General features: G+C 60.0%; 50 protein-coding genes and 3 pseudogenes (2 of these 53 cut by a window edge). 19 read left to right on the top strand and 34 right to left on the bottom strand.

Annotation, left to right across the window (positions count from 1 at the left end; translation table 11 throughout):
• Nucleotides 1–536: pseudogene (mnmD, locus tag ACSQ83_RS10460) on the bottom strand (tRNA (5-methylaminomethyl-2-thiouridine)(34)-methyltransferase MnmD) (its annotated part extends 178 nt beyond the left edge of the window); the annotation flags it as partial.
• A gap of 282 nt (nt 537–818) precedes the next feature.
• Here mnmD and ACSQ83_RS10455 point away from each other — a divergent pair.
• The 5 genes and pseudogenes from ACSQ83_RS10455 to ACSQ83_RS10435 all read left to right on the top strand — a co-directional run bounded on the left by ACSQ83_RS10455 (nt 819) and on the right by ACSQ83_RS10435 (nt 5,241).
• Nucleotides 819–1,400 (top strand): DJ-1/PfpI family protein, encoded by a 582-nt coding sequence (locus ACSQ83_RS10455; RefSeq protein ID WP_414951795.1) that lies wholly within the window; start codon nt 819–821, stop codon nt 1,398–1,400.
• Between the two features lie 253 nt (nt 1,401–1,653).
• A complete protein-coding gene (locus ACSQ83_RS10450) occupies nt 1,654–2,439 on the top strand; it encodes a ProQ/FINO family protein (protein ID WP_436228068.1) in 786 nt (261 codons plus the stop codon).
• Nucleotides 2,440–3,155: 716 nt separating this feature from the next.
• Nucleotides 3,156–3,617 (top strand): annotated as a pseudogene (locus ACSQ83_RS10445) (amino acid ABC transporter ATP-binding protein); the annotation flags it as partial.
• Complete coding sequence (locus ACSQ83_RS10440; RefSeq protein ID WP_436228067.1) at nt 3,614–4,312, top strand: GntR family transcriptional regulator; 699 nt, start codon at nt 3,614–3,616, stop codon at nt 4,310–4,312. The pseudogene ACSQ83_RS10445 and the gene ACSQ83_RS10440, both read left to right, overlap by 4 nt.
• 78 nt (nt 4,313–4,390) lie before the next feature.
• Nucleotides 4,391–5,241, top strand: a pseudogene (locus ACSQ83_RS10435) (urea carboxylase-associated family protein).
• 9 nt (nt 5,242–5,250) lie between these two features.
• Here the strand turns inward: ACSQ83_RS10435 and ACSQ83_RS10430 are convergent.
• Nucleotides 5,251–5,769, bottom strand: coding sequence for a DUF4148 domain-containing protein (locus ACSQ83_RS10430; protein WP_436228084.1), 519 nt, complete (start codon nt 5,767–5,769; stop codon nt 5,251–5,253).
• 739 nt (nt 5,770–6,508) lie between these two features.
• On the opposite strand from ACSQ83_RS10430, the gene ACSQ83_RS10425 reads away from it, so the two are divergent.
• Nucleotides 6,509–7,132 carry an ABC transporter ATP-binding protein gene (locus tag ACSQ83_RS10425; protein ID WP_436228066.1) on the top strand — a complete coding sequence of 208 codons (624 nt, stop codon included), beginning with the start codon at nt 6,509–6,511 and terminating at the stop codon, nt 7,130–7,132.
• A gap of 53 nt (nt 7,133–7,185) precedes the next feature.
• Here the strand turns inward: ACSQ83_RS10425 and ACSQ83_RS10420 are convergent, their stop codons facing one another.
• Both ACSQ83_RS10420 and ACSQ83_RS10415 read right to left on the bottom strand, forming a co-directional pair.
• Complete coding sequence (locus tag ACSQ83_RS10420) at nt 7,186–7,977, bottom strand: DUF2182 domain-containing protein (protein ID WP_436228065.1); 792 nt, start codon at nt 7,975–7,977, stop codon at nt 7,186–7,188.
• 44 nt (nt 7,978–8,021) lie between these two features.
• The gene (locus ACSQ83_RS10415) at nt 8,022–8,792 is read right to left on the bottom strand and encodes a DUF899 domain-containing protein (protein ID WP_436228064.1); all 771 of its coding nucleotides are present in this window, start codon (nt 8,790–8,792) and stop codon (nt 8,022–8,024) included.
• Between the two features lie 127 nt (nt 8,793–8,919).
• On the opposite strand from ACSQ83_RS10415, the gene ACSQ83_RS10410 reads away from it, so the two are divergent.
• Nucleotides 8,920–10,140 carry a helix-turn-helix domain-containing protein gene (locus ACSQ83_RS10410; protein ID WP_436228063.1) on the top strand — a complete coding sequence of 407 codons (1,221 nt, stop codon included), beginning with the start codon at nt 8,920–8,922 and terminating at the stop codon, nt 10,138–10,140.
• Nucleotides 10,141–10,149: 9 nt separating this feature from the next.
• Nucleotides 10,150–10,839, top strand: coding sequence for a Vgb family protein (locus ACSQ83_RS10405; RefSeq protein WP_436228062.1), 690 nt, complete (start codon nt 10,150–10,152; stop codon nt 10,837–10,839).
• A gap of 58 nt (nt 10,840–10,897) precedes the next feature.
• Here the strand turns inward: ACSQ83_RS10405 and ACSQ83_RS10400 are convergent, their stop codons facing one another.
• From ACSQ83_RS10400 to ACSQ83_RS10335, 14 genes are all read right to left on the bottom strand, one after another.
• Nucleotides 10,898–12,616: a glycerol-3-phosphate dehydrogenase/oxidase gene (locus tag ACSQ83_RS10400; RefSeq protein ID WP_436228061.1), complete on the bottom strand. Its 1,719-nt coding sequence runs from the start codon at nt 12,614–12,616 to the stop codon at nt 10,898–10,900.
• 33 nt (nt 12,617–12,649) lie between these two features.
• Nucleotides 12,650–14,173, bottom strand: coding sequence for an FGGY-family carbohydrate kinase (locus tag ACSQ83_RS10395; protein ID WP_436228060.1), 1,524 nt, complete (start codon nt 14,171–14,173; stop codon nt 12,650–12,652).
• Between the two features lie 1,154 nt (nt 14,174–15,327).
• Nucleotides 15,328–15,780 carry a D-erythrulose-4-phosphate isomerase gene (derI, locus tag ACSQ83_RS10390; RefSeq protein WP_414951784.1) on the bottom strand — a complete coding sequence of 151 codons (453 nt, stop codon included), beginning with the start codon at nt 15,778–15,780 and terminating at the stop codon, nt 15,328–15,330.
• Between the two features lie 41 nt (nt 15,781–15,821).
• Nucleotides 15,822–16,583: a triose-phosphate isomerase gene (locus ACSQ83_RS10385; protein ID WP_436228059.1), complete on the bottom strand. Its 762-nt coding sequence runs from the start codon at nt 16,581–16,583 to the stop codon at nt 15,822–15,824.
• Between the two features lie 143 nt (nt 16,584–16,726).
• Nucleotides 16,727–17,689 (bottom strand): D-ribose ABC transporter substrate-binding protein, encoded by a 963-nt coding sequence (locus tag ACSQ83_RS10380; protein ID WP_414968343.1) that lies wholly within the window; start codon nt 17,687–17,689, stop codon nt 16,727–16,729.
• A gap of 95 nt (nt 17,690–17,784) precedes the next feature.
• Nucleotides 17,785–18,882, bottom strand: coding sequence for an ABC transporter permease (locus tag ACSQ83_RS10375; protein ID WP_414951781.1), 1,098 nt, complete (start codon nt 18,880–18,882; stop codon nt 17,785–17,787).
• 26 nt (nt 18,883–18,908) lie between these two features.
• Complete coding sequence (locus ACSQ83_RS10370) at nt 18,909–20,459, bottom strand: sugar ABC transporter ATP-binding protein (protein ID WP_436228058.1); 1,551 nt, start codon at nt 20,457–20,459, stop codon at nt 18,909–18,911.
• On the bottom strand, nt 20,456–21,112 hold the full coding sequence (locus ACSQ83_RS10365; protein ID WP_436228057.1) for a DUF2291 family protein: 657 nt from the start codon (nt 21,110–21,112) through the stop codon (nt 20,456–20,458). The genes ACSQ83_RS10370 and ACSQ83_RS10365 overlap by 4 nt, the downstream gene beginning before the upstream one ends.
• A gap of 72 nt (nt 21,113–21,184) precedes the next feature.
• Entirely contained in the window at nt 21,185–21,829 is a 645-nt protein-coding gene (gene dhaL, locus ACSQ83_RS10360) for a dihydroxyacetone kinase subunit DhaL (RefSeq protein WP_436228056.1), read from the bottom strand.
• Entirely contained in the window at nt 21,823–22,851 is a 1,029-nt protein-coding gene (locus ACSQ83_RS10355; RefSeq protein ID WP_436228055.1) for a dihydroxyacetone kinase subunit DhaK, read from the bottom strand. Before ACSQ83_RS10355 ends, dhaL begins: the two co-directional genes overlap by 7 nt.
• 14 nt (nt 22,852–22,865) lie before the next feature.
• A complete protein-coding gene (locus ACSQ83_RS10350; protein WP_436228054.1) occupies nt 22,866–23,798 on the bottom strand; it encodes a sugar phosphate isomerase/epimerase family protein in 933 nt (310 codons plus the stop codon).
• A gap of 48 nt (nt 23,799–23,846) precedes the next feature.
• Complete coding sequence (locus tag ACSQ83_RS10345; protein WP_436228053.1) at nt 23,847–25,358, bottom strand: glycerol-3-phosphate dehydrogenase; 1,512 nt, start codon at nt 25,356–25,358, stop codon at nt 23,847–23,849.
• Nucleotides 25,355–27,001 (bottom strand): FGGY-family carbohydrate kinase, encoded by a 1,647-nt coding sequence (locus tag ACSQ83_RS10340; protein WP_436228052.1) that lies wholly within the window; start codon nt 26,999–27,001, stop codon nt 25,355–25,357. The genes ACSQ83_RS10345 and ACSQ83_RS10340 overlap by 4 nt, the downstream gene beginning before the upstream one ends.
• Nucleotides 26,998–27,978, bottom strand: a complete 981-nt coding sequence (locus tag ACSQ83_RS10335) for a sugar-binding transcriptional regulator (protein ID WP_414951773.1) — start codon at nt 27,976–27,978, stop codon at nt 26,998–27,000. The genes ACSQ83_RS10340 and ACSQ83_RS10335 overlap by 4 nt, the downstream gene beginning before the upstream one ends.
• A 187-nt stretch (nt 27,979–28,165) precedes the next feature.
• Between ACSQ83_RS10335 and ACSQ83_RS10330 the strand changes: the two genes are divergently transcribed.
• Nucleotides 28,166–28,849 carry a class I SAM-dependent methyltransferase gene (locus ACSQ83_RS10330; protein WP_436228051.1) on the top strand — a complete coding sequence of 228 codons (684 nt, stop codon included), beginning with the start codon at nt 28,166–28,168 and terminating at the stop codon, nt 28,847–28,849.
• Between the two features lie 16 nt (nt 28,850–28,865).
• Here ACSQ83_RS10330 and ACSQ83_RS10325 read toward each other — a convergent pair whose 3' ends face one another.
• The 8 genes from ACSQ83_RS10325 to ACSQ83_RS10290 all read right to left on the bottom strand — a co-directional run bounded on the left by ACSQ83_RS10325 (nt 28,866) and on the right by ACSQ83_RS10290 (nt 39,573).
• A complete protein-coding gene (locus tag ACSQ83_RS10325) occupies nt 28,866–29,555 on the bottom strand; it encodes a PepSY-associated TM helix domain-containing protein (protein ID WP_414951771.1) in 690 nt (229 codons plus the stop codon).
• Between the two features lie 39 nt (nt 29,556–29,594).
• Complete coding sequence (locus ACSQ83_RS10320) at nt 29,595–31,766, bottom strand: TonB-dependent siderophore receptor (protein ID WP_414951770.1); 2,172 nt, start codon at nt 31,764–31,766, stop codon at nt 29,595–29,597.
• Between the two features lie 697 nt (nt 31,767–32,463).
• Entirely contained in the window at nt 32,464–32,922 is a 459-nt protein-coding gene (locus tag ACSQ83_RS10315) for a RidA family protein (protein WP_436228050.1), read from the bottom strand.
• A complete protein-coding gene (locus tag ACSQ83_RS10310) occupies nt 32,912–33,652 on the bottom strand; it encodes a DUF3726 domain-containing protein (RefSeq protein WP_436228049.1) in 741 nt (246 codons plus the stop codon). The genes ACSQ83_RS10315 and ACSQ83_RS10310 overlap by 11 nt, the downstream gene beginning before the upstream one ends.
• Before the next feature lies 1 nt (nt 33,653).
• Nucleotides 33,654–35,423, bottom strand: a complete 1,770-nt coding sequence (locus ACSQ83_RS10305) for a hypothetical protein (RefSeq protein ID WP_436228048.1) — start codon at nt 35,421–35,423, stop codon at nt 33,654–33,656.
• Complete coding sequence (locus ACSQ83_RS10300) at nt 35,423–36,979, bottom strand: BCCT family transporter (RefSeq protein WP_414951766.1); 1,557 nt, start codon at nt 36,977–36,979, stop codon at nt 35,423–35,425. Before ACSQ83_RS10300 ends, ACSQ83_RS10305 begins: the two co-directional genes overlap by 1 nt.
• 100 nt (nt 36,980–37,079) lie before the next feature.
• Nucleotides 37,080–38,114 (bottom strand): dipeptidase, encoded by a 1,035-nt coding sequence (locus tag ACSQ83_RS10295; protein WP_436228047.1) that lies wholly within the window; start codon nt 38,112–38,114, stop codon nt 37,080–37,082.
• A gap of 16 nt (nt 38,115–38,130) precedes the next feature.
• Nucleotides 38,131–39,573, bottom strand: coding sequence for an aldehyde dehydrogenase family protein (locus ACSQ83_RS10290; RefSeq protein ID WP_436228046.1), 1,443 nt, complete (start codon nt 39,571–39,573; stop codon nt 38,131–38,133).
• Between the two features lie 102 nt (nt 39,574–39,675).
• Here ACSQ83_RS10290 and ACSQ83_RS10285 point away from each other — a divergent pair, with 102 nt between their 5' ends.
• From ACSQ83_RS10285 to ACSQ83_RS10275, 3 genes are all read left to right on the top strand, one after another.
• Nucleotides 39,676–40,650, top strand: coding sequence for a LysR family transcriptional regulator (locus ACSQ83_RS10285; protein ID WP_436228045.1), 975 nt, complete (start codon nt 39,676–39,678; stop codon nt 40,648–40,650).
• 213 nt (nt 40,651–40,863) lie between these two features.
• The gene (locus tag ACSQ83_RS10280; protein WP_414951762.1) at nt 40,864–41,367 is read left to right on the top strand and encodes a polyhydroxyalkanoate granule-associated phasin; all 504 of its coding nucleotides are present in this window, start codon (nt 40,864–40,866) and stop codon (nt 41,365–41,367) included.
• Between the two features lie 98 nt (nt 41,368–41,465).
• Nucleotides 41,466–42,251, top strand: coding sequence for a class I SAM-dependent methyltransferase (locus ACSQ83_RS10275; RefSeq protein ID WP_436228044.1), 786 nt, complete (start codon nt 41,466–41,468; stop codon nt 42,249–42,251).
• A 97-nt stretch (nt 42,252–42,348) separates the two neighbouring features.
• Here ACSQ83_RS10275 and ACSQ83_RS10270 read toward each other — a convergent pair whose 3' ends face one another.
• Entirely contained in the window at nt 42,349–42,657 is a 309-nt protein-coding gene (locus ACSQ83_RS10270; RefSeq protein WP_414951760.1) for a putative quinol monooxygenase, read from the bottom strand.
• Between the two features lie 242 nt (nt 42,658–42,899).
• Here ACSQ83_RS10270 and ACSQ83_RS10265 point away from each other — a divergent pair, with 242 nt between their 5' ends.
• The 5 genes from ACSQ83_RS10265 (at nt 42,900) to ACSQ83_RS10245 (ending at nt 48,616) form a co-directional block, all read left to right on the top strand.
• On the top strand, nt 42,900–43,652 hold the full coding sequence (locus ACSQ83_RS10265) for a DUF3348 domain-containing protein (protein ID WP_436228043.1): 753 nt from the start codon (nt 42,900–42,902) through the stop codon (nt 43,650–43,652).
• A gap of 10 nt (nt 43,653–43,662) precedes the next feature.
• Nucleotides 43,663–46,023, top strand: coding sequence for a DUF802 domain-containing protein (locus ACSQ83_RS10260; RefSeq protein ID WP_436228042.1), 2,361 nt, complete (start codon nt 43,663–43,665; stop codon nt 46,021–46,023).
• On the top strand, nt 46,020–46,667 hold the full coding sequence (locus tag ACSQ83_RS10255) for an OmpA family protein (protein WP_414968347.1): 648 nt from the start codon (nt 46,020–46,022) through the stop codon (nt 46,665–46,667). The genes ACSQ83_RS10260 and ACSQ83_RS10255 overlap by 4 nt, the downstream gene beginning before the upstream one ends.
• Nucleotides 46,660–47,280, top strand: coding sequence for a DUF2894 domain-containing protein (locus ACSQ83_RS10250; protein ID WP_436228041.1), 621 nt, complete (start codon nt 46,660–46,662; stop codon nt 47,278–47,280). Before ACSQ83_RS10255 ends, ACSQ83_RS10250 begins: the two co-directional genes overlap by 8 nt.
• Nucleotides 47,281–47,491: 211 nt before the next feature.
• Nucleotides 47,492–48,616 carry an FUSC family protein gene (locus ACSQ83_RS10245; protein WP_436228040.1) on the top strand — a complete coding sequence of 375 codons (1,125 nt, stop codon included), beginning with the start codon at nt 47,492–47,494 and terminating at the stop codon, nt 48,614–48,616.
• 21 nt (nt 48,617–48,637) lie between these two features.
• Here the strand turns inward: ACSQ83_RS10245 and ACSQ83_RS10240 are convergent, their stop codons facing one another.
• On the bottom strand, nt 48,638–49,204 hold the full coding sequence (locus tag ACSQ83_RS10240; RefSeq protein ID WP_436228039.1) for a TetR/AcrR family transcriptional regulator: 567 nt from the start codon (nt 49,202–49,204) through the stop codon (nt 48,638–48,640).
• 169 nt (nt 49,205–49,373) lie between these two features.
• On the opposite strand from ACSQ83_RS10240, the gene ACSQ83_RS10235 reads away from it, so the two are divergent.
• Nucleotides 49,374–50,042, top strand: a complete 669-nt coding sequence (locus ACSQ83_RS10235; RefSeq protein WP_436228038.1) for a glutathione S-transferase family protein — start codon at nt 49,374–49,376, stop codon at nt 50,040–50,042.
• 108 nt (nt 50,043–50,150) lie between these two features.
• Here ACSQ83_RS10235 and ACSQ83_RS10230 read toward each other — a convergent pair whose 3' ends face one another.
• Nucleotides 50,151–50,552 carry a GFA family protein gene (locus ACSQ83_RS10230; RefSeq protein ID WP_436228037.1) on the bottom strand — a complete coding sequence of 134 codons (402 nt, stop codon included), beginning with the start codon at nt 50,550–50,552 and terminating at the stop codon, nt 50,151–50,153.
• Nucleotides 50,553–50,674: 122 nt separating this feature from the next.
• Between ACSQ83_RS10230 and ACSQ83_RS10225 the strand changes: the two genes are divergently transcribed.
• Nucleotides 50,675–51,169 carry a hypothetical protein gene (locus ACSQ83_RS10225; protein ID WP_436228036.1) on the top strand — a complete coding sequence of 165 codons (495 nt, stop codon included), beginning with the start codon at nt 50,675–50,677 and terminating at the stop codon, nt 51,167–51,169.
• 19 nt (nt 51,170–51,188) lie between these two features.
• Here the strand turns inward: ACSQ83_RS10225 and ACSQ83_RS10220 are convergent, their stop codons facing one another.
• The 5 genes from ACSQ83_RS10220 to ACSQ83_RS10200 form a co-directional block, all read right to left on the bottom strand.
• The gene (locus ACSQ83_RS10220; RefSeq protein WP_436228035.1) at nt 51,189–53,162 is read right to left on the bottom strand and encodes a beta-galactosidase; all 1,974 of its coding nucleotides are present in this window, start codon (nt 53,160–53,162) and stop codon (nt 51,189–51,191) included.
• Between the two features lie 36 nt (nt 53,163–53,198).
• Nucleotides 53,199–54,050: a carbohydrate ABC transporter permease gene (locus tag ACSQ83_RS10215; RefSeq protein ID WP_436228034.1), complete on the bottom strand. Its 852-nt coding sequence runs from the start codon at nt 54,048–54,050 to the stop codon at nt 53,199–53,201.
• Between the two features lie 19 nt (nt 54,051–54,069).
• Nucleotides 54,070–54,975, bottom strand: a complete 906-nt coding sequence (locus ACSQ83_RS10210; protein WP_436228033.1) for a carbohydrate ABC transporter permease — start codon at nt 54,973–54,975, stop codon at nt 54,070–54,072.
• A gap of 87 nt (nt 54,976–55,062) precedes the next feature.
• Nucleotides 55,063–56,316, bottom strand: coding sequence for an ABC transporter substrate-binding protein (locus ACSQ83_RS10205; RefSeq protein WP_436228032.1), 1,254 nt, complete (start codon nt 56,314–56,316; stop codon nt 55,063–55,065).
• A gap of 108 nt (nt 56,317–56,424) precedes the next feature.
• Nucleotides 56,425–57,373: the 3' portion of an ABC transporter ATP-binding protein gene (locus ACSQ83_RS10200; protein WP_436228031.1), read on the bottom strand. 191 nt of this gene lie beyond the right edge of the window; only the last 949 of its 1,140 coding nucleotides appear in the window; its start codon lies beyond the right edge, outside the window; it ends in the stop codon at nt 56,425–56,427.

The following is a 57,373-nucleotide window of genomic DNA, read 5'->3' as shown; positions in this document are numbered from 1 at the left end:
AGTTCAGGATTTTTCGCAGGCGCGAAACCATCGAGATAAAACGCATCGGCGCGCAACCGCAGCGTGGGCAGGATATCCACTGCATCGCCGAATATCAGCGTCAGCGTGACGTTGCCATTATCGAAATCGAGTTGATGCGTGCCGGGTCGCAGCGCCGGCCACGCGGTGGCAAGCACGTCGGCCAGTGCGAGGACCGATGGATCGTCCACGGTCACTGCGTAAGCACGATGCAGGTCGTCCGTCGAAAACGGGTGCTTTTCGATCGACACAAAATGCAGCCGTTCGCTGCGCGCGGGATCGGCACGCCACGCGGCCCATGTCGTCAGGAAATTGATGCCCATGCCGAAACCGGTTTCGAGTACGGTGAAGGTTTGACGCCCCTGCCATCGCCCAGGCAAGCCGTTGCCCTGCAAAAATACATGGTGCGACTGGGCAAGACTGCCCACTATGCTGTGGTAAATGTCGCCATATTCGGGCGAATACGGCGAGCCGTTGGGACGAAAAGCAAGCGTGGCAGGAATAAGTGGATCAGTCATGCAGTTCGATGTCAGGGAGAACAGCGGGAATCATATTTGACGGGGCACGTCCGCGTCATTGCAAAAGCGGTCCGGTAAAGGTTCAGCACGTTAGCAAAAACGGCCGGCGTCAGGCGAGAAATGCGCTGAGGAAAGCCTCACGCGTCTCTATGTTTAATCGCGATTTATGCGGCAAGCGGCAAAGTATCCCCGTTCTGCCATGAAGACGAGCTAAGATAAATCGAGCGGTTCCGGTTTGACCGGGCCGCGTTCGCGCGTAATTGTCTTTGACAGGAGAACAAGATGGCAGCCAAGAAGATCTTATTTTTGACCGGCGATTTTGCAGAAGATTATGAAACGATGGTGCCTTTCCAGGCGCTGCAAATGGTCGGCCACACGGTGCACGCCGTGTGCCCCGGAAAGAAAAGCGGAGACAAGATCAAGACTGCGATTCACGACTTCGAGGGCGACCAGACCTACACTGAAAAGCCGGGTCATCTGTTCGCGCTGAATGCGAATTTCGATGACGTCGATGTGACGCAGTACGACGCGCTGATGATCGCCGGCGGCCGTGCACCGGAATACTTGCGGTTGAATAAACGGGTGATCGAAATCGTACGTCAGTTCGCGTCCGCCGAAAAACCGATCGCCGCGGTCTGTCACGGCGCGCAATTGCTAGCTGCCGCCGACGTGATTCGCGGCAAGCGGATCTCTGCCTACCCCGCCTGCGCGCCGGAAGTCCGGTTGGCCGGCGGCGACTATGCCGACATCGAAGTGGACAGCGCGGTCACCGACGGCAATTTCATCACGGCCCCGGCCTGGCCCGCTCATCCGCAATGGCTGGGTCAGTTTCTTGTAAAGCTCGGAACCGAGATCTCGCTCTGAGCGATGTGGTGGTTCGGCGCTCGCTTCCTGGTTCCTTTGTGGACTCAGTTAGTGGGCGTCGAGAGCGTTTTGAGAAGGCGGATGCCACTTGCGTCTACCCTCTGTTTTCCGGTGTTTGATCACTGCTTCAGCGAAGTTGCCCGCCCCAACGGATGCCGCAATTGACTGAAGATTTCCCCGTCTGCCCGGGCTTGTAGAACGCCGGGCGCGACGGGCTGCTAGAATTGACGTTTTACTTGCCTGGTCATGTGCTATGGGCTTTGAACAGCTCGCTGTATTGAAACAACAATTCGAGAAAGAGAAACAGGCGAAACGCGCGCAGTCGAAGCCTGCGCATAAGCCTGCCTCGAAGGATGCGTCTAAGCCCGCTTCTAATCCTGCGTCTAATCCCGCTGCCAAGCCCGCGTCCGCACCGGTCTCGTCTAAGCCCGCCGCCAAGCCGTCGCGCCCGCCGCGTCCGTCGCGCCAGCCTCGGCCCGCGGCGCGCCCCGATGCACCCGTCGCGGTCAGGTCGAAACCTGTGGACCCGGTGGTCCTGACCATCGGAAAACTGCAAAAACGGTTTCCTAAAGCGTTCCCGAAAAACCCGTCGCCCAAGGTGCCGCTGAAGATCGGAATTTTCGAAGATCTTCTCGCGCACTCAACGGAGATGGCGCTGAGCGAGACCGAGTTGCGCGCAGCCATCAAGATCTGGTGCCGCGGCAGCCGTTACTGGACAGCAATGGTCGAAGGCGCAATTCGTGTCGACCTGTCGGGTGAGGAAGCCGGACGGGTATCGCCTGAAGACGGCGTTCGCGCGACGAAGCTCGAAGAAGGTCGCGTGGCCAGAGTCGCATCGAAGGCAGCGGCTCCTGAAAAGGCAGCTGGTGCTGAGAATGCAGCGGCTTCTGAGAACGCAGCGACGGCAGCGAGCGCAGCGGCTTCTGACAGCGAAACAGCTCCTGAAAAGGCAGCAGTTTCTGAGAATGTGACGGCTCCTGAGAATGTGACGGCTCCTGAAAACACCGCCGTTCCGGATTCCGAAAAGGTCGCGGATTAAGAGCTATTGAGCGCGAGGACGTCTGCGGCTGTTCCGCAGTCCCCCTCGCGCTCCTTGCTTTCAACTCGCTGATCGACGCCACACGAACAGGTCGGCGACGTCCACACAAGAGTAGAAGCGTTGCCGCAACAGGGGCAGCAGGTTAGTTGCTCCGCATTGTCTGGATCACATCAGTCGGGATGGGCTCGAACGCACGCCACCTCGGCGCCTTCAGCACCGCGCATGGCTCCGAGCGAGCAAGGATCCCCCTTCATGACTTCACCCGCCACACCCGTGGCATCTCATCCAAAGCGGTACCCGAGCAAATCCGCGCGTTCGATTGCCCGCGTCCGACGTCGCTCGAATATTCCTGCCTGATCCGCTCCGCGTACGACCCCTTGTCCGGTATCCGGCACGTCCTCGTTAAAAACTCCTATTCCGCAGCATCCATCACACTCCGCCGTAAGCCTTGAACGCACGATCCTCTGCTTTCTAAGCAATTCACGCGCAGCCACAAAACCCTCCATCCGACGTTTCGCAAAGTCTTGAAATCCACATTTTGTTGAACAACATTACATATATTGTTCAACAAATGTGGATCGCCAAGTGCGATCCTTTCAACAGAAAGGGAACGTCCATGCACGCGTATCATCCGTCCTTCTCGCCGCACCACGCCCTTGTTGCCAGGCTCACGGGCCTGATGATTTTGTTCCTGCAAAGTGGGGCTATTGCCGCTCCCGCATCGCAGCGTGCTCGACAACGTGACGCTGGCGCCGCGCTATCACGACCGTGGATCGAAGGCCGCGCTGCGCGCGCTTGGCATGGAGATGCTTTCAAAGGTCGGTATGGCCGCTGATGCGCACAAGTATCCGCATCAGCTCTCCGGCGGGCAGCAACAGCGCGTGGCGATTGCACGGGCGCTGGCCATGAAACCATCAATTGTCCTCTTCGACGAACCCACCTCCGGGCTCGACCCCGAACTGGTGGCCGAAGTCCTGAAAGTGATCGAGCAAATCGCGCGTGAGGGGATGACCATGGTGATCGTCACGCATGAGATCAATTTCGCATTCCGCATCTCGGATCGGATAATCTTCCTTGAGAATGGCTCGATCGTGGCGGACGCCGCGCCTCGCGCCATGACCGCGTCCGACAAGGATTCCCGCGTCGCGCATTTTCTTAAAGACCTCCAGCTCGCATGACCCGATCCGATTCCGTGACCTCAGCGACCAAAGCCAAGACCGTGACCGAGCACATCGAAGAAGAGTCCGTGACCGAGCGCATCGTCACGCAGATTCGCGACAAGATCATCTGCGGCGACCTGCCTCCCGGCACTCCGCTCACCGAAGCCGATCTCACGAAAGCCTACGACGTCTCGCGTAATACGCTTCGCGAGGCGCTGCGGCAGATTTGCCGCGAGGGATTGGGCGTGCACTACCGGCATCGCGGCGTGGTCGTGCGCACACTCACACGCACCGACGTGCGCGATATTTTCCGGGTCCGCCGCGCTCTGGAGTTGCAGGCAATGCCGCTGCCGGGAAAGACCGACCCGCCAGATCCGGCTGTGCTGCACGCCATGGCCGCTGCCTGCGATGCCGCAGCGCTTGCCGCATCGCAAGAAGACTGGCGAAGCGTGGGCACCCATAGCCTGCGCTTTCATCAGCACATTGTGGAGATGATCGGCAGCGCGCTGCTCGATCAGTTCTTCCGCACGATTCTCGCGCAGTTGCGCTTGCTGTTCTCCGCCGCCCCCGATGAACGGCGTTTCCAGCTGCCGTGGATCGAGCGTGACCGCGAACTCTACGACTTGATCGTGGCGGGCGAACACAAGCGGGCGAGCAAGAAACTTTCCGACTACCTGGACCGCTCGGAAGAAGCGCTCATCGACCTTCTCTGAACCACGCCTTTCCAGCGTCCTTTTCTCGAACGGGGCCACGCGCCTCGTGTCGATTCAATCAGGAGATATCAAACCACGTTGAACTACCCTGCCGCTTATCAGGTTACCCAGGGTTCTGCACTCGAAGTGGATCGGGACTTTTATACGCGCGTTGCCACCGCGCATGAAACGCGCACGCGGGTGGACTCGGCGGTCGTGCCGATCCGCTCCGGGTACGCGTGGAAGGTCCCGGCCGGACATGTGTTCCGGATCGTGACCATTGAAGGCCCGCAGGTCGCGGACCTCAACATATGGAATCTGCACAATCCGCGCGAGCGTTTCTGGGCGTCACGCACGCGCCAGTTGCAGCAGGCGCATGTGAGTACATTCGACCGGCTGTGGTCGACCCTGCCCTATCTTCGCCCGCTTGTGACGATCACCGACCACACCCTGGCCGACTACGGAATCGACGAACATGGCGGCCGCGTTCACGACTGTTGGGCACGCGCTGCGATCCGTATGTGAACCGGATGCTGACCGGCGAGGATTTCGATTTCCATTGCCATTCGAACCGGACCCGCGCGATCGCACCGCACGGTCTCACCGAATTTGATGTGCATGACGTACTAAATGTATTTCAGTGCACGGGGCTCAATCTGAACGATCAATACTTCATGAAGGCCTGCCCGGCGAAGAAAGGCGATTACCTGGAGTTCTTCGCGGAGATCGACCTGCTGTGCGCGCTGTCAACGTGTCCGGGCGGAGATTTGTCCTTGCCGATGTGGGGACCCGACGCGCGGGATCCGCTCGAAGTCTGCCGGCCGCTGGGCGTGGAGGTTTATCGGCTTGCACCACAGATGCTCGATGGATGGAGTTCGCCGGAAGTGCCCCCTTATCGCGGCCTGCATGGGATGAGGCTCGATACGTCAGGTCGTGGTGGTTGTTGCTGACAAGTTCAGTTATTCACTGCCAAACATCGTTGTGGTGCTGCTCGGCACGCCACCTGGTCCGGCAGGATTAGGGTTGCCATAGCGTGGAAGCGAGCCGTCCGCACGAGCGCGTTCCAGTTCCGCGCGCACCTGTGCACGTGTCTTAGGCGCTTGACTCGCTTGCAGTGGAAACGGCTTTGGTGCTACAGACTGGGCTGGCGGTAACACGGGTTCGGCGAGCGGCGTCGTGCGAGTTGGCGCGACCCGTGGCCGTGTGCTGGCCACGGGTCGTGCCTCTTCCCGCAAACTCGAATCTGTATTTCTCACTCTCAAAGCCGGGCCTGCTGCTTCGGCTTGTATCCCGCTGGTCGATGGCGCTCTGATCTGAGGGGCATCTGCGATACGCAAGCGACGAGACGTGCTGAAGGTATGGTCGCGAACGGGCGACGTGCTCTCATGCGAACGTCTTGTTCTCGCAGGCAAACGCGTTAAGGGGCGATTCAATTTTGCTGTATTCCGTGGGGTGTCAGGCGTTGCAACCGGCGACATGGGGCCGGTGCTTTCCTCACGCGCCTGCAACTCTTTCTGGAGTGTCAACGTGCGGCTGTCGTCCATGTGGAGCTTTTGCACCGCGCCCAACAGCACTTTAGCGGAAGCAAGATCATTGCGTTTCAGGCTGTCGCGAATCACCTGAAGAATGTGAGAGATATCGTCGGAATGCTCGCTCGCAGGAGCCGGTCTTGAAGTCTGGGATCCGGTCGAGCCAGTGTCCAGTTCGCCGGAGATGGAAGCGCCATCGCGCTCCGGGCCGGATCGTGATCCCGACAGTGTGTCCTCGCCTGAGCGCATGACAGACGCACCGATCACCAGCCCACCGAGAAGGAGGCCCGCGAGGAGTGTCCTCTTGGGGTTGCTCATCATAAAGTCTGTCCCGTAGCTTGAAATGCGCATTGAGAACGCGGATAGCATCGGCCCGACCGGCCTTCACTTGGCAAGGATGAGTGCTCGCATTGATGCAGCATAAAAAGGACCGCACATATAACGCGGTTCTACTATCAATAACGCGCCTAGACGTACGATTGGATGCGCCAATCCCTAGCCGATATCCGCCGAATTGGGATTTTTGTCGGTTTCCCAACAGTGCCATTCGTCATGAGGTTCCTGGCGCGTCCAAGGCGTGCTCGCGCGCGCTGCTAAACTTGCCGCAGTCTTAACTCCGCACGATTCCTGCCGATCGACATCCGACACGGTCGCGCGGCCACGCTCCTTCTGACAAAGTCTGCAACCCATGCTTCGATTCGAGAACCTCTGCAAACGCTACGACGAGCGCGTCATATTTCAAGGGCTGCGTTATAACGCCGGCACGGAATGCGTGGCGCTGAACGATGAATCGGGCAGCGGCAAATCCACCTTGCTCGCCATCCTTGCCGGAGAGATCGAGCCGGACCAAGGAGAGGTGTGGGTCGATGGGCACTCGTTGCGCCACGCCACGCTCGATGCAAAGGTCCTGGTTGCCTACGTGCCCGACGACTGCATGCCGAACTCGCAGCAGACCGGCCGGGAGTATCTGGAGCAAGTGGCATTGAACAGGAAAACAATCGTAGAGAGTCAGACGCTCGACTTGGCCGATCGCTTTGGCTTAACGCCCCATCTTGGGAAGCGTTTCGAGCAAATGTCGTTTGGTACCCGCAAGAAAATCTTCCTGACGGCGGCTGCGCTGGGCGATGTGAAGGTCGTTATCGCCGATGAACCAGGCGCCGGTCTCGATGCCCCCGCGCGCGCTGTCCTGATTGATTTGTTCAGGATGTTGGGTAAAGACCGGACGGTTTTCTTTTCGAGCTATGAGGAGGATTTTACGCAGGCGTGCGGCGCGAAAATGATAAGTTTTGCTGAGCTTGTAGAAAGAACATAAGCGCATGTTGCGGGCTTGAACCATTGCCCTGAATCGTCACGAAGGTACGGGTCTTATCCAAGCCCCATCGCGCGCGCAATCAGGATCAGTCCGACCACAACGACGACGGCCCCAATAGCTTTCGCCGCGCGGTCACCGGCGGGTGCGAGACGCTCGACTGTTATAGCTGCCGTCACGGCGGCCATCACGCGCAGATCCATGACGCCCATCACGAGAAGGATCGCCGTCAGGCCGACGCAGCAGCTATTGCAGCGAAGGCCGAGGCGCAGGCCATGTCGCCAGGCTGTTGCAGCGTCCGCCTGCATCACCCCTCCGCACCCGGAGTCGCTCCGGCAGCAGTCAAGGCGGCGTGCCTTCCACGATGTGAACTGGAGCGCGCCGGCGATCAGCACGACCACGCCCGTCGCAACCGGAGCGCCGCGCGCCAGCGCAGGAAACTGCATCTCAAGCGCTGACAGCGCGCTGCCCAGCACAAAGGCAGCCGCGCCAAGCACGGCCCATACGCAGAAGTACCCTGTGCCTACCAACGCCGTCAGCCAACCCGACCGCGCGCCCACTGCCTGACGGTAGTGCCATAGCATGGGCGTAAGCGAGGGCAACATCATCGCCACCATCATCGCGACCCACATGCCGATAAACGACGCGGCAGCATTGGGCCATGTCTGTCCACACGTCCGCATCCACGCCATCGACATCGTCCACCCGCCGGGCATTGGCATCTCGCCCATCGCCGACATGGACGCGCACCAGACGATTGTCACCGTGGCACTGGCGGCGAAGAGCAACGCCGAAAAACCGAGGAAGGCGCGCTGATAAAATAATTCGGATACCATAGTTTTAGACATTTTCCGATTCGCTTGGGTGAGCACAAGATGACACCAACGTCGGCTCAGCCCGCGCCGTATTCGTCGTGACGCTTCCACCAGACACCCGTCTCGTTGCGCCCCTTGGGCGCGCGGTCAAGCCACTGGTACATGCCCCAAATGCCGTCCACGCCGCGCGAATAGGAGGAATACGCGTGATAGACCACGCCGTCCTCAAGCACGAACGCGCTGATGCCCGGTCTTTCGCGTGCGTAAGTTGCTGTATCCGTTCCGGACATGATCGCGAACGTAGTGGCCCCGTCGGGCGTCGTACGTGAAGGTATGTCGACGACAGGCGCCTCGCGAGCGTAGTTGTATTCGACCGTCCCCTCGCGCTGTTGCTGCTCCGTGAGCGAGATGTTGAAGTCGAAGTTGAAGTCGCTGCCGAACGAGGACGCCCAGGGAAAAGTCCAACCCATCCGGCGCTGGTACGCCTGCAGCTTCGCAAGCGGCGCCCGCGACACCGCCGATAGCGTCACGTCATGGTTCGCCAGATGCACCACGACACCGTTGAACCCGTCCGCTATCGACGAGCAGGACGGGCATCCCGCCGTGTAGTCCGGCCCGAACATGAAGTGATAGACGAGCAGTTGCGAGCGCCCCTGGAACAGTTCTGCCAGCGAGGCGCCGCCTTCGTTGGTCTCGAACCGGTAGTCCTTGTCGACCCGGACCCACGGCAGCGCTTGTCGCTGCTGCGCCAGTGCGTCCCCGCAGCGAGTGAGTTCCTTCTCCGCCTTGAGCAATTCGAGCCGCGCGGCCAACCATTCTTCTCGTGTCCCGGTTACGTGTGTTGTCATCGTCCTTGCCTCCAATAAGGGTTCTTCGTCGTTCGTTCAACGCCCGATCCGACGGGCGCGTTGGTGATAGATTAGTGCTGTGTATAAAACGAGGGGAGTGACAAGTGTGGCGTGATTCGGACAGACCATGGACCCGATAATTGCGGTCGCGGCACGTTCGCTCGCGGCGGGCGACCCGCTCGGCGCACTGAACCGGATCGCCTTGCGCGACGACGCGCACGCGCTCGCGCTTCGCGGTATCGCTATGGCGCAACTCGGCGATCTCGTTCGAGCAAAAGCGCTCATGCGTAGCGCGGGGCGCGCATTCGGTCCGAAGGAAGCGGTGGCGCGCGCGAGGTGCGTCGTCGCCGAGGTCGAGATCGCGTTCGCCTCAAGAGACCTGGGCTGGCCCGCGAAGACGCTCGATGCCGCGCGGGCGACACTCGAAGCCCATGGCGACCGGGTAAACGCCGCGCATGCGCGGTATCTCGAGGTCCGGCGCCACCTCCTGACCGGACGTATCGACGAAGCTGAACAGGCGCTCGCCAGGCTTGATCCCACGCTTTTCCCACCCGCGCTCAAGGTCGCTCACGAGCTGGTTGAGGCAGGCATCGCAATGCGGCGCCTCCAGGTAAAGATGGCTCGCGGCGCGCTTGCCCGTGCCGAACGCGCCGCGTATCAAGCGCGTATTCCTGCGCTCACCGCGGAAGTCGAAAGCGCATCCCTCATACTGAATACGCCCGCTGCACGCTTGATTTCTGGCGGCGAGGAACGGCTCCTGCTGCTCGATGACGTTGAAGCAATACTGGCGTCGAAGGCACTTGTCGTGGACGCTTGCCGTCAGCTCGTGTGCAACGCCGGCACGGTGGTCTCGCTCGCCAGACGCCCGGTTTTGTTCGCACTCGCACGCGGACTGGGCGAAGCATGGCCCGCCGACGTGCCCCGGGAAAAGCTCATCGAGCGGGCATTCCGGACGAAGCACTGCGATGAATCGCATCGCGCGCGTTTACGTGTTGAAGTCGGACGGCTACGTGCAGCGCTTGGAACGCTGACGAGCGTGAGCGCGACGAATCGAGGGTTTGTGCTGATGCCGCGCGCCGCGCGCAAGGTCGTCGTGCTGACAAGGCCCGTTGAAGACAAACATGCAGCGGTGCTTGTCTTCCTCGCCGACGGCGAGTCGTGGACCAGCTCGGCTCTCGCCCTTGTGCTTGGAGCGAGCCAGCGCACCGTGCAGCGCTCACTCGATGTGCTCGCGGCCGCAGGCAAGGTGCAGTCGTATGGGCGCGGGCGAGCGCGCCGCTGGTTGACCCCGCCCGTGCCGGGATTCGCGACAGGCTTGTTACTCCCCGCTCAACTACCCAGTAATTAGGATGACGACATGAAACGATCAGACGCCGAAATCATCCGTGAATATGGGCCCTTTGCGGGTGTCGATAGCGTGCACGGCGTCACGTTTGACGGTCAGCATGTGTGGTTTGGATCCGGCGACAGGCTGAATGCCTTCGATCCTGCGAGCGGCGATCCGTCGCTGCGCTCGCTGGATGTTGGCGCCGATGCGGGAACAGCCTTCGACGGCCAGCACCTGTTTCAGATTGCCGGGGATCGTATCCAGAAGATCGATCCACAAACCGGTCAGGTGCTTGCCACCATCCCCGCGCCCGATCGCGGCGGTAACTCGGGGCTTGCGTGGGCCGAAGGGTCGCTTTGGGTTGGGCAGTATCGGAGCCGGAAGATCCATCAGGTCGATCCTGAAACGGGCGCGATTCTCCGCGCGATAGAAGCTAACCGCTTCGTCACCGGCGTCACCTGGGTTGACGGAGAACTCTGGCACGGCACCTGGGAAGACGACGCGAGCGATCTGAGACATATCGACCCGCAAACGGGAGAAGTCCTGGAGAGCCTTGAGATGCCGCCCGGAACGTATGTATCGGGCCTTGAGTCCGATGGCGGCGAGCAATTCTTCTGCGGTGGTGGAGGCAGCGGCAAGCTGAGAGCAGTTCGTCGGCCTCGGCGAGACTCTGCAGCCGGCAGCGACGCCGGGATTCCCGCCGACTCCGCTAGCGGGTAGCCGCAGCGGCTAGTTCCCCGGTGCCCGGTGCGCCAGTCAGTTCGACGTACGTACTGAGTTAATGCGCAAGCTCAGTATTCCGAAGCACCATTCCGTGACGCTGCAGCGCGATGTCCCGGGACGATTCGATTTCCATTTGCATGCGGATCGCGTCCCATCCCAACACACGCGCGGCGATCGACGCCGTTTCATCCAGCACGGCACCCGTCAACTGACCAGAGATCGCGATCGTCGTTCGGCGGAAAAGCAGATCCGCGAGATGCGTCACGGCTTCGTGCTCACAGAGGTACTGAATCTCCCGCACTGTGTAGCTCGGCTCGCTGGCTAGCGAGGTGTCATTGGGCGTTGATAAGCAGAATGCTGCGATGACAGATGCAGTCGTACCGTAGCGCAAGAGCAAGGTCTCAGCTCGCTCGGTCGAAACACCATAACGCGAAGCAAGCTCGCCGATCCATGCAGCCCGATCCTTACTGGTCTGCGGATAACCATGACCGCCACCGATAGTCTCGTCTCGAGTACTGACCTTACGCGAGCGTCCGAGACGCTTGAGGGTATCGTCGGCAACGGATTCGGCAAATCCCCGGAAGGTGGTCCATTTCCCGCCTACCAGCGAGAGCACGGAAATTTCCGTATTGGGCAGATGATCGACGTGCACCACGTGATCGCGGCTCACGTCGCCGGGATTCGCGGCATCGGAATAAGGCAACGGGCGCACGCCGCTATAGCGAAACGTGATATTCGATGCATCCAGTTCCAGGCGGGGAAATATCTCCCGCATCACGCCAAGCATATAGTCGACCTCACTGTCCTCACAGCGAACTTGATCGGGATCGTCGACGCGAATATCGGTTGAACCAATCAGAAGCCGATCCATGAACGGATAGACAAGACAGATGCGACCGTCCTTCGAGCCGAAGTAAACCATGCGGCCCCGTAGTTGCGCATGCAGTTCGGGATGCTTCACAATCAGGTGCGACCCTTTTGCTCCACCGATGTACTTTCGCTCGATTCCCATCGACCGGTTCACGCTGTCGATCCAGGCACCACCCGCGTTGATAATGAGAGTCGGTGTCACAGCAAAGAGCCGATCCGACACAAGGTCCCGCAACCAGACGGTGCCGCCCTCCACGCGATCAACGGTCACGTAGTTTGCCGCGGCGGCGTCTTCGCACGCGGCGAGTCCATCTGCTACCAACTCGTAGTTCAGCCGCTCGGCCTGCGTCACTTGAGCGTCGAAATACGTGGCGGTTGCCTTGATGGCCGGATCGAGCAATGGCAGATTTTCCAGGGACCGTCTTCTCAGCGCGACATGGTGGCGCGGCATCGTGCGGTGATGGCGACCGAGAAAATCATAGATCGAGAGTCCCAGTTTCGAAATGATCGCACCGCGGTCAGCGAGCCTCGACTTGACACCGAAAAACCGCAGCGTAGAGGCAACGATACCGCCAAAGTACGAATGAATCGGCAGTACTGTTTCCAGTGGATGGACAAAGTGCGGCGCGTTTTTCAGCAATAGATTTCGTTCCAGTGTGGATTCGGCCACCAGCCCAAATTCACCGGTCTCAAGATATTTCAGCCCGCCGTGAATGAGCCTCGACGGCGCAGAACTTGCTCCTGAGGCGAAGTCGGCCTTATCGATCAGCAGGCATTCGACCTGTTGCAACGAGAGGTCGCGGAATAGCCCCGCGCCGTTAATCCCGCCACCAATGATCAGCACACTGACACGGCCCTGTTGCGCAAGCCGGTCGATATAAAATTCGCGGGATCGTTGGGTCATTGCTTGTCTCGTCTCAGTCTCATCACATCATCGTCAATGCGCGGTGGCAGCACGGTCGAGTGCCGGCCACAATGGGTTCATGTTTGAAATAAGCTGCATGTAGAGGGTGTACGCCTCAGTGAGCTGAGCGTGACGTTGCGGGTCTGGCTGGTGCGACCGCTGTATGCGGCAAGCGCGCGTGGCGGCCTCCGCCAGCGATGCAAACGCTCCTGCGCTCACGCCGGCACAGAGCGCGGCACCGAGCGCACTCGCTTCCTGATTTTCCGGAATATCGATAGGAATCCCGAGGGTATCCGCAAACAACTGCGCCAGCATGGGGCTTGACGATCCTCCGCCGGTCAGGCCCGCCCGGCGCGCGGGAAGCGCGCTGGTTAGTGCTTCGACATGGTATCGATGATTAAAGACCATGCCTTCGAGCACTGCTCGCGCGAGATGGGCGCGACGGTGCCAGCCGCGGATGCCGAAGAACGACGCGCTCGCGGGTTGTTCGAAGGGGGAACCGAACAGGAACGGATGAAACATGACGGAACTTGGTTCGGCGAATGCCGCCTGCAATTCATCGCCGATCAAGTCGAACAGCGAGCATCCGCGCTCTGCTGCCTGTTGCGCTTCGTGTGCGAAAAATTCGCGCAAGAACCAGTCGACGTTGCTCGACGAGGCTGGCGAAATCGACATGTTCATCCATTGGCCAAGACGTGTGCCGTTGCGGCACGACCAGCGCGGATCGAGTTGCGGACGATCAGACAGGATCTCGTTGATGCTGAACGTGCCTGCCGTAATCGACACGATTCCCGGCTCCGTGTTGCCCATCCCCAGGGCGCTGGAGGTGACATCGTGTAATCCGCAGGCGACTGGCGTGCCCTCTATCAGACCCGTTTGGGCGGCAGCGTATGCGGTGACGCGACCTGCGGGTGCCTCGGACGGGATGATTGGCGGTAACGCCGGAGCAATGGAGGCGAGGCTGTATAACTCCAGTACTTCGGCGCTGTATTGTTGCGTGCGGACATCGGTGAACGATGAACTGGCTTCGGTCGGATCGGTCGCCGGGACACCGGTCAGGCAGAGGCGGAGCCAGTCCTTGCAGAAAAGTACATGGCCGATTTTCGCGTACCGTTCTGGATCGTTGACCTGGATCCATTTGAGCAGGCTGACGGCGGCGTAAGGGTATGGCTGCTGCCCGGTCAGTTCCAGCGCTTGTTGCAGCACACCGGTTTCGCGCCATTGCTCGCGGACATCGAAGGCTCGGCTGTCGAGTGACAGGATTCCGGGGCCTAGCGGTGTTCCTTCTTGGTCGACGAGGTATAGGCCGTCGCCATGTCCGGTTACGCCGACGGCGGCGATCGCGCTGGCGGGTATTTGGCTCTGCTCGAGCGCATCGCGAATGGCGCCGGCGGCGGCTGCCCAGGTTTCTTGCATGTCACGTTCGACGTGACGCGGGCGCGGTTGGCGTTGCTCTACGCGTCGCGAGCCTACTGCCACGGTGCGGCCGGTGGTGTCGAAGATGACGGCCTTGGTCGCGGTCGAACCACTATCGAGGCCCAGCAGATATTTCGGCATTTCGTCCTTCACTGCGTTTCGGATTTGGGTTTTGGGGTTGGGGTGGTGGTTGAGGTTGAGGTTGAGGCTGGGGCTGGGGCTGGGGCTGGGTTGCACGGGTTCTGCGTTAGCGGTCTGATTCATTGCCGGGTTGCTGCTTTCCAGGTCTTTGCGCGTTTAGTGTTAGCTGACTTCTTTTGCGCTATTAGCCACTGCGCGTGGCGGCGCGTCATTTCTTTGTCCAAAGCGACAAAGAAACGAAGCAAAGAAAACGCTTTCACCGCTCTACCCTAAGTGTCCACAGCGTGCAGTTTCTATTCATTGGTGCCCCAAAAGCACGGTGCTCGCAAGAGCAACGGATGTGTGAACCCCTCTTTCTCCGAACACGGACACCCCACGCTTCGCCACCAGTGTTTGAACCCGCCCAAGGTACACCCCGCGCTATGCGCCTAGAACCAACCACCGAATTTGTGAGCATAACGAACCACGGCGCCAACCCACCTCGAAACTAGGCCTCCGAAATGCGTGGGGCCGTACTCAACAAAACGTCCATGCAACCGACCAACAGAGTCATCAAAATTTAGAGCAGTAAGTACACGTTAGCCTTTGATTGCGAAGCTGGCCACGCGCCTCCGCAACGCGTGCCTCTCAACCAAGCTACTAAGAAACAAAGCCTCGAAAGCTCGTCAAGCCATGCGGGTTTCCTTGGCAATTGTGCTTGCCCGAGAGCGTGCGGGGCGAAGCGTGTTCGTGTCAGGATTCGCGAGAAGGAGGGTTTCAAACATCCGGGGTTCTAGCGAGCACCGTGCTTTTGGGGCACCCATGAATCAAAACTGCACGCTGTGGACACTTAGGGTAGAGCTGTTAAAAGCGCTTTCTTTGCTTCGTTTCTTTGTCGCTTTGGACAAAGAAATGACGCGCCGCCACGCGCAGTGGCTAATAGTGATAAAGAAATCAGCTAACGCCAAACGCGCGAATACTTGAAAAGCAGCAACCCGGCATTGACTCAGATCGCTAACGCCAGAACCCGTGCAACCCGGCATTGACCCAGACCACTAACCCCAGCACCCGTGCTAACCCCAGAACCCGCTCGCCCCAGCATCCACCCCGACCGCCAACCCGCAATCTGGCACTGCCCCACCCTCGAACCCCACCCCGCCCACCCTCGCTCACCCTCACCCGTGATACTTCGAGTCCAACTCATTAATCGCCGCCACATTGCCAGCGCTCCGTCCATTTTCATCGAACGTCTGCGCCAGAAACGCATCGGCAATCGTCTTAGCCACTTCAGGTCCAATCACCCGCGAACCCATAGTAATGATCTGGGCATTATTCGACAGTGCAGCTCGTTCCGCCGAATAGGTATCGTGACACAACGCAGCGCGAATCCCCGGCACCTTATTCGCCGAAATGCTAACGCCAATCCCCGTGCCGCAAACCAGAATCGCGCGATCATACTCGCCACGCATCACACCCGAAGCCACCCGGTCAGACAAATTTGCATAGAACTCCTTTGGATCTGCCTCATTGTCCGACACCTCGAATACATCGAAACGATCCTTGAGGTGTTCAGCCAACACATGCGCCAATCCCGCCCCCGCGCTATCCCCAGCAACTGCAAGTTTCATGATGATCTCCTTCAGATCGAAGTTTCATGCACGCAGAGAGTTCAGAGCACAGCCCTGACGCGCTCCACAATGTCCAGATATCCCGCGACGTCCCATGCGGAGCGCCCGATGAACAACCCGTCAATATGCGCACTGCCAGCAAGTTCAGCGCAATTTCCAGGGTTGACCGAGCCACCATAAAGGCAAGGTACCCGGCGGCCAACAATGTCCTGAGCCACCGCAATAATTTCCGCCTGGCGAGCATCGGCATAGTCCGCCGTGGCCGGAATGCCGTGCTCGCCAATGGCCCAAACCGGCTCGTAAGCGAGCAGGATCGGCGCCGTATATTGTTCAGGCGTCAACCGGCCCAGCGCGCCCCGGACTTCGGTAGCCAGCACCTCGGCCGCTCGCCCGCTTTCGCGATCGGCAAGCGTCTCACCGATGCAGATCAGCGGCGTCAACCCGTGGCGCACCGCTGCCTCTACCTTCAGCCCCACCGTTTCATCGGTCTCGCCAAAATGTTCACGCCGCTCGGAATGACCTAGCTCGACCAGATCCATTTCGCAATCGACCAGCATAGGCGGCGAGATCTCGCCGGTCCATGCGCCACGATCAGCCCAGTGCATGTTCTGTGCGCCCACCTTCACGGTCGTATCCGCGAGGATCGTCTTAACCTCACGGATCGCGATGAAAGGCGGAATCACGAAGCGCTGCATGCGCGGGTCGTCGCTGCTCGCTAGCAGACCCCGGGCAAAAGCGCGTGCCTCCGCCAAGGTCTTGTTCATCTTCCAGCTGGTACCGATCCAGAAAGGGGAATGGGTCATATTGATGTCGTCAATCGGATGCGCGAACCTCGCGCCGCTAAGCGCCGTGCCGGGGAGGATCGTTGGATCACACCATCCCCAACGCGGCGCTCAGGTGAAAACCGCAGGCGCCCATCGGCGCCCTGCGGGTCAGAGCAGTAACATCACTTCGACATGGTAAATGCGGAGGTGTACTTATCCACGTTGGCTTTGGTGATCAGCACGCAATCGAAGAGCTGCTTTTCAGTCTTGGCGCCTGTCTTGCCGGTCTTCAGGAACTGATCGGCCTCCTGCACCGCCTTGACCGAAAACGTCGCAACCGGCTGCAGCACCGTGTACTGCAATTCGCCAGCCTTGACCGCGGCAACTGCCGTGGGCGAACCATCAAAACCGCCCACCTTGATGCTCGACAGTTTGCCCGCCTGCTTCAGTGCGGCAATCCCGCCAAGCGCCATTTCGTCGTTACCGCTGATCACACCAATAATGTCCGGGTGCGCTTGCAACAAGCTCTGCATCGCGTTGAACCCCTTGGTGCGATCCCAGTCGGCCACTTGCGACCCGACCTTCTTCAGATCCGGATACTGGCTAAGCACTGACGTATAACCGTTGGACCGCGTAGCAGCGTTGTTGTCCGACGGCGAGCCGAGCAGTTCAACATAATTGCCCTTCGATCCGACGTCCTTCACCCATTGCTGCGCACCCAGCGCCGCGCCCTGCGCGTTGTTGGAAACGAGCTGCGCCTTGGCCAGTCCTTCCTGGTTGATCTCGGCATTGACGAGGAACACCGGAATGTTGGCGGCAACCGCTTTCTTCACCGCGCCGACAGACCCGCTAGCGTTCGCGGGATCAAGAATGATCGCGACCGATTTGTTCGTGATGGCGGTATCGATCAGCTGGCTCTCTGCGTTGGTGTCACCTTTCGACGCTGCGACGTTCGCGGTGTATCCCAGCCTTTTCGCCTCGGCAGCAGCAACGTTGCCTTCCGTGAGCCAATAAGGATTCGAGGGATCGTTGACGATGATGGTCACGAGTCCACCCGCCGCATGCGCCTGGCCTGCGAACAAAGGCGCGGCGATGGCGACAGCGGCGAGTGACAGGGTCCTCAGGGTTTTTCTCTTGGTTGTCATGGTAAGTCTCCTTTTTTGATTAGCGATGGCGTCGGGATAAAACAAATTCAAATGAGGACAAGTAAGACATTCTTCTCAAGGGCCAGTGGCGCGGCTCAAGCCTTGCCACTTTGTGGAGAAGTGGGTTGACCGGCGGTCGGTGCAGGACGCTTGACGCGACGGCGATATTGAATGGCGTTAAGCAGCACCGCGAGCACGATCACCGCGCCGGTGAACACCGTTTGCCAGTAAGACGAGATGCCGATGATCACCAGACCGTCGGACAGGAACCCGATCACGAAGGCACCAAGCAACGTTCCGCGAATGTTGCCCGTGCCGCCCATGAGCGACGCACCGCCGATCACCACAGCGGCAATGGCCGTCAGCTCATAGGTCGTGCCGGCGGTCGGACCCGCAGACGTCAACTGCGAGGAAAGAATCAGCCCGGCGATGGCGGCGCACACGCCCGACATCATGTACACGCTGATCTGCACTCTCTTCACCGGAACGCCGGAGAGTTGCGCTGCGCGCTCGTTGCCGCCGGACGCGTAGAGCCAGCGTCCGAATGCCGTCCGGGTGAGCATGATGCTGCCCAGAATCCCGATGACGGCCAGGATCAGGACGCCGACGGGAACATTGAACAGTCGATCAAACCCAAGCCCGTTGAATCCCACATTACCCAGATCCGCGTGACCGCCCAGGTTGTTGTAGGTCAGGCCGTTGGTCATCAGCAAAGCCAGTCCGCGCACGACATACATCACGCCAAGCGTGGCAACGAATGCGGGCACCCTGAACCGCGCAATAAGCACGCCGTTGACGAGACCAATGAAGGCGCCAAGCAGGCAGCACAGCACCACCACGACCCAGACCGCCGGATACAGTACGACGCCAAACAGGTTCAGCGTCACCCCCTGCAGGAAGAACCCCGCGACCACACCGGAGAGGCCGAGCGTGGAACCCACCGACAGGTCAATTCCGCCGTTGATGATGACGAGCAGCATGCCAATGGCGAGGATGCCGTAAATGGCCACATGCGAGGCCATCGTCAGGAAGTTTTCGACTGCGAAGTAATACGGCGAGAGCATCGAAAATACGATGATGATCACGATCAGCGCAAAGAACGCGCGTCCTTCGAGCAGCATCTTGCCAAGGTCGAAGCCGTCGCCGAACTTGCTGGCGCGGGTTGACGCGGAAGGTTTAGCGGAGTCGTTCATGTTCAAGTCTCCATGCATTTCTATGATCAGATCACCACGGCTTCGCCGGAGGCGGCCATGATCTGGTCCTTGGTGGCATCGGCGCCGAATTCTGCGGAAATCTTGCCCCGTCGCATGACGACGATGCGATGCGCAATGCTCAAGCATTCACCCACTTCCGACGTGGAGAACACCACGGCCAAACCCTGCGTGGCGCTCTCGCTGAGCAGGCGAAAGACTTCGGCTTTTGCGCCGATGTCGATGCCACGGCTCGGCTCGTCGAGTAGGATGACCTTCGGGCGGGTAGCAAGCATCTTGCCGATCACGACCTTCTGCTGATTGCCACCCGACAACGAACCGATAGGCGCACCCGGCCCCGCCGTCTTAACGTGAACGTTTCGAATCGACTGATCGACGAGCACGCGCTCGCGAGGGAACGAGAGCAACAACCCCTTGACGAAGGTGCCGATACTCGCAAGCGACAAGTTGGTGCCCACATTCATGGTCGGCACCAGGCCATCGCGCTGACGGTCTTCCGGCACGAGCACAAGGCCGCGGCCAATACGTCCGGCGATGCTCAATGAGGCAATGTCTTCGCCTTCCAGAAGGACCTTTCCTCCGCTCACCGGGGAGCGGCCAGCCACCGCTTCAAGCAGTTCGGTGCGCCCCGCTCCCATCAGTCCGTAGATGCACACGATCTCGCCCGCGCGTACATCAAGCGACAAGTGATCGACCACGGAGATGCCCGAGCCTGCGTCGTCGGCGACGCTGACATCTTCGATCGCCAGCGCTACGTCGCCGAACGCATAGCCTGTCGGCGGCGAACCGAGGTCGAAGTTCTCACCCACCATGTTGCGCACGATCCACGCGAGGTCGATGTCCTTCGCTTCGGCCGTCGCCGTCATCCTGCCGTCGCGCAACACCACGGCGTAGTCGGTGATCTGCAACGCCTCTTCAAGATGATGCGAGATGTAGACAATCGACACCCCGCGACTCGTCAAATCGCGGATCACCTTGAACAACACCTCGACTTCGGAAGCACTGAGCGCTGAAGTCGGTTCGTCCATGATCAGGATGCGCGATTGAACGGAAAGCGCGCGCGCAATTTCAACGACTTGCTGCTGGCCCAGGCGCAAGTCCTGGACGCGCGTCAGGGGGTCTATCTCTTCCTCGAGATCCGCCATCAGCGCACGTGCCTGCCGCGCTTCTTCGGCGAAGTTGACGCCTGTGACCGAACGCAATTCCCGGCCCATGAAGATGTTGTCGCGCACGCTCAAGTTGGGCGCGAGACTTAACTCCTGATGGATGATCGAAATACCGTGGTCGCGGGCATCGTTTGACGAAGAAAAGGAGACGCGCTGACCATCGAGTTCAATATGCCCCGATGTCGGCCTCTCGACCCCGGCGAGAATCTTCATCAAGGTCGATTTGCCTGCGCCGTTTTCGCCGAACAACGTGGTGACCTTGCCGCGATGGATATCGAAGTTCACGCCCTTCAGCGCATGCACACCGCCGTATGACTTGACGATATCGCGCGCCGACAGCAGCACTTCGCCGGTCGCGGACTGGTTAGCAGGGGTTGGGTTCGGGGTGCTCATTTCACGTCCAGCTTCACCGGCGTCACAAGCCAGCCGTTCGGATTGATCAACTGAAAGACACCCACAACCGAAATGGTCTTGCCCGTCAGCTTGGCCATATCAACCTTCGACAAAACTGCTTTCTTCATCGCCGTGTTGATCGCATATCCGGCGTTCTGATAGTCGATCTGGTTAGTGAATTGCTCGAAGCCGATGGTGCCGGTTGCATCGCGCAGATCGGTGCCGTTGATTGCCGGGCCGGTCTGAACGCGGATGACTACCGAGTCGGGCACGTTCGGTACCTTCACGGTATAAATTCCGGCATCCTCACTACCGGCAACACCGTCGAACTTGACCGATATCTCAGGGCCGATGCCACCGCCTGCCACGCCGTACTGCTTGCCGGCGGCGTCCTGGTCCTTGGCGATGGCTGCGGCCAATGTGTCGGCGCTGACTGCCTTGCTCTCGATCGCCGCCTGCGTCTTTGGAAATTGTGCTTCGCCGTAAGCGGCCGGATCGAAGGTCTTGACCTGCGTATCGCCTGCGGACCCGATCTTCACGGCCTTGGTGCTCAAGGCCATCGCGACGATCAAAATCACTGCCAGCACCGCGGCAATTGCTACACGAACGCCGCGTTTGGAGCGACGATTCATTGACGGGGTCATTGAGCTCATGGGAACACCTCCTCTACTTCTGAACTACGGAAAAGCAAAACGCATGCGCTGAATCCTGCTTCGTCTGTCATGTCATGCCGTGCCACGTTGCCCCCAGTCTTCAGTCATCACGTTGAGCACCATCGCGGCAGATGCTGCCCCCGGATCGATATGTCCAATGCTGCGCTCGCCCAGACGCGCCGCCCGCCCTTTGGTCGCCACCATCGCCTTGGTGGACACGGCGCCCGTTGTCGCGGCGTCGCGTATTTGCGCCATGATCTCGGGCACCGGCAGCCCACTTGCCATGCCTCGTTCTGCCGCCGCGGCAGCAGGCGCCCAGACATCCATCATGGTCTTCTCACCCGGCTCCGCCTTGCCACGCGACTGGATGCCTGCGGCCATCGCCACGATCAGCGCCGGTGCTTCTTTCAGCGGCATCTCCTTGCGTGCTCCTGCTGCCTTCGCTGCACGCATGAACGCGGTGGCGTAAAGCGGCCCCGACGAGGCGCCGACCGCATTCAGGAACCCCTTCGCTGCCGCATTGAATTGATCGGCGAATGAAGCGTCCGAAGCCAGTGCATCAATAGCCTTCGATGCCGCGACAAATCCGTCCGCCATCGCAATGCCGTGGTCGGCATCGCCGATCACACCATCGAGCCGGCACAGCTCATCTCGCGCCGCGCCGATGGTCTCGGCGAGTTGGCGGAACAACCGCGCGATGTCACCAGTCGTCAGCATCGTCCGGCCCCCTGCTGAAACATCGCGCACTCGCAAGGGTGATCCAGCAAGCGCTGCAGTTCTTCGTCGAGATTCATGAGCGTGATCGAAGCGCCGGCCATTTCCAGCGACGTGCACAGCGGGCCAACAAGGGTGCGATGCACGATCAACCCCGCGTCGGACAATCGCTGCGCGACGCGGCGGTTCATGATGTACAGCTCCATCAATGGCGTGGCGCCCAGCGAGTTCACGAGCACCGCCACGTGGTCTCCTTTCGCTGCGCCCATCTCACCGAGGATGGCATCCATCATCTCGTCAACCACGGAGTCGGCGGGACGGAGCGCCTCGCGACGCATGCCCGGTTCGCCGTGGATTCCCATGCCGATTTCCATCTCGCCCACTGCGATGTCGAAGTTGGCGCGCCGCGTCTGCGGCAACGAACACGGCGCCAGCGCCACGCCCAAAGTGAAGGTCCGGGCGTTGGCGTGACGCGCCACTCGCTCTACATCGTCCAGTGACATCATCAGATCGGCTGCTGCGCCGGCCGCTTTGAAAATGAACACATTGCCCGCCACGCCACGTCGCTTGTCGCGCTGATCGCGCGGCGCGGAGGCGATGTCGTCGGTGGTCAGCACCGTGCGCGCTTCGACACCCTCCAGTTCCAGCAACTCAGTGGCCATGTCGAAATTCATCACATCGCCGGCATAGTTGCCGTACATGAACAGCACGCCCGCGCCTCCATGCGTCGCGAGCGCTGCATCGACAGCCGGTTGCGGTGGCGGCGATGCGAACACATTGCCGATCGCCGCGGCGTCGGCCAGTCCCTTGCCGACAAAGCCCAGGAACGTCGGCTCGTGGCCCGATCCGCCGCCGATCACCAGCGCGACTTTTCCTCCGCGTGGCCCGTGGCGCGCCAGGATTGCACGCGGCGCACCGTCGAGGCGTCGCAGCACGTTGCTGTGCGCGGCCATCACGCCATCCAGCATCTCGTCGACGGCGGCATTACCGTCGTTGATCAGTTTCTGCGTCATCGCTTCGTGCATGGCGGTCTGCCCCTTCAGATGTTCAAGTCGGAAACGCCGGTATCGAAATGCGGAGCCCAGAACGCCACTGATTCGGCGATCTGCTCGACTACCTGCCGATCCTTCGGTTCGCGTTCCTTGAACGACAACTCCAGACATATTTCGTTATCCTTTCCACCGCCCTCTTGAATGGCGGCGATCAGCGGCGCTGGCTGAATGCGGCCGCGTGCGTTGAACTCGGCCGTGAAAGGATGGTGACCGCCTTTGTCCATCAGCGACTGCTTGATATGGATGATCGGCGAGACACGCGGCACCGCACGCGCCCAGGCGTACGGATCGAAGTCGTCGGGGTTCGTGCTGGTAACGTCACCGTGATCGATGTCCGCCATCATCCACATGGGCACCGCCATATCCGCAGCGCTCAGGCGTTCTTGCAGCGCCAGACACGCACTGATCGTCTCGCCGAATTCGCGCCCGACCGACATCGGCTCCCAGAACACGTACTTCAACCCCGCACTCTTCGCGTGTTCAGCGACCTCTACCCAGCAGTCGATGGCTGTCTGGATCAGCGCCTCGCGACGGCTGGCATCGTCGAAGTCGCGGTACGTGAAGATGGCGAACTGGGTGCCGATTGAATCGCCGCCAAGATCGGCCGTGATGTCAGCGAACGTCTTGAACCAGTCGACGTAATAGCGCCGTACATCGGCATCAGGATGGCCGAAGTGATTGAGCCGTCCGTAGGGGCCAGTCATGCCCGATGTAATCCTCACTCCGGTTCGCGCCATCGCCGCGCGCATCTGGCGCGTCAGGCGTCGCGTGGTGGCTGCCGGCCACGACGGGTTGATGAACTCGTGCGTGAGCTGCACGTCGCGGATCTTCATCTTGTGCGCGATAGCGTCGATAAGATCATCCGGCTCCGCGAAGCGATTCACTAGCGGATTGGTGTTGAGTGCGAGAGTGAAAGCCATGTTCGTCTCGGGTTGTCTCGTGTTGTATGCGAACGATCGCAGCTATATTCAGGCGGTTTTTCTGTCGAGGCCTTCGAACCACGCGCCGAACGCGGCCGTTTGCTCGGTGCTCATGTGCAGTCCGTGCTTCGTGCGCCGCGTCAGGATGTCCGGCGCGGTCTCCGCCCACTCATGCGTCATGAGATAGCGCACCTCGCCCTCATAAAAAACCGGTCCGAATTGCCGGCCGAGATCGCCAAGCGACTTGGCCGAACCGATCACCTGCGCCGTGCGAGCACCGTAAGTCCGCGCGTAGTGAAGCAGCAGATCTTCCGGCAGCCAGCCATACTCCCGCCGCAAACGCGCGATGAATCGCGGTACGTCCGCGCCTTCGATTTCGCCTCCGGGCAACGTTGCAGTCGACGTCCAGTCTTTCCCCATGTCGGGAAAGGTCGGCCGCAGGCGTTGCATCGCATGCTCCGACAGTTTGCGGAAGGTCGTGATCTTGCCGCCGAAGACATTGAGCAGAGGGGCGCCGCCGGTGGTGTCGAGATCGAATACATAGTCGCGCGTCACTGCCGACGGATTGCCTGCGCCATCGTCGTAAAGCGGGCGCACACCCGAGAACGTCTGTACCACATCCTGGCGCCGCAGCGGCTGCTTGAAATATCGGTTGACCGCGGCCAGCAGATACTCGATTTCCGATTCGTCGATCGACACGTTTTCTGGCGCACCGTCCCAGGGGATATCGGTGGTGCCAATGAGCGCCTTATCCCCTTCGTAGGAATTGATGAAAATCACCCGCTTGTCGTGGTTCTGCACCAGGTAGGAATGCGGGCCGTCCCAGAACTTGGGCGTGACAATATGGCTGCCCTTGACCAGTCGCACCTTGCGGGTCGAATGGCCGCCGGCCACGCGCTCGATGACATCGGCCACCCACGGACCAGCGGCATTGACCAGCGCCCGCGCGGTGACAACGCGAGTTGTACCGTTGCGCGTGTTACGTAACTCGATGCGCCACACATCGCCTTCACGCCGCGCCGACGTACAGACTGTGCGCGTGAGCACCTGCGTGCCACGCTGCGCCGCGTCTACTGCGTTAAGAACGACGAGGCGGGCATCATCGACCCAGCAGTCGGAATATTCGAAACCCCTGTGATACTGATCCTTGATCGGCGCACCTTCAGGACTGCGCAGCAGATCGAGGGTACGCGTACCCGGCAGCTTCTTGCGGCCGCCAAGGTGATCGTACAAAAACAGCCCCAGCCTGACCAGCCACGCCGGGCGATCGTCCGGGCTGTGCGGAAGCACGAAACGCAGCGGCCAGATAATGTGCGGCGCCGCGTTGAGCAGCACTTCGCGCTCGATCAACGCCTCACGCACGAGCCGGAATTCGTAGTACTCGAGATAACGCAAGCCGCCATGCACCAGCTTGCCCGAGCGCGACGACGTGCCTTGCGCCAGATCGTCTTTCTCGCACAGGATCACGGACAGCCCGCGGCCCGAGGCATCGCGCGCTATGCCCGCACCGTTGATGCCGCCGCCAATGACGAACAGGTCGACCATCTGGCTGTCGCTCATCTCACCGCCCCCCGTTCGACTTCGTTTATGGTTGCGCCAAGGGCGCCGGGATGACTCCTGGCCCTCGCCTGTTGTGCCATTGCGTCCCACACGGGTTCCAGTGCGCGCCGCGCCTGCTGATACACGGGGAACGCCTTCGCGTAGGTCTGCATATGATCGGGATCAGGCGTCTCGACCGGTCCCAATAGCGGCGTGACCCACTCGCCAATGCACGCCTGCATGTCGGGATAAACACCGAGCGCGACCGCCGCCATCATGGCCGCGCCAGCCGCGCCCGCCTCTTCGCGCGTGGACGTTCGCACGGGGGCGCCAACGACTGCACCGAGCACCGCACGCAACATCCGCGACCGGGTCGCACCGCCGGTTAGCCGCAGCTCTGCGGGCATCGCGCCGCCCATTGCTGCATAACAGTCGCGCGCGGCCATTCCAAGCCCCTCGACCACCGCAAGCAACATATCGGGGAAACGGCTTTCGCTCGTGAGTCCCGTGAAATTGGCACGCGCGTTGGCATTGACGAATGGGCCGCGCTCGCCTGCATCGGAGATATAAGGGTGGTAAAGGTGCGTGCCCGGCCGGCCGGATTGCAGCCATCCATCGATACGTTTCACCCGGTCGGCTTGCGAGAGCGGCGTACCGAATTCCGCGAGCAGGTCACACGCCAGATTCAAGAGCCAGTCGATGTTCAGCGTCGCCGCCATGTTCGACTGCACCTGCGCCGACATGCCGGGCATTGGTAACGCGATGACGTACCCCGTGCCCTCGGCGTTCAAATAAACATCGGTGTTCTGCACTGCACGCATGTGCATGCCCGTCGATCCGATGATCGAACAGGTAGCGCCCACCGCGCCCTCTGTATGGATGCCGGCGCCCAACGCCGTCAGCACGATATCGACAAACCCCAGGCACACCGGCGTTCCTGCCAGCAAGCCCGTTGCGGCCGCGGCTTCAGGCGACAGCGCGTGAGTGACCTCGGTGCCATCGACGATCTCGGGCAACAAACCTCGCCGCGCCGACAGCCCGAGGGCTTCGATTACGGCGTCGTCATAGCGGCGAGTGCGGAAGTTGCCATAGGTGAAGGTCGCCTCCGACGGGTCCGTTGCGCGCACTCCGGTGAGCTTGAGATACAGCCAGTCCTTGCAATGCAACGCGACTTCCGAGCGGTCGAGCACCTCGGGCGTCGTGGCATCCATATGAGCGATCTGCGCGCCCTGGCTGCAGGCCGCCAGCCCGGTACCCGTGGCCTCGAAGCGAGCCCGGCTGGCTGGGTTGGTTTGCAGCCGCCGCACGGTATTCGCAGCGCGTGCGTCCAGCCAGAGCCAGGCGTCGCTCGCGGGCTTGTTGCCCGCGCCGACCAGCCACGTGCCATCGCCCTGCCCCGTCACGGCCACTGCAGCCGTGCGCCGCGCCAGGCTATCGACCTTGGCGCCGAGATCGCGCAGCGTCTGCGCGCAGTCGGCCCAGGTTTGGTCCAGTGATTGAAAGGCCGCGCCATCGGCGCTCGTGGTGTATCGGTTAGGAACCGATGCAACCGCGATCTGCCGCCCTGCCAGATCGAAGGCGACCGCCTTGATGACCGAGGTGCCGGCGTCGATACCGATCAGGAGATCGCGTCCGGCGCCCGCGCTGGATGATGGAACTGTCACGCTGCCGCCTCCGCGTCGATTGTTCCGCGATTCAGCGCCAGCGCCGTGGCTTCATCGGTAATCAAGCCGCTGAGGAGGCCGCTATTCAGAACGGCGCGGATCGCCTGTACCTTTTCAGCGCCGCCCGCGATAGCGACGATTCGCCGCCCAGTCAGATCAGCGAGATTAGGGGCTACCGTGCGCGCTGCCAGCGAGGTTTCAACGGACTTGCCCGCGTGATCGAAGAAGTGACCTAGCACCTCGCCCTGGCCGCCCATGTCGCTCACTTCGCGGATTTCTTCGGGCTCGATCATCTGCGATGCAACGAGTTGTGCGTCGGGCTGTGCGGTGCCAATACCGACGATCATCAGGTCCGCATGCGCCGCGAGATCGAACACTTCGCGCACGCCGCGTTGCGACAGCAATACTTCGCGGTCTTCGGCGGTATTGGCGAAAAACGGCAGCGGCAACACGTAAGAAACGGCGCCGGTTTTCTCAGCCAGACGATGGATCACGTCGTAAGGATTCGCTGTGTAGTTACGCGTGACGCCGCCCAGCAGCGACACGAAACGCACCTTGCCGGCCTCCATGCGCGGCATGTCGGCGACTACGGCTGCCAGCGTACGGCCATGCCCCATGCCGATCACGCCGCCTTGGCGCGCCGCAATCTCGCGCTGCAGAAAGTGCGCGCCGGCCACACCCAAGGCACGCAACGGCAGGCCAACCTCGTGCAGATCCGGAACCACCTCGCAATAAGCCAGCCCGTAGCGGTCGGCAAGCTCGGCTTCCAGCACGACGCATTCGGCGACGTCGCCATCGATCGTGACCTTCACCGCGCCGCTCTGGTTGGCGCGCGTGATGAGCCGATGCGCCTTGACGTTGCTGACCCCAAGACGGAGCGCGACATCGGCCTGCGTCTGTCCGGCGGCGTAATGCAACCACGCCGCCCTGATCGCAAGGCTGTCTTCGGCATCACGCCTGTCGGCGGATTTCGTCATGTCTTCTCCGTGCCGGACGAAAAGTGATTTTTTTTTCGTCTGCTGTAATTTATTTCATCTGTGCCAAGGATAGCAAGCAAATCTGCAGTTAGCATCCGCGCAAACCCTTACTCGCCGGTCGCGGCGCTCAGCACACGAATTCAGTTGCGTGGGATGATTTGCGCTCGACATGGCGGATAGGCGAGCGATGAACATCGACCCTTTGAGCGACAGCAAGATAATCGAGTCGTGGAAGCAGAATGCTTCGCCCTGGACGCATGCGGTGCGTGGCGGTGAAATCGAGAGCCGGAGATTAGTAACCGATCGTGCAATCCTGGACGCGGTTCTCGCGTGCAGGCCGCGGAACGTCATAGACCTGGGATGCGGCGAGGGCTGGCTTGCCCTTGCGCTCCAGCAGAATGGGATCGAGGTGGCGGCGGTGGATGCGGTGCCGGCATTATCCCTTGCCGCGAAGGAAGCGGGTGTGCTCGACAGCCGCGTGATGTCTTACGAACAGATTTCAGAAGGGCTGCTGAAACAGAACGCCGATATGGTCGTCTGCAATTTTTCATTGCTCGGCGAGGAGTCGGTAGACCGCCTGTTGCGAGCCATTCCAAGCTTGCTCAAGCCGAACGGCACCCTGATCGTGCAAACCTTGCATCCGATAATTGCGTGCGGCGACCTGCCTTACGTCGATGGCTGGCGGGCAGGTTCATGGGCAGGATTTGGTCCCGATTTCATCGATGCCCCGCCCTGGTACTTCAGGACATTGGGCACCTGGCTTGAACTCATAAGGACCAGCGGATTGACGCTGCACGCGATGCAAGAGCCGTTAGATCCACGAACCGGCAGGCCGGCATCCGTCGTGTTTCACGCGCATCGGAGTACATGACAGATTCAGCCACGAGCTACACGGACTGCAACGCCAATACGATCATCGTCACGAGAGACACGACGAAGATCGAAGCGCCGATCGTCTTACGGCGAGTGAGTTCGGTCCACAGCAGCACGCCGGTGATCGACAGCAAAATGAGACTGCCCGCGATCGAATCCGCAAACAGGATCCAGCCAACGCCCGCGCCTTCCGACCGATGCATGCCTTCAAGCGTGTTGATCAAGCCCTGATCGCGGCGTTCGACGTTGACCAGGTTGCCGCCTTTCCACATATCGGCCGTCACCAGATAATGCGGCGCGATGAAGCGGATCACCCAGTGCTCAGGCTGGATCACCGACTGGTCGCCCCACGTGACGGGTTTAGCTTTTTCACGCGTGACGCGCTCGGCGGGCCGGTCGAGTTTCAATTCGGACTGCAGATATTGTGCAAGCTCATTCGGTGTTTTTGGCGGCGGCGACGGCATGGCGACCTGGATCGTCGATACGCTAGGGCCGCCGACCTTGATCTTCATCGTCGCGCGATGATTCTGGAGAATCCCTGTCACGCCGAAGAGCAGGCCGAGTGCCGCGCCCCACAATCCAATCCAGCCGTGGACCTTTCGAAGCCACTTGAGGAAGGTGCTGCGGCGAGAGCGCGATTTCTGCGCGCTGTCCTGGGATGCCGCGGTCGGCTCGACGTTATTTTTTAGTGTGCTTGCCTGCATGGTGTCGTGTGGGTCTGCTTAAGGGGGAAGCGCGAAGCGCTAGAAGTCGAATGTGGAACTGAGCTCGAGCGTGCGCCCAAGGCCAACACCGATCTGGTTCGATCCGACTGCGCTCCAGTAACGCTTGTTGGTCGCGTTTTCGAGGTTCGCCTGGATCGTTGCCCGCTTGCCGAAGATGCGCGTGGTGTAGCGCAGGCCGGCGGTCAACAACGTGTAGCCGCCTATGGACGCCTGGTCGAGATCGTTCACGGCGCGAGGCCCGATGTAGTACATGCCCGCGTTGACCGAGAGCCCGGCGACGGCTGGGATGCGATAGTCGGCGAACACGCTCGCTGTGACGTGGGCAGCGTTTTCCGGTGTCTTGCCGATCAGTGTTGGATCGGGCGAGTCGACCTGGGTCGCGTCGAGATACACCGCGGAAGCGATGACCGACAGATCGCGCGTCACGTCTCCTTGCAGCGAAAATTCGACGCCTCGATACCTTGCATTGCCGTTCATCACGAAAACATTGTCGGCATTCGTGCCGGCCGCCGGCTGACGCAGGTTGAACAACGCGACCGACGCAAGCATGTTGTTCGTGACCCGCGTCCGGATGCCGATTTCTTCCTGCTTGCTGACGCCGGCAGGCAGGATCTGGTTGGCGTTTTCGGCGGTGGCAGGGGCGCTGCCTTCTGACTCCAGCGCCTCCACGTAGCTCGCGTAGACGCTGGTGTTCGGCGTCACTCTGTAGCTCAGACTAGCGGAAGGCGTCGTCCTGCTGATATCGGAGTAAGGGGTTCCCGCCTGCGATGTGACGTATTCGGATTGCCGCACTCCCGGGATAAATTGCAGCCGTGAGGTCAGGTCGATCCGGTCGTACACATACGCGCCGCCGTTGCGAATATGCTGCGCGAAGAACTGCTTGGGCGTGCCGCTTGGCGTCAGCGCGGTGATCTCGACAGGGTTGTAAAGATTTTGCGGCGCAGTGAACGTGTAGGACGTGAAATTCGGCTGATACATCCAGTCTTGCGAGACGCCCAGCGTCAGGTCATGACTGATCGAGCCGGTCTTGAACACGCCATTCGTTTCAAGGCGGACCGTCTCGTTCTGGTACCGCTGGCCATTTTGCTGAGTGGCCTGCACGGTGCCGGCACCTGTTGTCACGTTGTATTTCTGGAAGACCCAGTTCCAGCGATCGCGCCGCGTGATGGACTCGCCCGCAGCAAGATTCACGCTCCAGTTATCCGACAGCGCGTAGTTGGCACGGAACAGGTTCGTGTCAGCACTTGAACGCGTCGGATAGCCTGCGCCCGACAACAGCTTGTTCGGATTCGGTACACCCGGCAACGAAATGACGCCCTGTTTGTTCGGCGCGAGCGGCACGATACCCGCTTGCTCGACAATGCTGGTCTCGATGTGTTCAAGATCGTACTGGAGCGTCAGGCGGCTGTTCACACGCCAGTCGAGCGCTGCGCTGATGAACTTGCGGTATCCATGATCGCCCTCGATCGGAGCCTCGACATGTTCATCCATCGCATTGATACGCACCCCGAACTGATCGTCCGTACCGAACCGGCGGGCGATGTCGACATGCATGCCGAACGACCCTCGCGAGTCACCGAGCAGCGAGACGCTTGTTACCGACTCGGTGCCCGCGCGCTTGGTCACCATGTTTACGATGCCGGCTGGTGCGGCAAAACCGTAATAGAGCGCGGACGCCGCTTTCAAGACTTCGACGCGCTCCTTGTCCTCCATCGGCATCCAGATGTTGTTATCGATCGGCAGGATCCCATTGAAGTAAAAGCTGGCGCGGTTATCGAGCGGGATGCCGCGAATTGACAGGTTGTCGTAAGCAAGACCACTGAGTTGCTGGCGCGTCACCCCCGCCACGTTGCGCAGCGCGTCGTAGAGACCGGTGTCGCCCTGGGCATCCATCACGCTTCGCGTCACCACGTTCACGGTAGCGGGCACGTCGAGCACATCCATTCCACGATACGGGCCGGTTTCGACAGATGCCGGCGTAAAGCCGTGCGCCCGCTGGCTGGTGACCGCTACCGGCGGTAGTTGCTGGGCGTTGGACTCATCCGTTGTGGGAGTTGCTGTGCTGCCGGTTGTATCGGCCATTGCCGGCCGTACTGCGATGCCCATCAAGCCCGCTGCCAGCAACGCGCTGACGACCGGACCTCTTCTGGCGAGCTGCAACCGCCTGCCCGCCCCTTTTCCCCGACGCATGTAATAAACCCTTGAATGAGCATACGAGCGCGATCCCGGATGCCGGCGTCAAGCCGGTTCGAGGTATGCGCATCTTCCATTCGTTTAACAAATAGGAATGATTCGTGTTTATATTATTATTTATGTAAAAAATCAAGTGACACTTTTACGTCGGGAGACTGGGGAGGCGCTTGGATGACGGTCGGGGTCAAGTGCCTGTCTCGTATGCGTTCTAAGCGTTATCGATAGGAATGCTGATCATATGGCTGGTACCTGACGCATTGAAATAGCCAGTTCATGCTCGCGCCCGCTTCGGCCGTTCGACATTGCGATCCGGATCACCGACAATCGCATATCTCACTCAACAACTTGAATGAGCTAAAAGAAATCTTTCTGCGCGCTGATTGGTGGCAATGCCGACATACCCAATGCTTTCCAATAACCTGAGTCCCCGCTTTCCTACCGCCAATCCATGCTTTCAACTTCGAGTGCCGCGCTGATGACGTTAGGTTGCGTTATCGTGCTGATCATGCCGGGCCCAACAAACACGTTGCTTGCTACCGCCGGTCTGAGGTGGGGTGTAAGGCGCTCGGTTCATCTGACTGGCGCTGAATTCGCTGGCTATTTCGTATCTATTTCAGGCTGGGGATATTTCCTTTCTCATGCAGCGACTTCGCTAGCCTGGCCGCCCACGCTCTTGCGCGTGGGCGGCGTTGCATTAAATGGCGCGGGCATCGCCTATACGGCGGGCTTTTTCGAGCGGCGGACACGCATACGCCACGATCTCAATCAACATCTCTTCCCGCGCCAATCCAGCGACAACAATCGACGCCCGGTTTGGAAACGGCGCTGAGAAATGCCCCCGGTACACCGCGTTGACAGCCGGCAACCACGTGCGATCCGTCACATAAATCAGGATCTGCGCGACATCGCGATGCGACGCTCCGGCCGCGCTCAGTGTCTGCCGCAAATTCTCAAACACCTGACGCGCCTGCTCGTCAATACCACCCGTTACAACGGCGCCATCTGGACCTATCGGTATCTGCGCTGTATAAAGCGTGCCGTTGCCGAGCACAGCCCATTCGAAGAGCTGCGTTGGACTTGCCGGCAGCCCGGTCTCGATTGCACGCACGTTGCTTGCAACAGTGGAATGCATATCGGTGGTATCAGAATCCATCGTCCGCGCCTCCCGCGCCGTGTGCTCGTGACGCCAGAGATTCCGGGACGAGCACCTTGCTCTTCCACGCGATCAGCCGGTCGATATGCGCAGCATCGACTTCAATCCCACGCCAAAGCGCGTCGCGATAACGCGCATCGAATTCCACTGCGTCGACGGCTCCGGCGACGTCTTGCTCTGGAACAGTAATCCCTTTGAATGTGGCCCCGTCCACTCCACACCACACCGTGATTTCCGACGACGTTTCGCTCGCACTTGCATTGAAACCCAGGTAGCGCGGATAGTTGTCGTGCCCGGACGTCGTGGCGAAATGCCGGCCCGCGTTGTCGCGCCACGATAGATCGAAGCGACGCCCGCGGGAGGACATCACCTTCAGGCCATACAGTGCCAGCCGTGGAGACAGCGCGTTGAATATTCTCACCGTACCCGTGCGCGCCTGCGTCGCCCTCGCCCACGCCAGTTCGAACGCAAGCAGGCAACCCGCTAGCCCGTTGCAAGAGGCCGTGTGTTCCGCGCTTGCGCCCTGCCTGGCCGAAAGCGCCGGTTCGACAACATATTCCTCCTGACGCGCGACACCCAGAAGTCTGTCAATCGCCTCCATGCCATCCAACCCAATCGCATGCAACCACACAGCCGCGTCCGCCGCGTCCTCATAATCGCCTTGCTCCCAGCCGCTGCCTTCCAGCGCGCTGCGGCATAGCGAATTCAATTCGTTGATTGCCATCTTCATGTCATGCACCTCCCCGTTCGTTGCCGCCCGGCACGCAGGGAAACGCCCAGTCATCGACCATGTCCGGCGACAGATCGTCGAGCGTCGGTGCTCCCTGATATAGCGTGACCCGAACCCACAGGTTCGACTTCGGATCGAACTTACTTGCACCGAACATCGAGAGCTTGGCGCGCATCAGGTCGATGGGCAGCATGTCCTGCGCGAGCAGGTTGTGACGGATTTCGCCGTAAGCACGCGATGCGAGCGTCTGGATTCGCCGCACAATGGCACGATATTCAGGGCACTCGGCGACAAACTCCGCGACTGTGCGAGCGTTGTCGTCCTGTGCCTTCAGCTTCGTGTGCAGCCGCCAGACCTGACACGCAATGTCCAGCGGCTGTTCCAGCTCAGCGCCCGCTTCGTGCGCACGCACGCCGAGTCTGGGCTCCTCCTTCTCGGCTGACCGGTACCAGAAGAAGTGGTCATCGTCACGTTGCCCGGCGGGCTGCTTCATCACCCATCCGTAGTCGCGTTCGACGAGCCGGAGCAACTCGCCCACCGACATGTCAGGATCAAGTGTCAACACGTCATCGACTGGCGTCGCGGTTTCGATGGAATCCACCAGACCCGGATAAAGCTCGATCAACACCGTCACGAGAATTTCCTGCGTTGCACAGGAGAGTTGCTCATCGGCCCACGCAAGCAACTTGCTCCAGCGAAACATGCTCTTCTGTTCGTAGGTGATCTCCAGTTCACGCGCGAGCTGCGGCAGCTCGCCGATAATGAGCGCATTGCGTGCTGCTTCCGGCGGATGGTCTGTATGAACCTGCGCCACGTGACGCCCCGCTCGCGCGATCAGTGCCATGGCGCGCTCGAATACGTCACGCTCGACCACTTCAACCGCAAGCACGCGCGCCAGCGCAGTTTCGCGTGCCCGTATCCACTGATCGACCTGTACCGGATGGCGCACAAGGAACGGCGCCATGCCAAGACCAGTTGCATTACCCACCCCGAGATAGCGGCGAAAGCTGTGCGCGAGCTTGACCGCTGTACGCGGATTCCGGCGTGACGCAACGTGTTCGACCAGCCGCACGCTGAAATCGCGCAGCACGAATACGGCACACATCTGTGCCGAAAAGCCCCGGTTGAATGCGTGGCTATCGACAAGCCTCGGATAATCCGCAATGCCGAACTTTCCGTTGCCGTACACCGCTGTCGTACGGATCAGATAACCGACCCGTTCAAATGCGGCAGGGTCCGGTTGCCTGCCCGCGGCAAGGCAGTCCGCAACGTAGCCGAAGTTGCGCACGCTCTTGTTCGCGCGGCACAGGACCAGGTCATTCGCACGCAGCCGTCCCGCTTCCTGCAACGGCACGTTGCCACGCAAATACTCAATATCGGCAGCACTTGGAACACCGCAAATCAACGCCGAAGTGATGTCCCACTTTTGCGCAATGACGCGGTCGGTACGCTCCGCGTCATCGAGGTATTGCGAGAAAATCACCTGGCTGTAGCGCTCGCCATACGCTTCGATGGTGTAGATGCAAACCCCGAATCCGTTGTCATCGAGATCCATGTTCGTGACACGGATACGCCAGTTGTCGTGCGCCATGCGCCGCACCAGTGAGCGCACGAAGCTCAGGCGCGTGCCGTGCATCGCGCCAAGACGTTCAGGACGATTCGTGATGTCCGGACTGCGTAACGGCGCGCAAGGAAAGGCCACTGCGCGCGCCGGCTCACCGGCTCCCTGCGCCCGCTGTTGTTCTTCATCCATGATCTCGTCGATTGTCATCAGTGCACCCCTTGCTCTGCGGCCATCGTGCGCGCTATGCGAACAGCGTCCCACAGCGAGGGCAGGATGATGATAGACACAGGCACCGCCGTAATGACAATGAACGACTGCAGTGCACTCACGCCGCCCGCGCCCATCGTGATCAGCACCGCGCCCACCAGACCCATGCCCACGGCCCAGAAAATCTTCAGCCAGTTTCCAGGCTCCCCACGATCCCCGGTCACCGCCATGGCGATGGTATAGGCCATGGAACCGCCGTTGGTCACCACCGAGAAGAAGCTGAGGAACAGGAACAGGGCGGAAATCAGGTTGCGTAGCGGCATGGCTTGAGCCACGCCCAGCAACAGCGCTTCAGGTTGCGTGCCGTGGCCGATCACCGCGCCCGGCGACTTCAGTTCAATGCCAATTCCCGTTCCGCCGACCAGCGTGAACCACAGCATGGTGATGATTGGTGCTGCGATTGACAGCAACACCACTACCTCCCGGATCGTACGGCCTCGCGAAACCTTCGCAACGTAGATCGCCATGATTGGCGCATAGCCGATGAACCAGCCCCAGTAGAAGAGCGTCCATGAATTGAGCCACTTGCCGTCGCCGCGATACATCGCTGTCTGCGCGAAATCGACGATATGCATAGCAAATGCCTTGAAGAAAACCGTGGTGAGAAACGCCGTCGGCCCGAACAGGTAGAGGAATGCAGCCAGCCCGAGCATCAGCCACACATGGATCTTGCAAACAAAGCGCAAGCCTTCGAGACCGGCGATACACGCCGCCGTAAAGATGGCGGTGACCGCCAGGATAACGAGCGCCTGCGTGGTGATAGTATCGGGCACGTTCCAGACGGAATGCAGCACATACGCGATCTGCAAACCGAGAAAACCGATCGGTCCAATCGTGCCGGCGGCAACCGCGATGATCGACGTTGCATCGGCAATGGCCGCGATCGGTCCTTTGAGCGCACGTTCGCCAAACAGCGGATACAACAAGGTGCGCGGCGCAAGCGGCAAGCCCTTGTCGTAATGCAAATGCATCAACACAATGCTCAGCAGGCTACCCAGTACCGCCCATGCGAGAAAGCCCCAGTGCAGGAACGATTGCGAGAGCGCCGCAACGCCTGCCGCATACGTCTTGCCCTCTACTCCATAGAAAGGCGGCGGATTGACGAAATGCATCAAAGGCTCGGCCGCCGCCCAGAACGCGCCGCCGCCGGCCAGCAACGCACACATGATGATGACCACCCAGTTGAAGGTCGAGTTGGATGGAACTTGTCCGATGCCGCCCAGTTTCACACGTCCGAGCTTGGAGAACGCAATGCCGAGGCTGACCGAAAAGGTAGCGAGCATCAGCACTTGCCAGTAGAGTCCGAAGCCTCTTGTGGCCCATCCGAATGCGGTGTCGACAACTGATGATAGCCAGCCCAGATTGACCAGCGCCGCGATCAGGAACAGCAGGAAAAATCCACCGCTGATCCAGAAAATGGGCCAGTCGATGCCCCCTTTGCGATGCTCCGATGCTGGGCGATTGGCTGCGATGCTCGGCGTAGTTGGAATTTCCATGTCTCCTCCGGGAGGATAAGTTGTTGAGGCGCCAGGTCCAATTCGTCGTTGGTTCAAGGTGGCGTCGAGTGATTTTTTTCAGGGCTACGTAGCGAGATGGTTAACTCACGACGGACTCACCCGCCGCTGCCGGCGCGTGCCGGTCACGGCTGTTCTCTGCATCGCGCAAAATTCTTATCCAGTTGCCGCCCATGATCTTGGCAACGTCGGCTTCGGAAAAACCTGCCTTGTCCAGCGCGGAGGTCAAGTTCGGAAAGTCTGCGCTGGATCGGAACCAGTTCACGGGTTCAGGCCATGCCGCATTGTTCGCGCTTCCTTCGCCGAAATCCGTCTCCTTGCTCCAGCGGCCGTTGCGCATCCACTCAAGCACGCTGTACGGTTGCCCTTGGCACAGGTCGCTGCCAATGCCAACGTGATCAACGCCGAGCAGATCGACCGTGCGCGCCACCATGTCGGTAAATTCTCCGGGCGTGCAGCGGCTGCCGTTTCTCAAATGGAACGGATAGAGACTGAAACCAACCAGACCGCCGCGTGCCGCCAACGCACGCAATACACCGTCCGATTTGTTGCGTTTGGCTTCGTGAAAAAAGCTCGGATTGGCGTGGCTGATCACGATCGGCTGGTTCGAGATGTCGATAGCCTCCAATGTCGAGCGCTCGGCGCTATGCGACATGTCCACGACCATTCCGACCCGGTTCATTTCCTTGATCACCACCCGGCCAAACCGCGTGATTCCACTGTCAGACAATTCATAGCAACCGGTCGCAAGCGGACTCTGGTTGTTGTACGTCAGTTGCATGGTGCGCACGCCGAGATCGCGGAAGACCTCGACGAGGCCAATGTCGTCTTCAATCGGCGAACAGTTTTGTATTCCGTACAGAATCGCAATCTTGCCGATACTTTTTGCGCGCAACACGTCGTCCATCGTGCGAGCCGGCATGACAAGATCGCCGTGCTGTTCGTAAAGCGCGTTCCACCCGGCAATGCGCGACAGTGTTTCGCGCGCGTTCTCCCAGTAGACGATGGTCGCGTTGACAGCACTAACCCCGCCGGCGCGCATCTCTTCGAAGATCTGCAGGTTCCAGTTCGAGTACTGCGTGCCGTCGACGACAAGCAAGGAGCTATGCAAGGTCATGAAGTGTCTCCAGCCGTCAGGCGCGTGTGTAAGAAGTCTTCAGCGTCGTATAGAACTCAGCCGCATTGGGGCCCTGCTCACGCGGACCGTAACTTGATGATTTGCGGCCGCCGAACGGCACGTGATAGTCGGTTCCCGCAGTCGGCAAATTCACCATCACGCATCCGGCCTGCGCATGGCGGCGGAAATGCGTGGCGTGCTTGAGCGATTGAGTGACGACTCCCGCAGTCAGACCAAACTCTGTGTCGTTCGAAACGGCCAGCGCTTCGTCGTAGTCGCGCACGGGTATCACGCAGGCGATCGGGCCGAACACTTCGTCACGATTGAGCTGCATGTCGTTGCGGCCCTCGTCGAACAGAGCCGGCGACATGCAATACGCGCGTTCAGGCTGCGCAAGATGCTCGCCGCCGATCACGAGCCGCGCGCCTTCGCGCTTGCCGATCTCGATGTACTGAAGATTCTGGTCGAGCTGGCGTCCATCGACGACCGGACCCATCTGCACGCCGTCATCCAGCGCGCGTCCCACCTTCACGCTGCGCAGTTTTGCGGTAAGCCGTTCGACGAACGTCCGGTGCACGGCGTGCGTCACGATCAGCCGCGACGAGGCCGTACACTTTTGCCCCGTGCCGGAATACGCCCCCTGGAACGCGCATCCGACGGCGAGGTCGATGTCCGCATCGTCAAGTACGACAAGCGCGTTCTTGCTGCCCATTTCCATCTGCAACTTGATCAGGTTCGGCGCAGCGACGGCCGCGATTCGCCGGCCTGTGTCGACCGATCCGGTAAATGAAATTCCGTTGACTGAGCGCGACGCCGCCAGCGCGTTGCCGACCGATGCGCCAGCGCCCATCAACAGGTTGAAGGTGCCTGCCGGCAACGCCTGGCGGCTGATGATTTCGGTGAGCGCCCACGCACTGCCGGGCGTCAGGTTCGCAGGCTTGAACAGCACGGCATTACCGAACGCGAGGGCGGGCGCGATTTTCCAGCTGGCGGTGGCCATCGGGAAATTCCAGGGCGTAATGACGCCGATAACGCCGATCGGTTCACGCTGGATATCGATCTCGATACCCGGGCGCACGGAATCCGCTTTGCCGCCCAATTGCCGAAGGACTTCAGCCGCGAAGTAGTGAAAAAACTGGCCCGAGCGATAAACCTCGCCCACACCTTCCGCCAGCGTCTTCCCCTCTTCCCGCGCCAACTCCCGTCCAAGTTCCTGGCTACGGGCGATCAGTTCATCGCCAATGGCGCGCAGCACGTCGTGCCGCTTTTCGAGTCCGGTCGCGGCCCAAACCGGTTCCGCGATGGCCGCAGCGGTTATGGCGCCCTGCACTTGGGCGCTGGTCGCCTGCGCGTAGCGGCCAATCAGGTCGTCCGTGTCCGAGGGATTGCGGTTCTCAACAACTGTCTCGCCGGCTACCCATCTGCCGTCCATCCAGTTCAAAAAAGTCTGCGAATTCATATCGGTCTCAATGCGTTTGACATGTGACCGATTCTAGGAATATGCGTAAAATAATCAAAACCAATTACGTTAATTAAGTTATTTGGAAAACTTATTCCCGCTATGGATCGTTTCCCCGATGTGAAGATCGCGCAGTTGCGGCATTTCGTATCCGTCATCGAGCATGGCGGCTTCAAGGCTGCCGCAAAGGCCGTATTTCGCAGCCAGCCGGCTTTATCGCTGTCAATGAAGGAGCTGGAAACCGCGCTCGGCGCTCCACTATTCGAAAAGGGCAGCCATGCGACGCCAACGCCTTTTGGGTCGACGTTTTATGGCGAAGCGAGGAAACTCGTGGAACATTACGAGCGCACGCTTTCAGCCGCAATCGATGTCGCGCGTGTACGCGGCGGCAGCGTGCGGCTCGCCGCCGTGCCGTCGATCGCGCACGAAATACTGCCGCGCGCGATCAGCCGGTTCACCGCGCGCTATCCCGGCATCCAGCTTCACGTGGAGGACGGCACCGCCGCGTATATCCACGAGCGTGTACGCTCCGGCGCAATCGATTTTGGCATCGCGGGCGAGCCCGAGCAGGAATCCGAGCTGAGTTTTACGCCGCTGATCGCGGACGTCATGTGCGTGGTCGTGAACTCCGGACATGCGCTTTTCAGGCATCGGCATGTTGAATGGAGCGACCTGTCGGGATACCGGATGATCGACAGCGGCACGCTTCGCGCCTTGCCGCCAGAAGTGCGTGAAGCGGCGGCCGTACAGGACGAGATCTTTATCGCCAATACCACCACGCTGCTTGCCGCTGTGGAGGGAGGCGTGGGGCTTACCGTGCTGCCCTACCTCGCGAAACAGCGTTACCGCGACGCGCTGCGGTTCATTCCAATTGACGCGCCTCGGATCGAGCGTACGGTGGGATTCGTGGAGCTTGCAGGAAGATCGCTCAGCCCGGCATCGGATGCATTGCGAGCAAGCTTCGTTGAAGACGTAAATGAAACCCGCTTCCCGGAACTCGTGCGGCGCTTGCTTCCGGATCAAACATCGGTTGCTGTGAAAGAAGACGGACGCGTCAATCCTGTTCGTCGCCCATGATTGGCTTCCTGCCAAGAACCAGCCCTCAGTTTCAAATGACTTGTTGCGATGCAGCATTTATCGGCCTATGCTCTGGACAAGCCGGACATTTATCGCGCACTCAAGCGACCCGCATCAATTTCCCGCAGCGGACACATCCCTGACTTAATTCGCACCCTTCTTTTCGTTACGATTGATACCTTTATTAGGTATCCGTAGCAGATGGTCTAATCCGTGGAGCACTTCATGACTTCCGCCACATTCTCGCCGTCTCTCGGTGAGCTTTCGACCAACTGGTTGCGCCTTTTTACCGACACCTGCGAAATGCTCAGCGCGACCACCCAAGTCGTTAAAGTTCGCACCACCCGCATGGCGATGGCCGGCCCATTGCCCAATGAACGCGACCGGGTTGAGTTCAGCCTGATGAGCCGGGAAAAGAGCGAGGCTGCATCTGAATCGATTCAGGCGATGGGTTCAGGATTGGTGAGCCTGGGTATGACACTGGCAATGGACACCAGCAAACATATCTGGGCCGCGTCGGAAGCGGCGTCGGCCCTGGCGTCAAGCCGATCCGCCACGCAATGGATTGAATGCCAGGCAGCGCTGCTGAAGATCGCGGCAACCTCTCCGGCCGATCCTTTGCAATTGGCCAGTTCAACCACTCGTGTAGTCCGGGAAAGCCTTGCACCCATTCACGAGCGTGCAACGGCGAATGCAAAACGTCTGGGTGCGCTTTGACAGTCACCGAGTCAAGGCCGCCACTTCGTCGAGACTATCAGCCGTTGCGCACTCACAGTGTGGACAGTGCCTCGAAGGTCCCGTGCAAACTGAACGGCGTGTCGGAAACAACGCTGTGGACGCTTTACGATCGTGCATGTGAAGCCCGCCGCGCTGACGGCATTCTCACCGACCCGCACGGCGTGCGTATCTGCGATGCCATCGATTACGATTTCGAGCGTCATTTTGGAGAACCTGTTGGTTCGTTTGCCGCGCGGGCAGCACAAATCGACCAATTGTTGAAGCAATGGCTCGAACGCCATCCGGATGGCATGATTGTGTCCCTTGGCGAAGGCCTCGAAACGCAGGCTCATCGGGTGGACAACGGCGAGATGCGCTGGCTCACCGTCGATTTGCCGGCTGTGATCGCGTTGCGTGAGCACTTTTTGCCTTCGTCCGAACGCATGCGCCATGTTGCTGCAAGCGTGTTCGAGCCGGGCTGGATTGAACAGATCGAGCCGGGTCCCGATGTATTCATCGTGGTTCAAGGCCTGTTCATGTATCTGGACCCTGAAGCCGTGCGCCGCTTGTTTATCAAGATCGTCGATCATTTCCCCGGTGCTGAAATCGTGTTCGATGCCATTCCACGATGGTTCTCCCAGTTGACCCGGTGGGGCGTCATGCAAACGCCGCACTATCGGCTGCCGCCCATGCCGTGGGGTATCAATAGCGATGAAATAGCAGCATGCCTGCGCAGTTGGTCGTCACGCATCGCGGCATTGAGTGTGCTTGAATACGGTGCGCCCCGTGGTTGGCCAAAGCTGACGGAAGACCTGCTTCGTATGAATCCGCTGACTAAAGACCATTTACCTTATCTGGTCCATGCCAAGGTCAAGAATTACTGACCAAGTACCGGTTGGCGATTAGCGAAACACACTCTCAAGCAGCAGCTCATGCGCAAAGCTGCCAAATAAGCCGCTAAAGCGCATGTGAACCCGTGCTTTAGCAGACTTGCAGCACATTAATCACGCGGCTGGCGAGCAACGCCTTGGTGTTGCGCCCGTATTCAGCCATATGCGCGGAGGCGCCATGCGCCTTCAATGCATCGGCACCTTCCCAGCGTTCGATCACGGCAAACGTGTCATTACCCAGCGGTGTCTGAATTCCACCGAAGTCGGGTACATCGATGACCGCTTCATAGCTGATGCATCCCTTTTCCGCCAGCACCGCCGGACGGTTCTTGTGAAATAAAGCGAGGACGGCATCGCGTGAACCGGGTAATGCAGTGATCGTGGCAATGACGTGAATCATCCGGACATCTCCTTTCGTGGTTTGGCATGGATTGCCGCTCATAATCATAGCCGCGTCGGGCTGGAGATGCTGCGGGCGCCGCGTTAACGGCAGATCCCTGGAAATGTCGGGCCCGGCATTCCGGTACCGTACACAGCATGACAAACACCCTAAAATCCCACCCTCGCGCACCCAGCTTTTCGCAACACGGCGGCCACCATCCCGTCCGCGTGTAAACTAGCGAACTTTTTGACTCTGGTGGTATGGTGCAAGCCCCTCAGCGCACAGCTTTCAGCGGCTCGACGCTCATTCGCCTACTGGCTCGCCTAGCGGATGTCGAAGTTACCGAATCCAGACAAGCGCTCTCGGACCGGCTGAGCCAATGGATCCATTGGACAGACGCCATCGCGCTGTCCACGGCGCTCAACGGCAATCCGCCTTCCGCGACCCCCGGTGCGCAAGCCATTGGCAGCGCGGAGGAGACCGAGTGCGCTCGCGTGCGCGGTGCGCTGGCGAATGCCATCACCGGCGGTGGCGGGTCTGCCGCCGCCAGGCGGTACGGGTCGGTGCAATCGTCCTCGCACACAGTACCCGTGGACGATGCTATCGACTATCCGGCTTTTCGTCAGACGTATCTGTCCATGCAGCAAACGATGGAGACGGGTATCGGCAGTCTGCGCGCTCGCCTGCGGATAAAACTGGCCGCAAGGACGCCCGCCATGATCCGGCTTGCGGAAGTCGATGCCGTCATGGAGCGCGCGCTAAGTCCGCGAGAGCGGAGTTTGCTCGCCACAGTGCCCGGGTTGCTCGGCGGGCACTTCGAGCGCTTACGCAAGGCCGAGCGGGAAATACTGGCCGATGCCAGCGCGTCCCAAGCCCCGGAGGACGCCCCGGCAATCAAGCCGGGCGCGTGGCTGAACGCGTTCCGCAAAGATATGCAGAGCGTGCTGCTGGCCGAACTGGATCTTCGTTTTCAACCGGTCGAAGGGTTGCTCGCGGCTCTTCGCACCAGCTAACTGGGACGCTATGTCCAGATATCTGAATCTTGTCGTTTTTTTGGTCGGTCTGGCCGCTGTGTGCCGGATTGGAGCGGGCTACATCGGCTCGAACCCGCTGGCGCTGGCCGTCACTTTATTGATCGGCGCCTGCTATCTGGCCGGCGCGCTGGAGTTGCGACGCTACAGCCAGGCCACGTCCACGTTGACGCTTGCCGTAGCGGATCTGTCCGGACCGCCGCCCGGCTTGGGCGCGTGGCTCGACCGGCTGCATCCCAGCTTGCGCAATGCGGTGCGCCTGCGCATCGAGGGCGAGCGTGTAGCCTTGCCCGGCCCGGCGCTTGCGTCTTACCTGGTCGGCTTGCTCGTGTTGCTGGGCATGCTGGGCACGCTCCTGGGCATGGTGGCGACCCTGAGGGGCACAGGCATGGCGCTGGAAAGCGCGACGGACCTGCAGGCTATCCGCGACTCGCTGGCAGCACCTGTCAGAGGGTTGGGATTTGCGTTCGGCACTTCGATTGCAGGCGTGGCCACCTCCGCCATGCTCGGGCTGCTTTCCGCACTGTGCCGGCGTGAGCGTATCGATGCCGGGCAGATGCTCGACGTAAAGATCGCGACCACGTTACGCATTTACTCGCAGACCCATCAGCGCGAGGAAACCTTCAAGCTCCTGCAGCGGCAAGCCGAGGGGATGCCTGAACTCGTCAACCGGCTGCAGATGATGATGGCGACCATCGAGCAACAGAACCTCGCCGTCAACGCGCGGCAGATCGCCAGCCAGGATGCCTTCCATGTGAACACCGAAGCGACCTACGCACGGCTGGCTTCATCGGTGGAACGGTCGTTGAAGGAGAGCGTCGCCGACAGCACGCGCGCCGCCGGTGCAGCGCTGCAGCCAGTCATGGAGGCCACGATGGCGGGCCTCGCCCGTGAGACGGCTTCGTTGCATGCAACGGTCGCCCATGCCGTGCAGCAGCAACTGGACGGGCTGACAAACGGCTTCGAGGCGAGCACCACGACCGTAGCCGGTATCTGGAATCAGGCGCTAGAGGGACATCAGCGATCAAGCGAAGCGCTGGTCCAGCAACTGCGGACATCGCTGGATCAATTCACCGGCACCTTCGAGCAACGTTCAGCTGGGCTGCTCGACGGCGTTTCCGCGCGTCTGGACGCCACGGCCGGCAATGTGTCCGCGGCGTGGAACGAAGCGCTGTCGCGGCAAGAACTCGCCGGCGAAAAGCTGGCGAATCACAACCAGCAGGCGCTTGCTGCGGCCGCAGCGACCTTCGAACAGCATTCGGCTTCGCTGTTGCGCACGATTGAACAATCGCAGGTGGATCTACAAGGCGAACTCGTATCACGCGACGAGGAGCGGCTCGCCGTCTGGACCGAGACGCTCGGCTCCATGGCCTCTACGCTGAGCCGCGAGTGGGATCAGGCGGGCACGCGCACCGCGACCCGGCAACAGGAAATGTGCGACACGCTGGCGCAAACCGCACGCGATATTTCGGCTCAAACACAGGCGCACGCCAGCAACACGATCGCCGAAATCGACCGGCTCGTGCAAGCAGCATCGGAAGCGCCCAAGGCCGCGGCAAACCTGCAGGCGGAACTGGCATCGCGGGACCTGCAACGGCTGGCAGCCTGGACCGAGACGCTCGGTTCGATGGCCGCCACGCTCAGCCGTGAATGGGAGCAGGTTGGCACGCGCACCGCGAGCCGGCAGCAGGAGATTTGCGACACGCTGGAACAGACTGCGCGCGAACTATCCGCCCAGACGCAAGCGCATACCAGCAGCACGATCTCCGAAATCGAACGGCTCGTGCAAGCGGCATCGGAAGCACCCAAGGCTGCGGCTGAAGTCGTGGCCGAACTGCGCCAGAAGCTCTCCGACAGCATGGTCCGCGATACCGCGATGCTCGAGGAACGCAGCCGTCTCCTGGCCACGCTGGAAACCCTGCTCGACGCCGTGAACCATGCGTCTACCGAGCAGCGTTCAGCCGTTGACGCGCTGGTCTCGACATCGGCGGGTTTGCTGGAACGTGTAGGCACTCAGTTCGCCGACAAGGTTGAGGCCGAAACCGGCAAGCTCGGCGCCGCTGCCGCGCAGGTCACGGGCAGCGCGGTCGAAGTGGCGAGCCTGGGCGAAGCATTCGGCATGGCCGTACAGGTCTTCGGCGATTCGAATGAAAAGCTCGTGACTCATCTGCAGCGTATTGAAGTCGCGCTGGACAAGTCACTCGCGCGCAGCGACGAACAGCTTGCTTATTACGTGGCGCAGGCTCGGGAAGTGATCGACTTGAGCATGATGTCGCAGAAGCAGATTGTGGAAGACATGCAGCGGCTCGGGGGCCGGCGTGCGTCTGCCGGAGATGGAGCCGTGGTCGAATGAGCGAGGATATCGACGGCGGCGTGGAGACGACCGCGCCAATATGGCCCGTCTTCGCCGATTTGATGTCAGTGCTGCTGGGCGCCTTCATGCTGATCATGGTGGGTGTCATTGGCGTGCAACTGGAGTTGTCTTCCAAGCTTGAACACGAGGTCAAGCAGCGGCAGCTGGAAACCCAACGCCGCAAGACTTTGGAGCAGGCGCTCGCCGGGCCGCTGGCAGCCGGCCGGGTGACGCTGGTCAACGGGCGTATTGGCATCAACGGCAGCGTGCTGTTCGCGCTCAACTCCGATCAATTGCAGCCCGAAGGCCGGGATGTGCTGAAAAGTCTGGCTGGCCCGTTGACTGCTTATCTGCAGGCCAACGACCAGATCCTGATGGTAAGCGGTTTTACCGATGACCGGCAATTGCGTGAGGGTAACCGTCGTTTTGCCGATAACTGGGAACTGTCGGCTCAGCGCGCGTTGACCGTAACCCGTGCGTTGATTGATACGGGCGTGCCCTCCTCCTCGGTATTCGCGGCCGCATTCGGTTCGCAACAGCCCGTGAACTCGAATGCCGACAACGAAGGACGGGCAAAGAACCGGCGAGTGGAAATAGCGCCTGTCCCAAGGCCGTCGAGCGCAACGGTGAAGTCCGGTGAATAGCGACGTTAGGGCAGTAGAGAGCGGATTCCGTGCGACGCTCGATGCATGGCGCGAGCACGGCGCCGATCGGCTGGATCCTATTCGATTTCATTTTATGGAAGCGCTCGATCGGCGAGCGGCGAGCCATAGCGGCGAGGCGCGACGCATTCTGGATGCTAAGCTATCCAGATTAATTGAAAAATATGCCGGCGATCTGGAAAACGCCGAGTTAGTAACCTCTGATGTTGACAAGTCCGCTAGTAACTCGCTGGCCGGCCTGGTTGAGTATGTGAGCCGCAGTGCGGCGGCGAATGCTGACGGCCGCTCCTCTTATCCAGACATGGAGATGCTCGAGTACTTCAGGAAAACCTGGACCCAGCTCAGTACCGAGAGACAATTTCGACAGTCGCTTGCGCAAGTCCCCGGCAATGCCGGTCCGCTCAATTCGAGTAGCCTCGTGCATCGTTCGCTCTCGCTGATGCGCGAATTGTCGCCAGGGTATCTGCAGCAGTTCATGTCGTACATCGACGCTTTGTCCTGGATGGAGCAGATGAACGGCGGCAGCGCCGTGCCGGAAAAAGAAGCGCCTCGCGCTGGAAGCCCGCGGAAAAATACGCGCAGCAAACCACGCTAATCACCTGACCATGTCACGAATCCACGCGTTAGCTGGATTGAAAGTGCGCTTTAAAACGCTCGCCAAATAAAATAGACTGACAAAATCGGGCGCCTGATTTTGCGGGCTTCGTCAATCATCGTCCCGGTTGATACTCCCGTTTCTCCTGCGACCCTATAAACCGCTTTACGTTGTTGGCCAAACGAACCTTGCACACAACACGGTGAAGCCAATGAATGATGACCCCCAAAGCTCCAGGGACTACGGTGCGAATTATTGCCGGGGCATCCTGCGACCGGTAACGGCAGTTAGCCGTTGGCTCGACCATGTCGATCCGGGTACACATCGGCGCATCAAGGGGTTGAGACTCGTGACCGCCTATGGCATTGCCGCTGCGCTCGGGACGCTGCAGGATATTGCCCACAGCGTGCCGAGCAGCGTATCTCTAGGTTACCTTGCTGGAAACTTTGCGCTCTGGGCGAGCGTGTCCGAGGGAAAAACGACACGCGCCGAGTCGAGCCGTGATCTCGCGCTGCTGAGTTTCGCTGCCGCACTAGGCGCAATCCTCTTCGTGATGTCTGTTCAACCATTGCAGACCGCCGGACGAGCGGGCCCGGAATTGATTCTTGTAAGCGGCGCATTCCTGGTCGGATATTTGAAGCGATTCGGCGTGCTGGGGGCTGGAATCGGATCGCAAATTTATATCGGAGAGCTGCTCGCCTACGGCGTCCGTCTGACGATCACCGACCTGTGGGCCATTGTCATTGCCGCGTTGATCGCCGCGCTGGCGTCAATCGTGCCACGCGTGTTAAGCGGCCCTGCGGAGCGACCCGTTTCCATACCGGCGCTCGCGGCAGGCATGGCGCCCGGTTTCCGTCGATACTCGCCCGAGTTTTTCATGGGATTACAGGCGGCCACGGGCGCGTTGATCATCGTGATCCTGAACGGCTTGTTCAGCCTCGAGGAATCTGCCTGGGCGATTACCGCATGCACTTACGTGGTCGCGGGATCGGCGACCGGCACCAAACAGCGCGTGCATCGCCGTATTCTTGGCACATTGATCGGCGTTCCGTTAGGCCTTGCTTGTTTGCCAGTCGCCGAGCACGCGCCGCTGCTAATCTGGGTTGCGGCCGCGGCTGCCATGATCGTCTATGCAATGGCGTTACCGGAGCGCTACGACATTGCCTGCGCGGCGTTCGCTTTCACGTTGATCGTGACGCTCGCGGCAAGCGGCGTGCATTCAATTCCCCTGCTTGCGGCACGCGCCTGGGAGACGCTTCTCGGCGGAGCAATAGGTCTCGTGGCCGCTATGTTCGTGTTCCCTCTTCGGTCCTCTGAATCCAGCTTGAAAAACTGAGTGCAAGGTGCTGAGCCTGGATCAAGGGAACAGGCCGGCTGCCCGATATGCCGTAACCGCACGATCAAACATGCCGATGTCACCCCGCCCTCTCGCCACGAGTTGAGCACCTCCGATTGCAGCAAAGATCGCAAGCGCCCGGTGCTGAATTGCATCCTTTCCCGTCTTCGCCTTTCTAAGCGAGAGAATTTCAGTCAACCACTTGACGTTGACGTTGGTGAAACGATCCACCTCTGCCCGCACTTCCACAGGCAAGCCTTCGTATTCGGCGGACATGATTCCAACCAGGCACATCCGATTGTCATTGACCAACGCCGCACGAAAGATGCCCGTGTAAGCGATCATGCATTTGTGAGCGTCTTTGGACGTAGCGAGCAGTTTTTCAAGTGCTGCGCTGCCGTCGTCGGTATAGCGTTGGGCCAGAGCGGCGCCAAGGTCGCCCTTGGTGGCGAAGTGGTGGTGGATGCTCGCACTGGACACCCCTACTTCTTTTCCGATTTCACGAAAGCTCAACGCGTTGTAGCCGTGCGCCTGCACCATGAGCCGCGCCACGCTCATGATTCGTTCTTTGGTATCTGTGGTGGTCATCAGGAGCCTTTGTTCACAAGTCGATCGTTGACCGCAGTGTATCTCTATCGGTAGATAAGCGCAATCATTCCGTTAACCTATCGATAGATAGCCCTTGACATCGCGATTTGCTCACCCCATGATTCGGTCCTCCACCTAACCTATCGATAGATAACCTAAAGGATCGATCATGAGAATTTACGACACCCCTGGCTTCCCGAATCCCGCCCGCATTCGTATCGTTCTTGCCGAGAAAGGACTGGATTCCCAGATTGAATTCGTGAAGGTGGATCTGTTCGCGGCTGAGCACAAGCAGGACGCGTTTCTCGCCATCAATCCGGCCGGCACGGTTCCCGTGCTTGAACTCGACGACGGCACGTTCATTTCGGAATGTGTTGCGATTACCGAATACCTCGACAATCTGGATGGAAACCCTACGCTGACGGGCAAGACGCCGAAGGAGAAAGCGGTCATTCACATGATGCAAAAGCGGGCCGACGATCAACTCATCGATGCTGTCGGTATCTACTTCCACCATGCAACCCCGGGACTGGGCGCCCGCCTGGAAGCCTACAAGAGTCCTGAATGGGCTCACAGGAAGGCATGGGGTGAGCGCAACCAGGAGAAGTTCGTGCGCGGCATGAAGTACTTCGACACCGTGCTCAAGACCCGCCCTTACGTGGCCGGCGATAATTTCTCCATGGCAGATATCACGGCTTACGCCGCGCTCATGCACGCCAGCGTCGCAGGCATTGCGATTCCCGATGATTGTTCAGCGTTGTCCGCGTGGCAGGCAAAGGTGTCGGAGCGGCCGAGCGTGAAGAACCGAAGCGGACAGGTGATGGAACTGCCGGCCTGACGTTGGCGTGACGGGCTGATGCATGCAGGAGATCGCGGCGCGAATTTGGTCTTGGCCAGGATCATCGACGCGTTGCGCTGATCGACTGCGATCATCAGCTCGGCCGCACTAGCCAAATTCGTCGTACTGTGGCAATTCGTCGGTAATGGTATGCCACGGCGCTTTGGAGCCGACGAAAATATGGGCGGTTGGGCGAATACTCGGAGTGTCGCTAAGCGTTCCTAGTGTGACGTGAGCAAACTCGCCTTCACGAACGACGGAAAACAAAAGGCTTCCGCAGAACTTGCAATGAGCATCGTGACCTGCATTCTTGTCGCCAAAAATCAACAGGTCATCTTGACCCTGAGTGACCTCCAACTTGTTGCTCTGGATACCCGCAAATGGCTTGAACGCGGAACCCGTCGCACGGCGGCAGTTTGAACAATGGCAGTTCAATGCATAAACGAACTCGTCCTTCACCGCGTATTGGACCGCGCCGCAAAGACATCTGCCTGCAAGCAACGAATTCACGTTTTCCTCTACGAAGAAGTCATGTTAGGGCGCATCAGTTAGCGCCTACAGTCATTTTAGTCCCTCCTTTACGATAAGTAGTCGCGGCGTGGATCGGCGTGAAGCCGCTGGTTGAATGGCAAATGAAAGCACCGCTCAGCGACAAACAGTTGCGTTGCGACGGGATAAGCCAGAGGCGTTGTGCTTGGGGAACTCCGCCTGTGCCACAATCGTTGTATGGGGAGTTGTTACGATGGGTATTACCCGCCGCCTTGACATATTCCAATTGCAACGCCCGAGTTCAGCGCGTCATCTCCGAATTCGGCCGTTCCTCACCTAGCTGCGCCATGCCAGAAAATAACGAAAAATCTAAACCCAACACTTCGCCGAATGCGGGGCAGCCTGCTGCCGCCCCGCGCAAACCGAAGCACTGGCAGCCGTCTCGCGCGCTGCGCAGCATCCTGATGGTGGTGATGGGCTTTATCGCCTTCGTTATTGTGTCGGGCATTGTTCTGTACAAACCGATCATGTACGGCGACATGATCGAGAACTTCGGCATAGTCATGATGCTGACCGTCCCGGTGATTGCGGCCGTCGCCTTCCGCGTGGGTCTCGATTCCTGGCTCGATGCGGAATAAGCCGGGAACGCAGGTTAGCTTAACCAGTCTGCGCGCTTTTCCACGCGCAGACATCGCCCGTTGCAAGCTGCCGCTGCCCAAGCACAAACGTCGCATCGACCGGTGCGGGCGCTTGAACCTGCATCGCACCAAAGTTGAACGCGAATGTCAGATCGCCTCGGCGACGAACTCGCAAGCCGTCGACCAGCAATTGCGTCTCGATGCCGGCCTCCTTCGCCGCTTGCGCCAGCACCGCACGATGCAATCCGTGCGACAGCCACGCCGCCACATATCGAATCGTTCCGTGACTTAGCACGGCTGGCCATGCGTCATCGAACTGCGCGTCAACGCGCACGTCGCCATTGGCGCGGACATGCTCCCGCCAATGCATGGCATGCCCCTGATGACCACCAAAAGAAAGCAAGGGCGTGAGTGTCGGCCGCAGCGTTTCGACTTCCAGCACCTGCATTGGCAATACGTTCTGCAGCGAGCCAGGCGGGAGGCCAGGCGGAATTGCGAACTCAGTCGTCTTCGAACCGCTCCTCGGACCGAATACCCATTGCGCAGAACTCTTTTCTATCTGTTCGACAAGCGTCTCATCAATCACCGCGATACTTGGGATGACTACCAGCCGATATGACGACAGATCGGCCTTGCTCGAAACAATATCGACATCCAGGCCGAGTTCACGCAGCGCCTCGTAGTAGTCGAACACCAACATCTGGTAGTCAAAGGTCTTGCCGTGACGCTGAATCTCGAACATCCATTGCGTCTCGTAGTCGAACACGATCGCAGTAGCTGCACGAGTCGGTGCGCCGAGTCCTGACAACGCCGCCGATGCCGCAATCTCGCGGGCCGCCTGCTGCACTTCAAGACCGCCTGGAGACAATTCGTTGTTAGGCAGATTAAGCCCGGAGTGCATTTGTTCCTGCGCAAACGGACACTGGCGCCAACGGAAATACGAGACCAGTTCCGCGCCGTGCGCGAACGCTTCATAAGCCCAAAGCCTAATCATGCCCTTGGCCGGCACAGGATTCCACAACGCCCAGTTCACCGGTCCCGCTTGTTGCTCCATCACCCAGAAACGACCCCGGCCGATGGATCGATAACGATCGTGATCGAACGCCGAAACGTCGGGATGCGCCGTCCTTGCGTAACGCGCTTTCTGCTCTTCTGGCAATGCGATCGATTCGGTGCGTGCAATGGGATAGCTGTCCCACGCGGCCACATCGATCGCACTATCTTCCGCAAAACGATAATGATCGAAGGTCGTGAAAAAGCCCATGAAGTTATGCAGCAGGTCTGCATCAGGCGCATGCCGCCGCAGCACCTCGACCTGCTCGCGATGAAAACTCGCCACCTCATCTGACATGAAGCGACGAAAGTCGAGCAGATGAATCGGGTTGGCGTCGGTCGGTGTCAGGTTCGGCAAACCGATTGCATCGAATGACGGATATTCCATACTCCAGAACACGTTGCCCCACGCTTCGTTAAGCGCGTTGACGCTCTCATAGCGACGCTGCAGCCACGCGTGAAAGCGCTTCAATGCGGCGGGGGAATAACTCGGCACGGTATCGTGACAACCGAGTTCGTTGTCGGTCTGCCAAGCAACAATAGCGGGATTGCTCCCGTAGCGCTCTGCCATTGCCGTGACAAACCGAACGCACTCGCGCCGATAAATGTCGCTGGAAATATCGTAATGGCGACGCGAACCGAAGTTCCAGCGCACGCCATCCGCCCGCACCGGCAACACGTCCGGATGCGCATCGACTAGCCATTTCGGCGGCGACGCGGACGGTGTACCCAGCACGACTTTGAGCCCCGCGGAGGCCAGCGTCTCGATGGCTTCGTCAAGCCATTCCCAGGCGAATTCGCCGGCCCGCGGTTCCATCCGGCTCCACGCAAATTCCGCGATTCGCACGTGCGTGATACCAAGTTCGGCCATGCGTTTTGCATCGTCGGCCCACATTGAACGGGGCCATTGTTCCGGGTAATAACACACACCAAGTTGCATGAGAAAGTCTCTTTAATAGTGACGGCGAACAAGCACTCAGCCCTTGCTTGCACCAAAAGTCAGACCGGCGACGAAATGCTTTTGCATCGCGAAGAACATGAGCACGGAAGGCAATGCGGCCAGCACCGAACCCGCTGCCACGAGATTCCACGCGGTCGTCCATTGGCCCTTGAGTGCGGCGACGCCTACGGTGATCGGCGCGGCCTCATCGCCCTGCGTAAGACATAGCGCCCAGAAGTAATCGTTCCAGACAAACGTGAACACGAGGATGCCGAGCGCGGCGAGCGCCGGCCGGATCAGCGGCAGCACGATCCGCAAATAGACGGTCCATTCACTCGCTCCTTCCACGCGCGCCGCCTCGATCAACTCGAATGGAAGCTGCTTGATGAAGTTGCGCAGGAACAGCGTGCAAAAGCCAGTTTGAAACGACACATGGAAGATAACGAGCGCCCACACAGTGTTGAACAAACCTACTTTCAACGCCATGTCGCGTACCGGGATCATCAGGATCTGGATGGGGACGAAGTTGCCGGCAACGAACGCGAACAGCACAGCGGTATTGCCCGGGAACTTGTACGTTGCCAAGGCGAAACCCGCCATCGACGCCAGCACGATCGCGCCGACCACCGATGGCACCGTGATCAGCACGCTATTGGCGAAGTAATGCAGCATGGGCGTTTGCGTGAGCGCCGTGCCGTAGTTTTCAATCAGCGCAAAGTGCTTCGGCCAGCCCCAATAGTCGCCTAACGATAGCTCCTCCGAAGAGCGAATGGAGGTGACGAGCACGGCCAGCATCGGCAGCAACCAAATCAGCAGCGCAATCGGCAGCGAGGCTTTGTACAACCTGCGGTTAAGGGGTTTCCAGCGTTCAACGGGAAGTGGATACATGACACGTGACTCCTGGAAATCAGCGTTCTTCGCGCAGCATGCGGCGCAGATGGAACACGATATAGACGAGCATGATGGCGAACAGCACGACTGCGATCGCGGCGGAATATCCCTCGCGGTAATACTTGATCGCCTGGTCGTACATGTAATAGGCAAGCACCGTGGAACTGTCGAACGGACCACCGCCGCTCATCACGGCGATCAGGTCGAAGCTTCGCAGCGCGCCTATCACGGTGAGCACCACGGCCATGAAAGTGGCGGGCCGCAATTGCGGCAGGATCACGTGCCATAGCAGCGCCACGCCCTTCGCGCCTTCCATGCGCGCCGCCTCGACGACCTCGGGATTGATGGCCGTTAGCCCGGTGAGGTACAACACCATGCAGAACGGTGTCTGCGGCCACAATGCGGCGAAGATAATGCCTAATGTCACCGTGTGCGGATCGCCGAGCACTGGAATGCCATGCCCGACAATAAGCCTTAGCAAACCAAACCCCGGGTCGTAGAACCAGCTGAACACAAGACCCACCACCACGCCTGACAGCACGAACGGCGCGAAGAACAATGACTTCACAATGCGCATGCCGCGGATCTGCTGGTTCAGATACAACGCGAACAGCAAACCCAACGGCGGCGCAAGCAGGAACAGCGCGAGCCAGATCAGGTTGTTCTTGAGCGCCGTGTAGAAGGTGTCCGAGTGGAACAGTTCGATGTAGTTATCGAAGCCGGCGAACGTCTTCGGCGTCATTCCGTCCCAGTTATAAAAGCTGAGTGAAATGCTGCTGATGATCGGATAAACCACGCACAGGCAAAACAACGCGCAGCCCGGCAGCAGGAAGAAAAATGCGGCGCGGTGCTGATGACGGCGTGTAGTAGAGACGTGCCGGCGCCTCGCCGCGGGTAAGCGGCGCGCTACGGAATCAGACATGATCGGGCCTCGTCGGAGATCTTTGGCGAGCGCCGGCGCTTGCTGCATTTCAAACATATGCAACATGCAACCGCCGGCGCCGCAGGCTTACTTCTTGTAGATACGCTTGCGCGTCGCTTCGAGGCGCACGAGCACGGCGTCGAGTTGCGACGGATCGCTATAGAACTCCTGCATCGCCTTCATCCCTTCGTCGGCCATTTCCTTCGTCATGTCGCGATCGTAGAACTGCGCAATGCCGCCCTTCGTATTCGCGAGCGTCTGGAAACCCACCTTCGAAATTTCATCCTCAGGTTCGGCAGACTGACTGTTCGACGGCAATTGGCCCCAACCCTTCGCGAGATCGGCGTTGATCTGCGGCTGCTCCATGAACGCCAGCAACCTGTGGGCATCGACCTTGTTCTTTGCCTTCGCCGGAATCAGCAATACGTTCACCGGGCCGTCTTCAGCCACGGGCACATTGGCGTCGATCACGGGGAAACGGAAGAAGCCGGTTTGCGGACGGATCGAAGCCGGAATGCTCGCCGAGAAGAACGTGCCCATCAGCATCATCGAAGCCTTGCCGTTCGCGAGGAACGGCGCGATGGAATCGAGGTCGTAGGACAGCGCGTTGTCGATGAAGTAATGATCGTCGATCAGCGTTTTCCAAGCGGCATAGACCTTTTTCACACGCGGGTCGGTGTACGGAATTTCGCCCGCCATCAATTGCTGATGGAACACGTTGCCGTTAATGCGCAGGTCGAGATAATCGAACCATGCGGCGAGCGTCCAGCTATCGCGAGCGGCTACGGCGATCGGTGCAACACCGCTTGCCTTCAGCTTCTTGCAGGCGTCGAGGAATTCATCCCAGGTTTTCGGCTCGCCCTTGATACCGGCCTTTTCGAACAGATCCTTCCGGTAGAAGAAGCCATACGCATCGTAGCCAAGTGGTGCCGCGTATTGCTTGCCCTTGTAAGTTGACGCTTCCTTGACCGATGCATATTGCTGCGACCAGCCGTTCTTGCTCCAGTCCGGCGACAGGTCGTCCAGCAAGCCACGTTGCGCGTAATACGCCATCCGTTCGCCGTCATGCCACGAGACTACATCGGGCGGATCGGTGGCGAGCCAGCCGCCCATCTGAACCTTGTACGCCTCTTCGGTGATGTAGGTCACCTTGAGGTCGACATCGGGATTGGCTTTTTTGAACTTGTCGAACGCGTCCTGCCAGGTCGAACGCTGGTTACCGCGCGCCGATACGTTGACGGTCAGCGTGGCGGCGTCGGCCACGGTACAGCCGAGCACGCCTGCTACGAGGGCGAGCGCCGCCGATGCGCGAGCCAGACTGCGAAGGCGATGTGCAATCATCTTTGTCTCCTTGACTACTTTGTTGGCTGACAGCAAAACACTGCCAGACGATGTAACCCGCTCTGTGGCGGAATCAGTTTTAAATCTATGCGTTATGCTAAGTAATTCTCAAGCTGCGGCTCGCTCGGGCTCGACCACACTGCGCCGAAGCGCCAGCCCATCCGCGTCGAATACGTGGCATGCTGAAGCCGGAACGTGAATGCGGACGGGCTCGCCTGGACTGATCGATGTATCGCCGGGCGCTTTCGCGACGAGCGTGCCGGTCGCGTGATCCGCATGAACGTAGCTGTGCTCGCCGAGCCGTTCCGACAGCACTGTGACGCACTGAATGGACTGTTCATCGCCATCGAGTTGCAAGTGTTCCGGGCGCACGCCAAGGGTGACCGGCTGGCCGCGCTGCAACCGTTGACCATCAACGTGCGCGACGAGACGATCGCCGCTTTGCGCAAGCGTGACCGTCACGCGGCCGGCACCAATCGACTCAACCACGGCATCGATAAAATTCATTCTCGGTGAGCCAATGAAACCCGCCACGAAGCGCGACTTCGGATGGTGATACAACTCAAGCGGCGCACCCGTCTGCGCAACGCTGCCGAACCGCTCGGCATCCGCGCCTGCGTGCAGCAGCACGATCCTGTCGGCGAGGGTCATCGCCTCGACCTGATCGTGGGTCACATAGACCACGCTCGCATTTGCAAAGCGCTGATGCAGCCGGGCAATTTCCACACGCGTCTGGCCGCGCAACGCAGCATCGAGATTCGACAGCGGTTCATCGAACAGGAACACGCCGGGTTCGCGCACGATGGCCCGGCCGATCGCAACACGCTGGCGCTGACCTCCCGATAACGCTTTGGGAAATCGATCCAGATAGTCGTCCAGTTGCAGGATGCGCGCGGCATCACGCACCTTCCGGTCAATCACGTCCTTGGGCTGCTTCGCGAGTTTCAGGCCGAACGCCATGTTGTCGAACACGGTCATGTGCGGAAACAGCGCGTAACTCTGGAACACCATGGCGACGCCGCGCGCCGCGGCGGGCACATCGTTCACGAGACGCCCG

This window comes from Caballeronia sp. LjRoot29 (assembly GCF_964252755.1).
Classification (GTDB): domain Bacteria; phylum Pseudomonadota; class Gammaproteobacteria; order Burkholderiales; family Burkholderiaceae; genus Caballeronia.
This window is presented reverse-complemented; position numbering and strand designations above follow the sequence as displayed.

Coding starts and splice junctions, on each gene's coding strand:
- ACSQ83_RS10455 (WP_414951795.1), top strand. CDS start 819: ATGGCAGCCAAGAAGATCTTATTTTTGACCGGCGATTTTGCAGAAGAT.
- ACSQ83_RS10450 (WP_436228068.1), top strand. CDS start 1,654: ATGGGCTTTGAACAGCTCGCTGTATTGAAACAACAATTCGAGAAAGAG.
- ACSQ83_RS10440 (WP_436228067.1), top strand. CDS start 3,614: ATGACCCGATCCGATTCCGTGACCTCAGCGACCAAAGCCAAGACCGTG.
- ACSQ83_RS10430 (WP_436228084.1), bottom strand. CDS start 5,769: ATGTCGCCGGTTGCAACGCCTGACACCCCACGGAATACAGCAAAATTG.
- ACSQ83_RS10425 (WP_436228066.1), top strand. CDS start 6,509: ATGCTTCGATTCGAGAACCTCTGCAAACGCTACGACGAGCGCGTCATA.
- ACSQ83_RS10420 (WP_436228065.1), bottom strand. CDS start 7,977: ATGTCTAAAACTATGGTATCCGAATTATTTTATCAGCGCGCCTTCCTC.
- ACSQ83_RS10415 (WP_436228064.1), bottom strand. CDS start 8,792: ATGACAACACACGTAACCGGGACACGAGAAGAATGGTTGGCCGCGCGG.
- ACSQ83_RS10410 (WP_436228063.1), top strand. CDS start 8,920: ATGGACCCGATAATTGCGGTCGCGGCACGTTCGCTCGCGGCGGGCGAC.
- ACSQ83_RS10405 (WP_436228062.1), top strand. CDS start 10,150: ATGAAACGATCAGACGCCGAAATCATCCGTGAATATGGGCCCTTTGCG.
- ACSQ83_RS10400 (WP_436228061.1), bottom strand. CDS start 12,616: ATGACCCAACGATCCCGCGAATTTTATATCGACCGGCTTGCGCAACAG.
- ACSQ83_RS10395 (WP_436228060.1), bottom strand. CDS start 14,173: ATGCCGAAATATCTGCTGGGCCTCGATAGTGGTTCGACCGCGACCAAG.
- derI (WP_414951784.1), bottom strand. CDS start 15,780: ATGAAACTTGCAGTTGCTGGGGATAGCGCGGGGGCGGGATTGGCGCAT.
- ACSQ83_RS10385 (WP_436228059.1), bottom strand. CDS start 16,583: ATGACCCATTCCCCTTTCTGGATCGGTACCAGCTGGAAGATGAACAAG.
- ACSQ83_RS10380 (WP_414968343.1), bottom strand. CDS start 17,689: ATGACAACCAAGAGAAAAACCCTGAGGACCCTGTCACTCGCCGCTGTC.
- ACSQ83_RS10375 (WP_414951781.1), bottom strand. CDS start 18,882: ATGAACGACTCCGCTAAACCTTCCGCGTCAACCCGCGCCAGCAAGTTC.
- ACSQ83_RS10370 (WP_436228058.1), bottom strand. CDS start 20,459: ATGAGCACCCCGAACCCAACCCCTGCTAACCAGTCCGCGACCGGCGAA.
- ACSQ83_RS10365 (WP_436228057.1), bottom strand. CDS start 21,112: ATGAGCTCAATGACCCCGTCAATGAATCGTCGCTCCAAACGCGGCGTT.
- dhaL (WP_436228056.1), bottom strand. CDS start 21,829: ATGCTGACGACTGGTGACATCGCGCGGTTGTTCCGCCAACTCGCCGAG.
- ACSQ83_RS10355 (WP_436228055.1), bottom strand. CDS start 22,851: ATGCACGAAGCGATGACGCAGAAACTGATCAACGACGGTAATGCCGCC.
- ACSQ83_RS10350 (WP_436228054.1), bottom strand. CDS start 23,798: ATGGCTTTCACTCTCGCACTCAACACCAATCCGCTAGTGAATCGCTTC.
- ACSQ83_RS10345 (WP_436228053.1), bottom strand. CDS start 25,358: ATGAGCGACAGCCAGATGGTCGACCTGTTCGTCATTGGCGGCGGCATC.
- ACSQ83_RS10335 (WP_414951773.1), bottom strand. CDS start 27,978: ATGACGAAATCCGCCGACAGGCGTGATGCCGAAGACAGCCTTGCGATC.
- ACSQ83_RS10330 (WP_436228051.1), top strand. CDS start 28,166: ATGAACATCGACCCTTTGAGCGACAGCAAGATAATCGAGTCGTGGAAG.
- ACSQ83_RS10325 (WP_414951771.1), bottom strand. CDS start 29,555: ATGCAGGCAAGCACACTAAAAAATAACGTCGAGCCGACCGCGGCATCC.
- ACSQ83_RS10320 (WP_414951770.1), bottom strand. CDS start 31,766: ATGCGTCGGGGAAAAGGGGCGGGCAGGCGGTTGCAGCTCGCCAGAAGA.
- ACSQ83_RS10315 (WP_436228050.1), bottom strand. CDS start 32,922: ATGGATTCTGATACCACCGATATGCATTCCACTGTTGCAAGCAACGTG.
- ACSQ83_RS10310 (WP_436228049.1), bottom strand. CDS start 33,652: ATGAAGATGGCAATCAACGAATTGAATTCGCTATGCCGCAGCGCGCTG.
- ACSQ83_RS10305 (WP_436228048.1), bottom strand. CDS start 35,423: ATGACAATCGACGAGATCATGGATGAAGAACAACAGCGGGCGCAGGGA.
- ACSQ83_RS10300 (WP_414951766.1), bottom strand. CDS start 36,979: ATGGAAATTCCAACTACGCCGAGCATCGCAGCCAATCGCCCAGCATCG.
- ACSQ83_RS10295 (WP_436228047.1), bottom strand. CDS start 38,114: ATGACCTTGCATAGCTCCTTGCTTGTCGTCGACGGCACGCAGTACTCG.
- ACSQ83_RS10290 (WP_436228046.1), bottom strand. CDS start 39,573: ATGAATTCGCAGACTTTTTTGAACTGGATGGACGGCAGATGGGTAGCC.
- ACSQ83_RS10285 (WP_436228045.1), top strand. CDS start 39,676: ATGGATCGTTTCCCCGATGTGAAGATCGCGCAGTTGCGGCATTTCGTA.
- ACSQ83_RS10270 (WP_414951760.1), bottom strand. CDS start 42,657: ATGATTCACGTCATTGCCACGATCACTGCATTACCCGGTTCACGCGAT.
- ACSQ83_RS10265 (WP_436228043.1), top strand. CDS start 42,900: ATGGTGCAAGCCCCTCAGCGCACAGCTTTCAGCGGCTCGACGCTCATT.
- ACSQ83_RS10260 (WP_436228042.1), top strand. CDS start 43,663: ATGTCCAGATATCTGAATCTTGTCGTTTTTTTGGTCGGTCTGGCCGCT.
- ACSQ83_RS10255 (WP_414968347.1), top strand. CDS start 46,020: ATGAGCGAGGATATCGACGGCGGCGTGGAGACGACCGCGCCAATATGG.
- ACSQ83_RS10245 (WP_436228040.1), top strand. CDS start 47,492: ATGAATGATGACCCCCAAAGCTCCAGGGACTACGGTGCGAATTATTGC.
- ACSQ83_RS10240 (WP_436228039.1), bottom strand. CDS start 49,204: ATGACCACCACAGATACCAAAGAACGAATCATGAGCGTGGCGCGGCTC.
- ACSQ83_RS10235 (WP_436228038.1), top strand. CDS start 49,374: ATGAGAATTTACGACACCCCTGGCTTCCCGAATCCCGCCCGCATTCGT.
- ACSQ83_RS10225 (WP_436228036.1), top strand. CDS start 50,675: ATGAAAGCACCGCTCAGCGACAAACAGTTGCGTTGCGACGGGATAAGC.
- ACSQ83_RS10220 (WP_436228035.1), bottom strand. CDS start 53,162: ATGCAACTTGGTGTGTGTTATTACCCGGAACAATGGCCCCGTTCAATG.
- ACSQ83_RS10215 (WP_436228034.1), bottom strand. CDS start 54,050: ATGTATCCACTTCCCGTTGAACGCTGGAAACCCCTTAACCGCAGGTTG.
- ACSQ83_RS10210 (WP_436228033.1), bottom strand. CDS start 54,975: ATGTCTGATTCCGTAGCGCGCCGCTTACCCGCGGCGAGGCGCCGGCAC.
- ACSQ83_RS10205 (WP_436228032.1), bottom strand. CDS start 56,316: ATGATTGCACATCGCCTTCGCAGTCTGGCTCGCGCATCGGCGGCGCTC.